The sequence below is a fragment of the Leifsonia sp. NPDC102414 genome (assembly GCF_044765685.1).
Classification (GTDB): Bacteria; Actinomycetota; Actinomycetes; order Actinomycetales; family Microbacteriaceae; genus Leifsonia.
The window spans coordinates 1-48,882 of sequence record NZ_JBIWKN010000009.1 but is presented as its reverse complement, the minus strand read 5'-3'; the positions used below and the strand labels follow the sequence as shown (position 1 = coordinate 48,882).

The following is a 48,882-nucleotide window of genomic DNA, read 5'->3' as shown; positions in this document are numbered from 1 at the left end:
GCGCGCGGTCTGCTCCGCAGACACGACGCGGCGTCGCTACGCGACGCTCCCCCGCGCTCCGCGCGGAGACGGAACTCCGTTCCGTCTGCTGATCGCTCCGCGATCAGCAGATCCCGCTAACGCCGGATCAGTCTTCAACCAGTCTGCTCCGCAGCCTGGTTGAAGACCTGCCGTCCACTCCGTGGCCGCCAGAAAAGCCGGCTAGCTACGAGCGAGTGCGCCGGTTTGCGCGATTCCAGATCAGTAGTCCACCGAAGACGACCATCATGAGAGCTGGATAGAGGGCTTTTCCTGAAGTCCCTTCGACTATCCGCCATACCATCAGGCCAGCGCACAAGAGCAGCATCGGCCAACACATCCAGGCGACCCAGCGAGCCCCCGGTTTGGTCCAGGCTGGCGGTTCATGCATTCCTGATTGTCTGGACACTGGTACACCTCCAGCCTTACCGATGCCCGCATCCGGTGGAAGCAGGCACTGATGACAAGGATGGAGTGCCTCCCTCTGGCTTCCAGTCAGTCATCGCGCCAGGCGTTTCGCATCTCCGAGCAACTTGGGTGCGTCACTTCTCTGGGCGGCTTGATTCTGGGATGATGACTAGGTGCCTCTCATCTTCCAGTGTCTCGATGCTGGGAAGCATTCACTCTGGAGGCTGGATCAGTTATAGAATCTCGGCTTCATAAATCGACTTCAAAGAATTTGGCTCTCGTGATTCAGATGGAATTGCGTCCGCATCAGGCTGAGGCAGTCGATAACGTCGCTCGAATTCTCGGTGTCCCACCCGGTGGCCGCATTCCTCCCGACGGTCTACGAACGCAAGTAATCGCTGCGACCGGATCCGGTAAAACCCTGATCGGTGCGGAGTCCGCGCGCCGGCTTTCCGCCCGTCGTGTGCTGGTTTTGGTGCCGACGCTGGATCTGCTGACGCAGATGGCCGGCGCGTGGCGTCGTGCGGGTCGGTCGGGCGCGATGATCGGTGTCTGCTCACTGCGGGCTGAGGAGAGCCAGGGGCTGCCGTGCACGACGGACCCTGATGAACTCGTTTCGTGGATGGCCGGGTTGGAGACGGTCACTGTGTTCGCGACGTACGCCTCGGTTGGTCTGGGCATTCTCCAGCGGGCGCATGCGGCTGGTCTGCCGGTGTGGAGCCTGATGGTGGTGGACGAGGCCCACCGCACGAGTGGGGACGGTCTGAAGCCTTGGGCTGCCGTTCACGACCAGGCGCGGCTGTCTGCGGAGCGTCGGTTGTATATGACGGCGACGGCGCGGGTGTGGGAGGCGGAGGGTGAGCGGCCGCGGTTGGTGGCGTCGATGGAGGACGGCTCTCCCGTGTTCGGGCCGGTCGCCTACAAGTTGACGCTGTCGGAGGCCATCAGTCGCGGGATCGTGGCGCCGTATCAGGTGCTGTGTCTCGACATCCGTGACCCTGATCTGTACGACGCGCTGACCAGTGAGGACACGGGTTCGGACGCGGTGCGTGGGGCGCGCCTGGCGGCCGTGCAGACCGGGCTCATGCGCGCGGCGGTGGAGGAGCGGTTCCGTCGTGTCTTGAGTTTTCATAGTCGGGTGGGTGAGGCGGAGGCGATGGCGGCGTCGGTGCCTGGGGTCGCTGCCCGGCTCGCCGAGGAGGAGCCGGACGTCTACCCGGCGGCGGGGCAGGTGTGGGCGGACTGGTTGTATGGCGAGCACGGCCCGAGACACCGACGTGGAGTCTTGGACGAATTCGCTTCCGATTACCTCGGTGGCCCTGGACTTGAGGGTCAGGATATGCGTGCCGAGTTTCGTGTTCTATCGTCTGTGCGCGTTCTCGGCGAGGGTGTCGATACTGCCGAATGTGACGCGGTTCTTTTCTCGGATGCGCGCGGTTCGATGGTCGATATTGTGCAGATGGTAGGGCGTGCTCTGCGGCTGCATCCAGGGCGGGGAAAATTGGCTTCGCTGGTGGTTCCGGTGTTCCTTGGACCGGACGAAGATCCGAATGAATTGCTTACTTCGGATGCTTACAGCACGCTTAGCAAGGTTCTCGGAGCCCTTCGGGCGCACGACGCCGACACCATCGAGGCTCTCGCGGACCCTCGCGTGCGCAACAGTCGATCGGTGGCCGAACTAGCTTTTGAGCGTGCCGAGTTGGACGGGGACGATGACGTTCTGGAGGGCGTCGGCATGGAGGCGGATCGTGTGTCGGCGCGGGCTGTGGGAGTTCTGCGGTTCACCGAGGAGCGCGACCCTGTCGCGCTGTCCCGGTTCGTGCAGCTGCGGGTGATCGATCCGGAGGGCGCGTACTGGCGGCGTGGCGTCGAGGCCGCGGCCCGGTGGCTGCGCGAGACCGGCAGCGACGAGCTGCGGGTGCCGTTCACGTACGTCAGCCCGGAGGACTGGGGAGCGGTCGGGTCGCATCCGCTGGGGACGTGGATCGCGGACCAGCGGCGCTATTACACGGCCGGAACACTTGAGGCTTCGCGGGTCGGGGAGCTGGAGAAGCTCGGGATGGTGTGGTCGGTGCACGCGTCTGCGTGGGATGCCGGTCTGGAGGTCGCCCGATCGTATGCGGCTGTGCATGGGCATTTCCTGCCCGCTGCTTCCGTGGTCTGGGACGCGTTCCCGCTGGGGATGTGGGCCAAGAATCAGCGCGCGGCGGCTCGTAAGGCGATGGAGAACGCCGAACGGCGTGCCACCGGGGATACAGGCTTCTCCTGGGCCGGAGAGCTGTCTGAGAGCCGTATGGAGGCGTTGGCGGAGATCGATCCCGGCTGGTGCCCGGCGTGGGACGTCGGATGGCAACGCAGTCTCCGGCTTGCCCTGGTACACGTCCGCGCCGGAGGTGCACTTCCCGCCGTGAGCGGCGAGCTGGTCGTGCAGGGCGAGGACCTTGGAGCGTGGGTCGTTGCGCAGCGGGCTGGGTGGGAGCGGCTGATGCCGGCGCAGCAGTTCCTGTTGGAGTCCATCGGCGTGCAGGCGCCGACGGACGACGAGTTGGTGCGGCCGGTGCGGCGGACGCAGGACGACCGATGGGCGGCAAACCTGGCCGCGGCCCGGCAGTTTTACGCACGTGAGGGGCATCTGCGGGTGCCGAGGAAGGCGGTGGAGGACGTCGACGGCGAGCCGGTCAAGGTCGGGGCATTTCTCGACAATACCCGTCGCAGGGCGGGCAGGCTCAGCGAGCAACGGCGCGCGGAGCTGGATGAGCTCGGGATGCGGTGGGCCTGAGCCGGTGGGCGAAACGGGTTACCTGTGTGTGGTGAGTCGAGGCGGGGTGGTTGTCTCATGGGCAGTCTGTTGTCGTCGGCGAGGTGCGGCGCGGGAGGTCTCAACTCTTGACGGTCTCTGCGATCTGCTGGGCGGCCTGGGCGGGGGTGAGGTGCGTGGTGTCGACGACTTCGGCCTCGGCGTGCAGCCATGTGCGGGCCGCTTCGGCGTAGGGCTCGAGGTAGTGGAGGCGGAAGGGGGAATTGGGGCCGAGAACGGTGTCGCCCGCGATGCGCGCGCGGAGGGTGTTCTGGTCTGCGTGGAGGACGAAGTGCCGAACCGGAATGTCGTGCCCGGCAAGGCCCGAGCTGATCTCACGCCAGTACCGCTCGACCAGGACAGTCATGGGCATCACCAGAGTGCCGCCGGTGTACTCGAGAACGCGTCGGGCGGTCTCGACGACGAGGGGACGCCACGGCGGCCAGTGCTGGAAGTTGTCCGTTGCGGGCAGCCCTGGCTTGATGTCCATGAGCGTCTCGCCGACTTTCTCGGCGTCGAACACCTGGGAGTCCGGGATGAGCTCCTGCACGAGCGCGCTGGTGGTCGTCTTGCCTGAGCCGTGGGTTCCGTTGAGCCATACGATCATGGCCTTGACGCTAGCGTCGCGCGGGCCGCACGAACGAGCAGAGTAGAAGATCCGGGCGGCACATCGCAGGTTCTTGATCTTTGGTGTGGGGCGCAGAAGCAGACGTCCCTGTGCCTATTCCGCCCGTTGGGCCGGTGGAGACCATGGGGCTGTTCGGCCGATATGACCGTGTGGGTGGCTACAGGGTCTCCGCGGTCGAGGTGGGCGATTCCTTTTCCGCCGGCGTACCGCGGCCGATCGTCATGGACCAGTGCACGGCAGAAGATGCCTCGACGGACACGACGCCGCCGTGTTCCACGCCTTTGACCGTGACCTGGTTGTAGGTGGTGCTGACTTCGCCGGCCTGGCATTCCAGCGGGAAGGAGATGTGTACGGACCGGACAGCGACCTTGATCTTCCCAGCGCCCTGGCAGCGCACCGCGACGATCAGCGCGTCTCCCTTTTTGCCTTGAGTGAAGGCGAGGGCGGCGTTCCCGGTAGTCGCCTTCTGACGGCCGGCGAGTCTCTCACCGGCATCCAGTTCCGGAGGCTGCTGGACCGCGGGCTTCGTGGAGTTCGGAGTGGGAGTGGCTTTCGCTGACGGCTCGGACGAATGCGTGGCCGAAGACGCCTTGTTGTCGTCATGCCCGGACGAGCAGCCGGCCAGGGGGTGAGCAGCGTGGCGCACGCGAGGATCAGGGCTGCGCGGGTTCGACGTGACACGTCAGTCCTCCCAGATGGCCCAGCCGACGCGGTGGGGCGTGTAGATGGTGACGCTGTGCTTGGCGCCCTTCCCGCAGTTGACATAGGTGTATTGGCTGTAGCCGTAGCTCTTCGAACGGTAGACGCCGTACCGGCCGTACGTTGTCTTGCGGGCGAGGGTGTCCACCGTGATCGCGTTGCCGAGCTTCGCGGCGCCGGCCTGACCGTCCCGGACCGCACCCCGACCGCCTGGCTGGACGGCCCGGGTTCCGGGCTGTTCTGGCACCGCTCGCCGGTTCTAACGGTCGAGGAAGCGTGGGTCGGCTGTCTGAATGTAGTGGCTGAGGAGTGCACGGTTGCTGAAAGCGGCGTGCAGGAGGACAGCCAGGTTTGTAAGTGCCTGTAGGTCAGGGCTTGTGACGACGAACGTACCGGCCTCTGATCCGAAGTGGAGCTTGTCGACGTCTTCGGGCATGCGGGAGCGGGCCAGTGACTCTGCCAGGCCTTCCCAGCCGTGACCGTGGCTTTCGACGTTGTGTTCCTCGAAGACGTCGGCGACCTGTTCCATGTCAGCGTCGAACAGGTAGAGGCAGTGGGAGCCATCGGATTCGCTGCCTTCATCCAGGTGGAATGGGGACAGGGTTGATGCGTCGGTCATGCGGTGAGAGTAGAGATAGCCGTGTCTCGAAATTGGAGTGGGTGGCCCTACAGGTTGAGCGGGTCTGTGCGCTCTTCAGCTTGGCTTTGGTCTGAGCGGGGCAGTAGGACTCGGTGCCGGTCTCGATGACCGCGCCGTTGGAGGTGAGCCGATCGACGATGGCCGCGCAAAGACGTGAATCGGCGACCGTCTTCGTCCGGCCACCAAGCGACTCGCCGCCATCGAGTACGTCTTGGTGACGGCGATCGTTCAGTACACCCGGAAGACGAAGGGCGGGCTGTACGACGCAGGCAGGGGACAGAAGATCGGCGTCATCAACGCGTTCTTCCACAACCAGAGAAACAACAAGTGCCCCGCATGGATGCATCCGTGACCGATCCCGAAGACCGCGAGCAGCAAGCGGAGGTCACCCGGCGTCTGCTGTACTTCTTGAACGCTCCGCTCGTCGAGTACTGCCGCCTGCGTGGCGTCCTGCCTGCGCCCGGCGCCGTGCGCGTCGCTATCCGTGCCGGGGACGACGAGAACGCCCGGGACTTCCTGTACGAGATCCCCCACGACACGGTGGCCCCCTACTACGTTCCCGGGCTCCTGAGAGCGGTTCTGACGGGCCCCCAGCTGTATAGCAGCAGCGATGTGGATGAGGTCATGGGGATGACGCTCATCCGGCTATGTCCGGAGGAGATTTCTCCGGACCCGGAGCCCCTGCAGGGGCGGGCGCTCACCGTCGTGCAGGCACTGTCCGGTCCCGGCGACGACGAGGACCCGTTCCTCATCGGCTTCCTCATGCATGGCGACGGACTGCTGCGCCTGTACGTACAGCGCACCGACCGTCCCGGCATCATCGGCGCCGACATCCGCCTCACCGAAACCCCCGCCACAGCGCTCATCGCTTCCCTGGCCTCCCTCGTCGAGGAAGAGCAGTACCGACAGCCCGCGCCAGACGACCCGCACTGCGATCTCCTTGTCGACCTGACCAACTGGTAGAGCCCTACGGCGTGCCCCGGTACCGCGGGACAACACGTCAATGTCGGCGACGTACTCGTCCTGGCCGCGGTGAAGCCAAAAAGAGAACCACCAGCAGAACCGAACGGACCCGTAGGTCACCGTCCACCTGTGAGGCCCGGTTGCTCGTTTGGACGATTTCCGCCTCGGGAACCTCGCCGTGTCTGGCCATCGTCACGGTCTCCTCGCGGCTGCCTTCCGTCCCGGTCACGGTGTGGGATAGCGGGAGGGTGTGGCGGACGCCTGTGGCCCAGCTGCGGGCATAGGTCACGACGTGGAATCTGCCGCTGTGGTAGCCGCTGCTGCGGATGGTCACCTCGGTCTCGGAGAGCTCGACGGCGAGTCTGCGCCCCCATGGGCCCACCAGGTAGCGGCTATCCTCGATGGCCACATAGCCGTCTTCGTCCGGAAGGATGCGGCCTTGGCATCTCAGGCCAAGCAGTCGCGGGGCGGGGGCGGGAGAGCGCATGGCTGTGCGCTCCCTGGTCCAGCTTGTGGGCCTGGATCGAGCTGCTGCGTTGGTGCCTGCTCTACCCAGTGCCTGCCCGAGGCGGGAGGTCGCGGCCTTCTTCCTCGATTCCCGTGTGCGGCCGATACTGCAGCGTTGGTGAACTCTCACGGACAACCCGAGCACCCCATCGCCTTCCTGACGGAGCTGGTCGGACTGGGCCAGGTCAGTCCGCTCAACGCGGCTATCTGGCTACGGGCAGCAGGCCTGGATCCGGCACTGGCACTGCAGAAGGACATCGGCGCCAAGTGGAACCTGACAGCACGCCACGTACATAACGTCCATCGCTCGGTCACCACCAACTCCCCTTTTCTTGTTGCTGATCAGCCCTGCAGATAGACAGAGGGCACCCCTGCGATGAGCAGCCGTCCGAGTTCTCCTGCCGGGCCGCCGGAAGAGATGGCCAGAAGAAGTGCACCGCAGACGAGAGCCAGCGTGCCGAAGCAGGACTCGTGGGTATCAGCGGGGCTGGCGTTTCCGGATGTTTCCCACAAACATGTAGACCGCACCGGTAATGCATGCTGTCAGCGTCAGCAGAATCCAACCGCCACTGTTTCCCATGGCGATCAGCAGGATAGAGAGGATGAGCCCTGCGACAGCAAACAGGTAGACGAACATCATCCATCGCTTCACAGCAGCGCGCTGGCCAACGGACCAACCAACGTTTGGCATTGCATCTCCAATTTCTGAGTGCGGGTGCCGGGCGCGTCACGCGCCCGGCACCCGTCTTTCCATTACCTAGCCACCACTTACAGCGCTCGACGCGATCTGACCGACGCTCCATGAAATGGCGTAGCAGCCGGCGGTCGCTCCGAGGGATCCGCCGGGGGTTGCGGGTGCCGATGCCGCAACAGCGAGGCCACAAGCTGTTCCAGCCAACCCGCCGGTGACGACTCCGGCTACGTCGCTCCAGAGCCCCTTCGTGTCGCCCTGGAAGAGATGTACGCCGCCCACGAAGCCGTTGCCGATCGGCCCGAAGCGTCCGCGATCCCGGTGAGGCTGATCGTGCCGTTGGGGTCGGTGCGGTTGACGGGGTCGCCTTCGGCGTAGAGGTAGGGGTTCTGTTCCTGGCCGGAGGGGTCGGGCTGGGTGAAGCGGCCGATGTTGGCGTCGTAGTAGCGGGCCTGGAGGTGGTAGAGGCCGGTGGGGTCCTGGTAGTTGCCGGCGAAGCGGTAGGGCTGGGCGACCGGTTCGGTGGACTGGGCCAGGATGCGGACGCCGCGGGGGCTGTAGGTGTAGGAGTCGACCTTGTTGCCGTCGATGTCGGCCAGGGCGACGACCGAGCCGAGGGCGTCGGAATGATCGCGGTACGCGCCGGGAGGTTGCACCATCGTTCACAGCTTCGAGTGTGGCCGCCCGCCGCCGGAGCCGCTCACCGAGAAGCGCCTGGTCAGTCACCACCGAGGGAGCAACGGACTAGACACCCCGCCCACGGTGGCACAACTCAGCCTCGTGCGGAGTGGCTTCATGCTCCGTGGTGGGCGCTCTCGGCCGACGCGAGCCAGGCAATGGCCGGGCCCCGCGCTCATCGAGACCAAGCGCTGCGGTGGCTGCCTACCCGATCTCTGCACTCCCGCGGGCCTCGCGGCCGCTCCTCCGAGGGCGGGACTACCGAGGAGCGTTCCGACGGCCCCGATATGACCACCAAGGGCTCCCTTCGTCTCCAAGAGATTGTTGCCGGGCTCGATCCGTGCGAGCAGGCGTCGGCGGGGTACGGCGTTGAAGGTTGCCGATGGCGGCCACCTCGACGGAAAGGCTCAGCTCCTGTGGCAACGAGCGGCCACAGGACAACCCCCCAGGGACCCGTTGACGGAACGCACTAAGGCTCCCGCTACCGAAGCTGACCTCTCCCCTCTTCATCTTGCCGATGAGTTCCGGGGGCCACGGATCATAAGCACGGCAAGAGTGACGCCGCAAACGATGGCAACGATGCCCAGAACGATTGGAATTGCTGGCGCATGTCCACCGCTTCCGGATACACCTAGGAAGATCGCGACGGCTCCGACGAGAAGCATCAAGGCAGTTGCAATTTTCAATCTCAACATTGGTTGAACCTTTCCTATTACGGCTGCGGCTAAGGCCGTTGCAATCTCGCGTCCATTTTTCTGCGACCCTGCCGCAGAACCCGGCGTGCCAGATCGGCTCTGACACGCCGGGTTTTCTTGCTCTGTCGACTAGTCGTAGGTGATGATGTCCGCCCCGTAGTAACCGGCGACTCCTCCGACCGCGCAGCTTCCGACTACGGCCGCTGCCGTGCCTGCTGGTCCGAACACGCTCGCAAACTCAGTCACTCCGGACGAAGAAGCGGCACCAATTCCGGATAGGCAACCTCCGACGACGCCAAATATGTCGCTGCCGATGTCGAGCGCGTCAGACCAACTGAACAGTCCAGTGGGGTCGATGCGGTTGACGGGGTCGCCTTCGGCGTAGAGGTAGGGGTTCTGTTCCTGGCCGGAGGGGTCGGGCTGGGTGAAGCGGCCGATGTTGGCGTCGTAGTAGCGGGCCTGGAGGTGGTAGAGGCCGGTGGGGTCCTGGTAGTTGCCGGCGAAGCGGTAGGGCTGGGCGACCGGTTCGGTGGACTGGGCCAGGATGCGGACGCCGCGGGGGCTGTAGGTGTAGGAGTCGACCTTGTTGCCGTCGATGTCGGCCAGGGCGACGACCGAGCCGAGCGCGTCGGTGAGGTAGAAGTACGTCTTGCCCCCGGTGGTCATGGAATTCAGCGTGCCCCCGGGTTCCCGGTTGAATCCCATGTCCGCGCCGGCGGTGGTCTTCGCGGAGAGGCCGAGCGGCCCGTTGTGGAAGACCGTGTCACCGAGCTGGAGCCGCTCGCTCTGGTCGGTCGAACCGTACTTGCCCGCGTAGGTCTTGCCGTTGACTGTGATCGCGGACATCTGCGAGTGGTCGGTCCAGGTCTCGCCGGTGCGGGTGTAGTCCGGGGTGGAGTCGGCGGCGGTCTCGTTGCCGATCTGGTCGTAGGACCAGGTGCCGGTCGAGGTGGACTTGCCGGTCATCTGCTGGGCGTCGTTGATCGTGTAGGTGGTGCCGCGCGGGCAGCCCGGGTCGGTTCCCTGGGAGGTGAGGTTGCCGGCGAGGTCGTAGCAGTACTGCCAGGAGTCGGCGATCGTGCCGTTTTTCTCCTCTTTGGCGTAGGAGAAGCGTCCTGCGCTGTCGTAGCTGTAGGTGCGCTTCAGTCCGGAGACGTTGTCGGTGGAGGTGCGGATCTTGCTGCCGTCCGTGGCCGCGTTGGTGCCGTAGCCGTAGGTGTAGGCGAGGTCGACCAGCGTGCCCTGGTCGGAGGTCACCTTGATGCTCGTGGGCCGGTTGGACTTGTCCGGTTCGACCTTCTGGACCGTGCCGCCGGGGTAGGTGGTGGTGGTGCGGACGTCGTTGTTGTTGTAGTCGTAGCTCGTGATCTTGCCCTGTTGGTCCTTGAGCTGGTGGAGCTTGTTGACCTCGTTCCAGGTGTAGTCGATCGTGCCGGAGGGGTCCGTGTAATAGTCGACGTTGCCCGCCGGCGTGTAGGCCAGCAGCGTCTGCGAACCGTCCTGGAGGTGGCGGACCGTCTCACGCTGGAGCGGGTCGAACTCGTAGGAGATCGTGCCGGTGCTGTCCGTGCGCTGGCGGAGGTTGCCGTCGCCGTCGTACCAGTACTCGACGCGCGCCTTGTTGGTCGTGTCGACGATGCGGATGCGGTCGCGGTTGTCGTAGGTGTAGGAGACGGTCACGCCGCGGGCGTCGGTGACGGTCTTCGTGCGGCCGAGATCGTCGGAGGTGTAGGTGGTCTTGGCCAGCGGGGCGGGCGGGGTGACCGTGTCCAGGTTGCCCTTGGCGTCGTAGTGGAAGTCGGTGGTGACCGTCTTCGTCGACGACATCTTCGTCTGCTGCTTGCAGCGCTGGCCCTCGAAACCGCCGCAGGTCGGGGTCGACTTGTTGTACGTGTACGTGACGCTGCCACCGCCCGTACCCGTCTGGGCCACGGACGTGGTGTTGCCGACCGTGTCGTAGCCGAAGTCCGTCTTCTCTCCGTCCGGGTTGGTGGAGTCCTTGGGGACGTCACCGCCCGCGATGGTCTGCCAGTGATTGGTGGTCGTGCCGCCGGTGGGCAGGGTCACGGTGTCGAGGTTGTTGCGGGTGCTGAAGCCGTAGTCGGTCGCGTTGCCCGGTGTGCTGCCCGACCCCATCGCATCGGTGGCGCTGTCGATGTTGTGGTTCGCGTCGAACTTCGTGGACCGCTTGTGGCCCTTGGCGTCCGTGACGTCGGAGACTTCACCGTCGGAGTTGTGCTTGTAGCTGGTGGCGTGGGTCTCGGGGTCGGTCAGCTTCGTCGTGCCCGCGTCGGCCGGTGAGGTCGTGTCGTAGCTGTACGTCCAGGTCGGACCGGTGTGCCCGGAGCCATTCAGTCCCGTGGCCCGCAGCATGGAGGTGACCCGGTTGGCGTCGTCGTAGGTGAAGACCGTGACCCGACCCTCGGGCGTGGTGATCTTCGAGACGCGGCCGGAGGAGTCGTAGCCGAAGACGGTCGTCTTGCCTTCGGTGTCCGTGGTCTTCCAGAGGTTCCCGGACGGATCGAGGTCGAAGACCGCGGTGCGGCCGGTGTGGTCCTTGGCCTGCCACTGCGAGGCGTTCGTCTTGAGGAGATCCACCCACCGGCCCGAGCGGGTCTCGGTCAGCTTGAAGCCCTTGTGCTCGCCGCTCTCGTCGTGCTGGGTGACGGTGATCGAGCCCTTGTTGCGGTCGGTGACCTTCGTCAGGGTCCCGTTCGCGTCGTAGGTGTCCTTCGAGCCGGACTTCCAGTTCGTCAGGGTGTACGTGCCGTCGCTGTTCTTCTTCAGCTCCTGCGAGTATCCCTTCGGTGTGGTGAAGGAGCCGTCGCTGTTCTTGGTGAACCGGACCGTGGCGCCGCTGGAGTCGTAGAAGATCACCTCGCTGCTGCCGAGGGAGAGGTAGCGCTCGTACTGCTGCCACCACCGCTGCGAGACCTTCCCCCACGGGGCGTCCAGGGAGTTGTAGGTGCGCGCGAGTGTGAGGCGCTGCCCGACGCCGGCGACGTCGAAGTCGGTCCCGGTCAGCATCAGGTTGCCGGTCGAGTAGTCGATCCGTGCGGTGAGTGCGTCCGTGATCGCGAAGTCGGTGATGCGGTGCCAGGGCACGTCCCCCTGTCCCTCCGGCGCCATGCTCAAGATGCCGGCGTCCTGCGCGGCGGCGAGGGGTGCGGTGCCGGACCGGGTCGGCTTGGTGGCGTGTTCCTTCTGGGCCTTGCGCCAGGCTGCCAGCCCTTTCGAGGGCTGCCGCTCCGGTCGGGTCGCTACCGGCTTCGTGGAGCCGACCTTGACCTCCGGCATGGTGAACCGGGGTGCGTGCTTGCCCCAGGCCGAGACCGGCTTGGCGTCGTCCGCGGCCGCACCGGCGGCAGGCAGGAGTGACAGCGCGAGTGCACTCGTTGTGACAACCGCCGCGGCGGCGAGGTGTGTTGCTCTCTTACGGGCACGCCAAAAGGGCGCGCCGAAGGCACGTGCATGCACGACTTCCCCCCACAGGAAGATGAGCCACGGTGACCCCAGCGGTCACGGGCGACCCACAACCTGTCACAGGAACCGCACAAGAATTCGGGCGCTTCCCGTAAAGTCCTCCTCGATGCGGGCAGGAATCAGCCCCTCCCTTTATCGCCGGTCAGGCCCCTGCGAGCGGAAGCTCCCCCGGACCCGCCAGGAAGACGAAGGATTCTTCCTGCTATTTCACCCATCACATGCGGCCGAAATGTTGCCTTGCAGCAATCGTCCACTCCTCAAGAACACGGCGAGCAGGTGCCGGCTCGCCTTGCCGTGAGGACCAGGTCGTTGCCGTCGCAGGGCGTCCGACGGGGTACATGGCGGGACGCGACGTGGAGTTCACCGCTCAGCCGAGCCTTGGACTCCCCGAGGCGATGCACGAACCGGCGGGGGCCGTGCCACCTGACGAGCAGTCGTCACTGCTGCGGTGCGAGGACGAGCGGCCACTTCCGGACCAGGCTGGTCACGTCCCGTGGGGCGCAGCGGCTCGTCGTGAACTGGACGAACGGCCGTTGGGGCGTGGCCGATTGATCGGCGTCAGGGATGACAGCCGCTCGACTGCCGGCCTCTGGCCGGGTGATCGGCAGGCTTTGAGATGCACGTCTGGCCCAGAGGCACCCTGCGCATATCCGGAATGTGAGGTACCGCGTGTTGTGGGTGTCCGGTGGGGCAGACGGGTGCTTCACGCCGCGATCATCAGGATCGGGCGCCGGCTGGGGCCGTGACACGGTTCTCGGGAAGTAGGCGTGATGCGAGGCATGGGACGACTTGCGGCCGTGGCAGCGATGGGCGTGTGCGCGGTGGGCCTGACCGCCTGTGGCGGTGGCGGTGGGGACGACGACGCGTTCAAGGGGAAGTCCGCCGACGAGGTGGCCGCTCAGGCGGTCAAGGCGACGCGGCAGGCCGACTCGATGCATCTCAAGGGCAGCGCCCGGCAGGAGGGCGGAGAGTCGCTGGCGCTCGACATCGCGGTCGACAGCGAGAAGAACTGCGAGGGAACGGTCGAGCAGCAGGGCGCGAGGGCGCAGGTGCGGCACAAAAGTGCGACGCTCTATCTCAAGGGCGACGAGAAGTACTGGCAGAAGAGCCTCAAGCAGCAGGCCGGCTCGGACAAGTTGGTGTCCAAGGTGGCGGACAAGTGGGTGAAGATGCCTGCCGGGGACGACCAGTTGAGCGGGCTGTGCGACAAGCAGGGCCTGCTGGCCGCCCTGGACGAGGACAAGTCCGAGCGCAAGGGCATGTCCAAGGACGGCACTGCGTCGGTGGACGGCACCCCGGCGGTGAAGCTGACCAAGAAGTCGGGCGGCAAGACCCTGACGATGTACGTGGCCTCCAAGGGGAAGCCCTACCTCCTGAAGGTGACCACCACCGGTGGCTCCGCGCCCGAGTCGACGACCTTCAGCGACTACGGGAAGCCCGTCGAGCCCGAGCAGCCGCCGGCCGGTGACACCGTCGACCTCAAGCAGCTCGCCGCCAAGTAACCGGAGCACGGCCGGTGCGGGGCACCTGAGGGTGCCCCGCACCGGTCTGTTCAGCGGCGGCTGCCTCCCGGCATCCGAAGGTAGCGAGCAGCTCAGCAGGCTGTGGGCGGAAGGCCGAAGCGTCCGGGTGCATGGTGAAGATCTGGTCCAGGCCGGTGAGGGACAGGATCCTGGCGGTGTGGGTGTGAGTGTGGGTGTGGGGACTGCGGCCGGTGATCTCCCACCCCGCCTCATCCTCACCGCCGTGTACGCCACCGGCTCACGCCCGGGTCGCTGAACGTCGACCGGAGAGCAGGCGTCCAAGCGCGTCATTCCAGCGGGGCCCGGGAAGAGGAGCCCCGCCAACGTCAACGCACGCCGCGCGAGGCCCGACGCCCCCGCGCGAGGGTTCAGGAGCGTTGTCAGTGCTCGTCTCTACTGTGGGCGGCTGTGCCTCGGGTCGCGTCGGTGGATGCGGATCGCGGGTGCCAGCGAGTGGGGGTGCCCCTGCGTGTTTCAGGGGCACCCCCACTCCCCCGGCCCGATGATTGAGCCAGCGACACGGTGCCGGGGCCCGGCGGCGTCCGCTGTCTTCCGAACGGAAAACGACCGGTAGATCCCGTCTACCACTCAGGACATCCTTCACACCACAACGAGTCCGCGGGCCTGTCCGAATATCAGCGGCGGCATCCGCGCGTGTCTGCCGCGGCGGACGAAAGGGTGGTCACGTCACCGGAAGAAGGTGTGCCGTTTGTCGGCTTAATGCGGGGGCAGCCGGGCTGTAGCGCTTCGGACCGGAGGCGCAGGACGACTCGTCACGTCGTCTGCACACACCTCCGACCTCCACGAAAGCGCACCCCTATGCCCGAGATCGCCCTCACCACCCTGCCCTCAGCAGCCACCGCCGGCCGGCGCAGTACGCATCCGGGCCGAGACCGCGAGCGGGAACGCAGCGAGGAGAGCCAGGCCTCGGAAGGTCTGTTCACCCGTCTCGCCGATCTGGAGCCCGGAGCCGAGCGGGACCGGGTGCGAGATGAACTGGTGGTGCTGTGGCTGCCCATGGCGCACCGGCTCGCGAGCAAGTTCCGCGACCGTGGTGAATCGCTGCGGGACTTGCAGCAGGTCGCGGCCCTCGGGCTGGTCAAGGCCGTCGACGGCTTCGACCCCGCCCGCGGCATCCTGTTCGAGGGCTACGCCATCCCCACCATCACGGGTGAGATCAAACGGCACTTCAGGGACCGTATGTGGGCCGTCCGCGTCCCCCGGCGCGTCCAGGACCTGCGCAACAAGGTCCGCCTCGCACGACGCGAGCTCCTGCAGCGTCCCGGTGGCGCGGAACCCACGCCCGCCGACATCGCGGCCCACGCCGACCTCACCCTGGACGAGGTCAAGGACGGCATCGAGGCGCTCGACAGCTACACATCCCTGTCGCTGGACGCCCAGCTCTCCCCCGGCGACGACTCGGACTCCCTGAGTCTGGTCAACACGCTGTCCGCGACCGAGGGCGCGTTCGACGCGGTCGTCGATCGCGAGTCGGTGAAGGGCGCCCTGCGCCGGCTGCCGGAACGCGAGCGCCAGATCCTCTACCTCCGCTTCTTCGAGGACCAGTCCCAGAGCAGCATCGGCGAACAGCTCGGGATCTCCCAGATGCACGTCTCCCGCCTCATCGCGCGCAGCTGCCGGCGCGTACGCGACGAAGCCCTGCGGTCGTGAGATCACACGCGCGAGACGCAGTCCCGCACCATCTTGTCGACAACGGCGTCGGCCCCCTGCAGGTTCTCTTCCTTGAAGGAGCACAGTCCATGTTGATGCCTCTGCCCGCCACCCTCAGCGCGCTCGTCACGGACTACGAGAAGCTCGCCGCCGAGCCGGCGCCGGGCGATGAGCGGCACGGTCAGCGCCTGGCTGACCTCGCGTACACCCTGTGCGTGTCCACCGGGACCCGCAGCGTCGAGGACGCCCTCAGCACAGCCCGCGCCTACCTCAACACCCACATCACCCGCACGTTCGCGCCCGCCGCCTGAACCGACCTCTCAGCAGAAGGGACAGCAGGCCTCCGGCGCCCGTAGCAGGAGCAGATGAGGTCTTCGCATGCGGCTGGTCTCGGCAGGAGGCGGTCGAGCGGCATGGCCGTGACCGCGCGAGGCCGCAGCCCCGGACAGATCACGCCCTGCTGTCGGGCTGGTCGTGGTGGACGGTGCGTGCACGACCCCGTACGGGCAGGCGCGCACCACCCACCGTGTGCCGCCCGCCTCTTCACGCGGGAGGGCGGTACGGAGCGGGCAGCAACCGAACCGCACCCCCGCTCCTTGCCGGGATCAGGAACACAGTTGGGCTGTGTCTGCGAAGAGTGGCCGAGTGCACGCGCCGCTGTCTGTTGATCACCTCAGGCGATACCCCGGCCCGCTCCGCCTTCGCGCGACGTCGAATTTTCCCGCGACCGTCGCGACCCGCCGGCGCGCACCTCGGTCACGTGTAGTGGTGCGGTCAGCTCTGAGCGGGCTTCCCATCGCGCGGGCTCGATGCGGGCCAGTCGGGGTCGTCGTCCTCTACGGCCTGCTGGTGCGGCAGATCACGGGGAATCGCCGGTGCGACGCGGCCGGGTGTGTGGGGGCGGGAGTCGAATGCCGCGGGCTCGGTCATCGGTTGTCGCTTCCGTTCGTCGGGGGGCATGCAGACAGCACAGATCCCGGCAACCGGGGGGGGGTGAGCTGCCGGGATCTGGAGTACGGGAGATGTCTGGCGGGCCTACTTCGGCTTGATCGCGTCCTTGGCCTTCTCCTTGGCCGCGCGCAGGTCGCCCTGGGACTCCTCGGCCTTGCCCTTGGCCGTGAGGGACTCGTTGCCCACCGCGCCGCCGACCGTCTTCTTGACCTTGCCCGCGGCCTGCTCGCCCTTGGCCTGAGCCTTCTCGTCAGCAGCCACAACCACTCACCCAGTCTCGCTCGACAATCGGTACACCCACCGGGTCACCGCTCACCACATCCTCAAACCAGACAGCGGCAGTCGAGCAGGGCCGCGCGGCGGAAACAGCGTGGAGAGGGTCGGAGGGCCATCACTCAGATGTGCGGGCGCGGCGTGCGGCCCTGGGCAGCGGGCCGCCGTGGAGTGCAGGCGGCCCGGCCCGCACTGGGGGCTGCCGGAGCATCGGTGGCTTCGTCGCTGAGGCGGCCGTGGTCGTTGCGCAGGGCCGCGGTGTCGGAGTGGTCGTCCCGCACGGCGGTGCGGCGGTCCTGGTGGACGTCGTGGCGCGTGTCCAGGCCGGTGCCGGTGTCGAGCGCACGGTGGCGCGGCCGTCCAGGCGGTGGTGGTCGAAGGTGCAGGTGCGGCCGTCCTCGTGCGTGAGGGTCCAGCCGTCGAGGTTCACGCCGTGGCGTCGGGAGTAGTTGGTGACGTGACGACGGTGATCCGGGCTGTGCAGGACCCGGGTTCCCTGGGCGGATCCCAGGTCACATCGATGTCAGCTCCGTGGACGTCGTGTGCCAGTCCCGCCACCATGGCGGCAGCGGCGGCCTGTGCCTGGGCTGGGTGGGTGTTGGCCGCCACGTCGGCCAGGCGTCCGCAGAGCAGCCCGCCTTCCTCGGTGAGAACGCTGTGGCGCCAGCCTTCCGGCGTCGCCAGCAGGACGATGCTGCTGGGCATGCCGAAGGCTGGCCCTCTCTTCGTCACGCGCTCGCGTCGCACCATGGAGCCATCCAACCTCGTGGGGTTCCGGGAGGTTCGCGCGGGCGGAAGTTCAGGCGCTGCGGCGGGCGGCCCGTCCCGGGTTCCGGGACGGGCCGGCCCGGTGCTCACCCAGGCCTTTCGACTCCAGGACCGTGGGCGGGCGACCCGGTGGTGTCAGCTCGTGGCCGCCGCCTTCGGCGAGTTCTGGTAGGCGGCCACCTGCCATCCCGTTTCCTGCCGGGTCAGGATCCACATGGCGATCGCGCCGCGGTCGGCCGGCACGTGTGTCTCGCCGGGGAAGAGGATGCTCGTCTCGCTGATGACGGCGGCGGCATCCTTGGTGAGGAAGCGGATGTCGAGCACCTTGTTGCTCGTGGTGGAGCCCTTGAGGTAGCTGGTGAAGCCGGCCTGCATGCTCTGCCGGATCTCCTCGCGGGAGGAGCGGTAGGACCCCGGCAGGATCACGCTCGCGTCCTCGGTGTAGTCGGCGACGAACGCGTCCGCGTCATAGGTGTCCCACGCGGCGTAGACGTTCTCGAGGACCTTGAGGATGGCGGTCTCGTCCGCGGTGTGCGTCCGGTTCGTGGTCATGGCTGCTCCTTGCTCGGTCGTAGCGTGCGGGTTGCCGTGGGCTGCGGCTCACCGGGAGCCGGTGCGGCTCCGCAGGTACATACCGGCGCCGGAGTCCCGGCTCATCGCGTATCCCGAACATTTTTCGGAGAGTGCGGGGCGCGCTCTCGCGGAAGCGGTCGCTCTGGTGTGGTCAGGCTTCGATGCGGGGGGCCAGACGGAAGGCTGCGAAGATCTCGGCGTCCTGGAAGACGGTGTTTCTGCTGATCCCGGAGGCGGTGACGGTGAACACCTGGAGTGTGTGGAGTTCGAAGGCGCCGCTGTCGCCGAGGCGGTAGGCGGCCATGCCGGGCTGGCCGTTCGCCGCGACGTGGGTCAGGTGCCAGTCGGCGCCTGCCTCGGCGAAGACCCAGTCCATGAACTGCCCGTACTTCTCGCGTCCGGTGAACCAGTTGAGCATCGGCGGCATCTCCATGATGACGTCGTCGCTCAGCAGTTTCTTGAGACCTTCGACGTCGGCGTCCTGGAACGCTTTCATGTAGCGGTCGACGAGGGCTTGTTGTTCTGCCCGGGAGGGTTCCGCGATCTGCTCCTCGAGGAGGCCCGCCTCGTTCAGGCGAGCGCGTGCGCGTTGCAGGGCGCTGTTGACGGAGGCGACCGACGTGTCGAGGGCGTCCGCTGCTTCGACGGCGGAGAACGCGAGGACGTCGCGCAGGATCAGCGCGGCGCGCTGGCGTGCTGAGAGGTGTTGCAGGGCGGCGACGAAGGCCAGCCGTACGCTGCTGGGGTCGATGGCCGCGCCGGTGGGGCTTCCCAGGTGCAGCAGTGAGTCGGGGATCGGCTGCAGCCAGGTGGCTTCGCCTCCGTGGACCAGCGGGTCCGTGGGCAGGCGTTCGGTCACTGTTCCGGCGGGCAGGGGGCGGCGGCGCCGGGTTTCCAGGGCTGTCAGGCATGCGTTGGTCGCGATCCGGTGGAGCCAGGTCCGCAAGGCGGCGCGGGACGGGTCGTAGGCGTCCCGGGCCCGCCAGGCTCGCAGATAGGTCTCCTGTACCAGGTCCTCGGCGTCGTGGACCGAGCCGAGGATGCGGTAGCAGTGAGCGAGCAGCTCCTGTCGGAACGGTTCGATCTGACGGTCGAAATCCACCACTGTGACGCTCCCCCGCGGCCAGTCCCTCGTCCGTGTGCCGGGACCCTACCGCAGGGCTCTCCGGGGGTTTTGGTGGCGTTTGCCGGCGGGGTCGAGGACGGGGTGTCCTGGTGTGTCGGAGGCGGGTGTCGGCCTGCTTTCGGGTCCTAGGACCTGTCCGGTCGATCTTGGTGGAGGAGAGATCGGTACTTGATCGACCCACGTGAGCGGGACGTGGTGCGTGCAGCTGCAAGGCGGAGGAGGGAGGCGACGCGGTGGGGCATCTCCAGGCCGAAGGCTGGGGGACGTCGTCGACCGACGACGACGCGGATGTGCGTGCCACGCCCTGCGTCTCCGCCACGATTGGACGAACAGGCCCTAGTTAACAAAGCATCGTGAGATATGGGCGCTCATCCAACGAAAGCGTGGGCTTTGTTGTTCCGGGCGCGGACTTCCATGCAGATCACGAATCATGGAGACGGTCATGATCTTAGAAGCCCGCGCCTGTCCGATTCTAGGCCCGCTGAATTGACCGTCAGGTCAGCTTGCGCCTGACGCTCTGCCGTTTTGCCGGACCCTCGGCCTGGGCTAGTCCCAGAACTCCACCTTCGTGACCTTCGGGTCGACGGTCACTGCGTACAGCTCGGCAAGTCCGTTGTCACCGTCGAGGTAGTCGTCCACATTCCATTCCTCGCAGCCTCCGGCGAGCTGGGTGCGCGTGGTGCCGACCTTGTCGTCGTCGTTGCCCTCGTCGTACTCGTAGAGGCCGTAGTACCACTTGACGGTTGAGTTGCTGGTCCAGCAGACCTTGACGTTACCGCCGTGTGAGTTGAACCGATCGCTGTAGTACTGCCCGTTGACCTCGTAGACGCCGGATGAGCCGAGGTAGTCCCACTCTCCCGCGCCCGCCGGGGCGGCGTTGGCTGCAGAGGCGGGGGTGACGATGGAAAGAACAAGAGCCGCAGTGGCTGCAGTTATGCCGCCCGTGCGTGCAATGCGTGTTGATCCCATGAACGTGATCTTAATATCCGAGCTGGAGCTTGCAACTCAATACATAGAGGACATTCGTGACGGTTCATCAAAGGGGTTACGGTGTCCGTCGAGGCCCCTTTATGGTCAAGCTTGCCCTTCTTGTTCCGTTTGGCAATCAGGTTGGGATATGATCGCTTTCCTGCCTGAATGACCTTGTGCGTGGGGCGACGGGTTGAACTGCGGGGGAAGAGTGATCGATCGAGGCTAGGTAGTGTGGATGCGACACTCTCCATAGCCCAATCGACAGAGCCGAGCGAATGCCCATCCGGATGAACAAACGACGCCTCGTCGTTGGCGGCGTTGTAAGCGTATTGCTGCTGACCGTATTCCTCATTCTCGCTTCCGTGACGGGGGGGTACTCGGTGGCGGCTGCCCCAGGCGGGGGGAGCCGAGAATGCGCTTCGGTGGTGGCAGAACTACCCGGGGAGGTCATGGGTAAGGGGAGGCAGCAAACGGAAGGTGCCGGCACGGCGGCCTGGGGCGATGGCAGGATCATTCTTCGGTGTGGTGTCACGCCTTTGAACCCGACGGTCAACTTGTGTATGACTGTTGACGGGGTCGACTGGGTTCTCGACGAGAAGAAGGCCAAGGGAAATGGCCCTCGCACGCTGACAACCTACGGGCGTCATCCTGCGATCGAGATCACCGTGAATGATTCTGCGCTATCGGCGGGAGACGTCCTTGCGGATCTCGATGGTGTAGTCAAGCGGACCCCTCAAGGTGAGCACAAATGCCTCTCTCTCGATGACGTCGACTAGGACTTGTCCGGCCGATCATGTGCGGAGCCAGATGGTGAGGGCTGCAGCGGTGGCGGTGCCGAGGTAGACATAACGGCGCTTGTCGTAGCGGGTGGCCACCGCCCGGTGCTGCTTCAACCGATTGATAGCCCGTTCGGCGGTGTTGCGCTTCTTGTACCGCTCCTCGTTGAAGCCGGGCGGCCGCCCGCCGCGTGAGCCTTTGCGGAGGCGAGCGGCCTTGCTGTCGGTCTTCTCCGGGATCGCGTGCCGGATGCCCCGGCGCCGTAGGTGCTCACGACAGGGCCCGTTGCTGTAGGCCTTGTCGGCCGCGACGCTGTCGGGTTTCTTGCGTGGCCTGCCGGGCCCGAACTTCGGGACGCGGATCTTCTCCAGTACCGGCTTGAACTGGGTGCAGTCCGCCCGCTGACCTGGTGTGGCGATCAGGGATAGCGGACGGCAGCGGCCGTCCGCGCTGAGGTGGAGCTTGGTGGTGAACCCGCCGCGCGAGCGGCCCAGGCACTCACCTCCAGCGCCACCTCCACCAGGCGGGCAACGAGGCTCTGCCACGGCGTCTCGTCCCGATGTTCTGAGCCTTCGGCCCCCTTTGAGGCGGGCGCCGGCGGCGGTCGGTGCGGGCGCCCGCCGCGTGCTGATGCACCCGACATCGAGTCGAAGCTGCTCTTCTAAGAATCGCAGTGTGACTTGCCAGTCCGTCGCGTCTCCTCCGAGGAACGACTCGACGGTCTCCTGAACAACATTCCAGAAGAAGACGTGGGGCAGGACACCGTCCTGATTGAAGACGTGCGCTTCGAACAGGTCCTTGAAGCCGGGCGCAACCTTGACCAAGTCCCGCATCGGCGGTGATCGGCCGGACAAGTCCTAGTGGCCGGCTGTCGGGTGCCACTCGCGGTGGAGGAGGCCGAAGACCCAGGAGTCGGAGACGTCGCCGTTGACGACGCAGTCCTCGCGGAGGGTGCCTTCGCGGACGAAGCCGAGCTTCTCCAGGACCCGGGCGGACGCCAGGTTGCGGGTGTCGGTCTCGGCCTGGACGCGGTTCAGGTCCAGGGCGTCGAACGCCCAGCGCAGGACGGCGTGTGCGGTCTCCGTGGCGTAGCCGTGGCCCCATGCGGCGGTGTCGAAGACGTAGCCCAGGGATGCGCTGCGGAAGTCCGGGTTGACGTTGGTCAGGCCGCACCAGCCGATGAATACGCCGTCGGAGAGGCGGTCGACGGCCAACCGCGCTCCCGTGCCTTCCTCCTCGATCGTCCGGCATGTTGCGATGAAGCGCTGGGCGCGGGCCGGTTCGGTCCACGGCGGGGAGTCCCAGTAGCGCAGCACGTGGGCGTTGCTGTGGAGCGCGTAGAGCGGCGCCGTGTCGGCGTCGGTGAACGGCCGCAGTCGCAGGCGGGCGGTGCGCAGTTCGGGGGTGGGCAGTGTCATGCGGGGCATCCTGCCGCGTCGCGTTCGCCCCCGGCCATCGGTTTGTCCGGGCGGCCGGGGGCGTGTACGTGTCCGGGGGGCGCCGGGCGCGTCGTATGGGTGGTGGGGCCGCGGAGCCAGAAGTCACCCGGTCTCCGTGACGGTTGCCTCCGGTGGGGGTGAGGTCGTGGCTTGTGTCGATCAGTCCCTGTGGGGCATGGGGAGATCGCGTTCCAGGACAGCGCGCACTTCGGCGATCTCGTGCTTCCATCGGTCACTCTTCAAGGTCTCGTCGTCCCAGATGGCTGCGGGAGCGCCACCCGGGATGCAGTAGCCGTAGATCTTGTCCGCGACTTCATCGGTGAAGAGGTTGTCGTAGTGGAAGGATCCCTCGAAGCCCAGCCACGCGATGCCCTCGGCTTCCGTTGAGGCCTTTTGCAGGCACTCTCGCAAGTAGGGGACGAAGTCGCGGTCGATGTCGTCGAACGCGAGGTCGTATGACTGGACAATTCCTCGTCGGCCTTCGGGATCCGGGCCGAGCGGATACCGTTCCACGTGGTCCGGACTCATCGCCGCAACCGTGAACGCGTTCTCTGGAAGCCACGATTCGGATACCCCGAGTGTGAACAAAATGATGACGGCCGGGCCGCTCCAACAGACGGCTTCTTCGATCTCGTTCACCAGAGATCCAGCTTCGCCAGATTTCCCGCACCGGGCATCATCGCGGTGATTGCCTTCCCTGCAACAGCTCGACACTTGGCCTTGGCCTCGGCCTCGTCGAAGCAGCTTCGGACGCCCTCAGGCCGCGAAGCCGACGGTGGTCACGTACTCGTACTGTCCCCATTGGGAGCCGAGGTCCACGATCTGGTCGATCCAGGCTTCGTCCAGGGCCTGGTCGTCGCCGTCGGCCCAGGCTCGGACGACGGCGTCCCAGTGACGGATGTTCAGGCTGCGGTATTCCACGATCCGTTGGCGCGGGCGGTCGACCTGGGACTGGTTCAGCGGGTGCAGTTCGACTCGTGTGCCGCGGCCCTCGCGGTTGAGGCGGCCCAGGAGATAGCGGGCGACGTTCTGCCGGCGCACCGTCCGGTAGGCGGTCTCGATGCGTTCCAGATTCTTCCTGGACGGGAGGCGCTTTCCGCCGAGCCATGCTTTGAGGGTGCGGTCGGTGACCGTGAGGCCTGCTGCGCGGGCGGCCGCGCGGGCGTGGTCGGTGCGGGTCAGGTAGTGCAGGCGGGCCAGCAGGCCCCGCCGTGCCGTGATCGGGGTGGCGATGTGGCCGGCGAGCTTGTCGAGTTGCCGGGCGACGGCTTCGAAGCTCTTGATGCCACGAGCACCGAATTGACCGAAATCGATGTTCCTTTCCGGCACCCTGCTCACTCCTGACTGATCGACGAACCTCCCCTATTCTAGCGGAGTTTGCCCGAGAGTAAGGCCCATTCGGACTGAATATCTGCGTCGATTTTGTCGGTTCATGTCTCGCGAGAGTTTATGCCCAACGAGTGAAGGACGAATTGGCGGTGCCGTGTGGTCACGGCCGCCGACAGCCTTCGCGAAGGTCCGGAGTGTGTGGTGGTCCGCCGAGGTGTGGGCGGGGGCGGTCTCCGCGGCCGGCTAGGCGCGCCGCTCCCCCGGTCCGGCGGGGTCGGGGTGGGCCGCGGTGCGCAGGGCGTGTACGGCGGGTGTGTCGCGGTTGGCCGGGAGCCATGCGAGGAGGGAGACGGAGTTGCCGAGCTCGGGGGAATCCACGTAGGTGAGTCCGGGGCGCGGGTAGAGGCGGCGGGCGGCCGCCGGTAAGAACGTGATGGCTCGTTTCTGGAGGACCGCGAGCACCATGGCTTCGGTGTCGCGGACCACGGGGCCGTAGCGCACGCTGGTCCCGTCGGGGCGTGGGTTGATGGTGAGGTGGTCCCACCACTGACGTGGTACTTCGGGGGGCATGTCCACCACGGCGCGGTCCGCGATCTGGGCGAGGGTGAGTGAGCTTTCGTGGGCCAGCGGGTCGTCCGCCGGGAGGCAGATCACGCGTGGTTCCGTGGCGAGTTCGATGCTCTGGAAGCTGGCGGGCAGGGGTGCGCGCAGGAAGGCGGCGTCGACGGTGCCGTCGGCGAGGGCGTCGAACTGCTCGACGAAGCTCAGGTTGAGGACTTCGACCTCGAGGTGGGGGTGGCGGTTGCGCAGGCGGTCGAGGACGGTTCTCGCGTGGGGCATGGCCGCTTCCGCGCCGAGGGAGCCGATGCGCAGTCTGCCGCGGACGGTGCCGGCGTGTGCGTCGCAGACCTGGAGCAGTGTCGCCATCGCGGCGAGTACTTCTGTGGCCTGTTCGGCCAGTGCCTGTCCTGCCGGGGTGAGGGTCAGGGTGCCGGTGCGGCGTTCCAGCAGGGAGAGGTCGAGGCGCTGTTCCAGGGCGCGCATCTGCTGGCTGAGGGCGGGCTGGGAGATGAACATGCGGGCGGCCGCCCGTCCGAAGTGGAGTTCTTCCGCCAGTACGAGGAACAGCCGTAACTGGTGCAGGCTCGGTTCTCGGGCGTCTCGGCGACGCGTGCCCCCGGCGACCATAGAGGGCAGGTTATCGAATCGCTGAGTGTTCCCTTCGGTTCTCGGCCGCCCCGATGTCCGGTGCTCGACCAGAATGGATCAAGGGGTCTGTTCTGCCGTGCGGTTGAGCGCGGTGGCCTCTGTCGTACGGCGAGCACCTCCCCTGCCGGTTGGGACGATCTGGGGAGGGCGTCATGCTCCGTCTGCATTTCACCGACGACGACCTGAGGAACGTGCGGGTGTCACGGGGCCCGGATCCCCTGTGGGAGATCGTGTGCAGCATCTGCCGATTACAGACGGGTGACGGGCGCGCGGAGTTCGGCGGGTGGCGGGAGGGGACGCGGGAGAGGATCCGCCGCGACGAGAGGCTGCGGGTGGCGTTGTCGCCGTTGCGCGGTCTGGTGCCCAGCCACGGTTACATTCCCGACCTCCTCACCCCCGACGCCTCCGGGGATCTGGCGGCGGGGCTGGACGCGGTCGGGGCGACGCCGGCGCGGGTGGTGGCGGAGCAGGTGGGGCGGCTGAACGCGGGGCAGGCCGGGCTGCGCGGGCGGGGCGGGAGTCCGCGGGCGGACTCCGTCGATCTGAAGAGAGTCGTGCGGGCGCTTGGTACGTACTTCGATGTTGTGCTGAGGCCTCATCTGCCGCGTATGCGGGGGCAGGTGGGGGTCGACGTCGATCTGCGTTCGGGGGCGCTGCTCGCGGGTGGGGTGCAGGGGCTTCTGGAGAGTCTGGCTCCGTATGCGCGGTGGCGGGATCCGGTTCTCGAGGTGGACTATCCGGTGAGCCGCGACGTGTTTCTGGGGGGCCGGGGGCTGCTGCTCGTTCCCTCGTTCTTCTGCTGGCGGCGTCCGACCGCGCTGGCCGATCCGGATCTGACGCCCACTCTGGTGTATCCGGTGGCCAAGCCGGCCTGGCATCTGGCGCGGGACGGCGGGAGGGGTGCCTCACGGCTGCTCGGGCGGACGCGTGCCGCAATCCTCCAGGTTCTCGCCGGCCGTGACAGGTGCGGGGGATGCACGTCGACGGACATCGCCCGTGTCGTGGGGATCGCGCAGTCGAGTCTCACGTATCAGATGAGTGCGTTGCGTGACGGGGGGCTGGTCAGTAGCCGCCGGTGCGGGAAGTACGTGGTCCACGCCGTCACGCCGCTCGGGCTGCGGGTCCTGGACGGGGTGTGAGGGGTCCGTTTGCGCCGGATCGAGTGCGGGCGCGGCGGCGGCTGAGCTCGCCTGCCGCCGCGTGGGCACTCCTACCTTGATGGCGTCCTGTCCCGGGCCGTGCGGGCCCTGCCTTCGCCGTCCCGGACGGTCAAGAACATGCTTCCCGGCCCGCGCCCGAACACGAGATCCGTCCGCAAATCCAGGTCACACCTGGCGAGAGCGCCGCCCGCCGGGGTGACCGCGAACACGTCGAAGCAGGCACCAGCTGTAGCCGTCCTCACACCGGGGCAAGCCGTCGTATTCGCCCCCTGGAAGGCGGTCCTCAACGGCAGTTGCATTGCCACCTCGTGCGCGGTGCAGGAGATGGCGAATTTCTTGCGGCGCATCGACGCAGCCGTGCAGTGACCGTGGTCGCACGGTCTTGGCCTCATTGTGGGCAGTCATTCCAGCTCAAGAAGAGCAAAGTCTCACGTGAAGCGGACCTCGCGGAAGGAGCTGCTGTGGATCAGGGCGACGCGGAGGGCTGCCACGTGCATGTGGCGGCGGTGAAGGAGCGAGACGGGCGAGCCTTTGCCGAGGTGCAGAGGGCAGATACGAAGGCGACGACGCTGTGCGGAGTGGCCGGTGGCCTGCTGGCCCTATCGGCGGCTGCGCTGTCGCAGCAGGCGGACGCGTCCGGAGTAACGGCAGGAGTACTGTTTGCCGCTTGTCTTCTACTGGTTACTGCTGTGGGTGTTGCACTGCTGGCGTTGCGTCCGGTTCTACCGGGGGGCGGTCTCTGTACTCAGCTGGCCGGAAGCCTGAGCGTGCAGTGCAACTGTGACCGGAGTCCGGGTAGTTCGCCGACGGTGGACGCCCGCTGGGACGGAGGGGAGCTGCGGCTGCGGGCGTTGTCCCATCTGGCTGACCGGAAACTCCGCTTGGTCCGTCTGGCTGGTGATCTCGTTCTGGCGTCTTTACCGGTGGCCGGAATAGGCCTGTTGAGTGGTTACGCCTTCAATTGAGAGGATTTCAACGTATGTGACGATCCACCGCAGGGCGTCGAGGAGGACGGGTGTATCAGCCGCCGCGTGTCGAGGTGATCGGCGAGTCGCTGTGGGGGCGCCTGCGGGCGCTGACACCGAGGCGCGTGCGCCCGGCGCGGAGTGTGCTGCTGCGTCAGGGAGATCCTGCGACGCATGTGATCCTGCTCGACTCCGGTTCGGCTCTGATCACGCTGTCCGGGGCCTGTGGGGGACGGACGCTTCTGGCGGTGCGGGGCGCCGGTGAGCTGCTGGGCGAGCTGGCTGTTCTTGACGACCGGCCGCGGACCGCAACGGTTATCGCCGCCGAAGACTGCCACGTCCACGTCGTGCCGGCTCCGGAGTTCCTCACGTTCGTGAACACGCATGGCCTGCTGGCCCCGTTGCTGCGCCATGCCATTACGCGGGTGCGGGAATCGGACGCGGTCCGGGTCGAACTTGCCACCGCATCCGTGGCCGTGCGGCTGGCGTCGGCTCTCTCCCGCTTGGTCGAGGCGTCCTCTGCCCGTTCCGGACATCATCCTATTCCGCTGACCCAGGCTGAGCTGTCCCAGCTGATCGGCGCATCCCGCAACGCTGTCGGGATGGCCCTGCGGCCGTGGCGGGAACTGGGCTGGGTGCGCACCACGAACGGCGGCGGACTGCTCATCTGCAACATCCATGCCATCCGGTCACAGGCACATATGCAGACGTGATGCTCGGCACGCCGGGCGTGCCCACTGGTGGGCACCGGCGGCGACGGCAGCCCATCAGCATGAGGCACTCACCTGACCGCCTGCGCTGAAAGGCCGGTGTCCGCATGGCATCGTCGCCACACCCCGAAGAGGCAGAGGTTCCTGCCGAATTCGCACTGCTGTCCTTCGACATGGAGAAATACAGCAAGATCCCGGAAGCCAGAATGGAAAGCGCGCGTTCCGATGTGGACGACATCCTGGCCAACGTGCTCGCCGACTGCGGGCTCCCCGGCCCCAAGGAACTCCCCCACGGCTACAAGGACGGCGGCGACGGGGCGATCCTGCTGTTTCCCCCCGCCGTCCTCGCGAGGATCATCGACCCGCTGCTCGGCCGCCTCGGCCAGGCCCTGGTCCGCTACGACCAGCAACGGCTGGCCAGCAGTCCCCTCGTGCGGCTGCGGGTCAGCGTGCACGCCGGGCCTGTCACGGGCCCCGAGCTCCGGGGCGGCAACGCCCTCGTCGAAGTGAGCCGGCTCCTCGACAGCCAGGCCCTGCGCCAGGCGCTGAAGGCTGCAGGCGAGAATGACTTGTTCCTCGCCGCCGCTCTGTCTGAGACCGCCTATCAGCGGTGCGTCCACGGCGGCTACACCCCGCAGCTGACACCCCTGCACTTCCTGCAGACCACCGCTCAGGTCAGTAACAAGCCGGACTACCAGGCACTGTGCCGTCTCCATGTTCCCGGCATGCCCGGTGCTGCCCTCGCGCCGTACCTCAGCGACGAGCCGGATCCCGGTGCGCCCCCGGCCGGTCCGTCTCCCCAGCCCGGGCCTTGCGGACCTTCTCCGGCACCCGCGCCCACCGCCCCGGGCGGCGGCATCCAGTTCCACGCGCCCCTGTACGGGGCCACCGTGGGCGAGCACATCGGACAAGTCCACAACTCGTACCCCCGCCACTGACCGGGCTCCTTCGCTGGCCTGTATTCCTCGTCCGATTCCTGGAGTGCCTTCATGTCCGACACCCCGTTCGATCCCGACCGCCCGCACCAGCCGACTGGCGAGCCTGGTGGAACCACTCCTGCTCCCCACGGCTGGAAGTCGCCCTGGCGTCGCGCCCAGGACGCCCGCGAAGACAACGGCCACATCAGCACACCCCCCGAACCACCAGATGCTCCTCCTGCAGACCGGGAGGACAAACCCGCCGTCTACGCGGTGGACGGCGCGATCCACGTGAACCGTCACGTCGATGTCGTCGCCCAGCACATCGACGAGTTGATCCTGGAAACGCGCAGGGCGGACGTGCTGGAAGGTGATGTCCAGGACCGCGGGAACCTGCTGCAGCAGCCGTTCGTCCGCAACGACCACTGGAACGAGGTATGGGGCCAGGCTCTGCACCCCGGCGCAGGCGCTATTCGTCAGCCCGTCCTCATCGTGGTGGCACCCCGCTCGTTCGGCTCCACCACTTTCGCGCTGCGGCTGCTGACGGAGCACACCGAAAGCCACACCACAGTGGTGAAACTGGATGCGGACTGGAGCCGCCCCGCCAAGGGGCGTCTGCCGCTGGAGAGGGACCACGCCTACCAGCTCGACCTGAAGCACCCGGTGAACGACGTCTTGCCGGCCGACTTCCTCAATGCGCTGTCCAAGCACGCTGAGAACCTCCGCAGCGCCCGTTCGCATCTGATCCTGACCGTGGCAGAGGACCTGTGGACCGATCACCACCTGGGAGACCGCAGCGGCATCTACATTCTGCGCCTGCGCCAGGCCCCCGACGCTCAATCCCTGATCGAGGCACACCTCGACACACACGGCTACAGCCGCCTGGTCACCGTGCTGCGTTCATCGGACGCAGCCCAGGCCAGCGTGCGCGGGCTGAGCGCCGTAGGCGCAGCACGCGCCGCGCACACAGTCGTGGAGGCCTGGCAGGAGCACCGTCACAACGAGGAGCAGCCTGGGCATGCGGTCACAGCGCAAGGCACCGAGCCGCTCACGCTGGCCCAGCGCATGGAAGCCGCGCTGACGGACTGGCGGGTAGAACTGGACGCCCGGTTCGGTGAGTCCACCGCACGGCACAGCAGCGAGAACCCCTCCCTCACCCTGGAAGACCGCTGCCTCCTGCTGGCCCTGGCCGTGTGGCAGTCCGCTCCGATGCCTCAGGTGACCCGCAGCGCGAGCAGACTGCAGGAGAGCATCGAAAGCTCCCCCGATCGCATCGAAGCCTTGTCCCCGGCACGCGGCGCCTTCTCCAGCCGGGGACTACGGCGTCGCATCATGGATGTCGGGGCTGACGTCGACACCCAGGACACCGTCGTCTTCGACCGGCCCGCCTACAGCCGTGCCGTACTCGAGTACGTCTGGGACAACTACGACGTCATGCGCGACCCCCTGATCGTCTGGCTGGTCGGCACAGCTGCCGACGCCTCGCCGGAGGACAGAGCGGTGCAGGTACTGACCGAACTGACCGTGCGGCACGGCACCGTGGAGTACCTCGACCGTCTCGGCAAAATCACCAGCGGGGTCCGCCCGGACGTGCTGGGCACCGTCATGGACAACGCGGTCCGCGATGAACACGTCGGCCGTCTCGCCTGGAGCATGCTGTACCGGTGGGCTGGCCGGTCCGAGTACGCATCTGTGGTGATTGAGGTCTGCCGGCGCATTCTCCAGGAGCCCGATGTCACGGCCTCAGCGGGCAAGATGGCGATGGTGCGGCTGCGGCGCGTCGCACAGTCCAACGGCGATCGGGACATCCGCAGGAGTGTCCTGACCGTCTTCGAAGAGCTGGCCGGCCGGCCTGAAGTGAGGCAACGACTGGTTGCCGAGGTCAGGAGCTGGCAGCAGGACAAGGGGTCCGCCCGCAGTGGTGGCCTCGCGTTCATGGCGCTGACGGGTCTCACCGAAGACGGCATGCCATGGCTGATGACCCCCTTCGCGTCGGACCTCGATGCTGTTCGCGCTGTGCAGGACCTGCTCAAGGACCCCGCGACGACAACCGAGATCATTCCCCGCCTGACCGCATGGATCCGCGGCTGCGCCGACGACTCAGAGCTCTACCCACAGCTGCGGGACCAACTGCTGCAGGCCCTGCGGGGGCACAACATGTTCCAGGCCGGCGCCTCGCTCATGCAGGAACTGCGAGGAGTATCCACATCCGAGGGCGCAAGCGTCGCGGACGACTTCTACCACCATCTCGTCGATGTCCGGCTCCGCCCCGTCTTCCCGCCGCCGGGAGACGCCGCATGAGATGGCCATGGCAGCACTCCCTGCGCACCACCGCCTGCAGCCGGCCCCGCCTGCTGCCCACCGCCACCGACGGCATCAGCTTCGAAGCCGTCTACACCATCATCTGGCGCCCACGGCGGCGCAGCCATCCCAGCGCCGAAGATGCCGTCCGCACCCACGTCCACACCACAGCGCTCAACGCGGCAGCCCATCTGCCGGCCACCGACCTCCCCGCGGCCCAGGACGCCGTCAACGCCGCCCTGCCTCACCGGTGTCACAGCCCGCACTACTGGCTGCTCTCCGCCCGGGCAGCCCTGCACCTGCCCGCTACCGCCCAAGACTTCCTGCACCAACAGCAGGCCGACGACCACCGCATCCGCCGGCTGCGCTTCCTCAAAGAACGCTTGTACGACCACCCCGGTCTCGTCGTCCTGGACCGGCTCGAGCACCACTCCCCCGGAGCCCTCGACGACGACCACGTCGCCGAACTCCAGCGCCTGGCCCGCCTGATCACCTCCTGCGACCGGTGGTGGTCCCCCCTGATGCAGCAATGGGAGCAGCTCGGCCACGGCTTCTCCGACACGGAAAAGCAGCAGCAGGCCATGCTCGCCCTGCTCGACTCCCTCAAGACCCTCAACGGCGGCAGCCTGCCCGCCGGCCCAACCGGACCAGAACCCGATGCCTTCACCGCGGAGCAGCGGAAGGCCGCCCACCCATGAAACCTGCCCTCTGGCGGGCCGTACTCGACCCCCTCACCAGCGTCCGCGCTCTCTTAGTCCAACGCCGCAGCACCACCCCCCTGTCCTACGACGTCGCCTGGCGCCGCGCCCGCATGGACCGTCACCCCGACGAAATGCCCTACCGGCTCCACGGCCACCAGATGGAACCCGCCCTCGACACCACAGACCACCGTCCTGCCAAACCCCCGGCCACAGAAGCAACGTGACAACCACAGCGGCAGCGCATCACGCCGGGAGCAAGGACGCTGCAGGCCGGGAACGGTGTACCAGCAGAGGGACTGCGCCGTTGATCAAGCCGGTACACGCAGAGCTGACTCCGCGGACGCGCAACGAACCGGAGGGGCCGTAGCCGCCATCGCGGCCGCGGCCCCTCACCGGCGCAGCAGCCCGCTCTGTTCGCATCGCTCACGCCGGTCACGGCGCGGCCGGCAAGGCGGACGGCGACGGCTTGGGGCTGGCGTGAATTCCAGACCGCCCTGGACGGGACCGCACGAAGTTCGTGCCCGCCGTGGCCGGGAGTGCCCGTCCGAGGCGGTCAGGCGGCGCGGCAGAGCATTGCCGGGACGGTCGGTGCCGTGGTCTCGGTGTCGGCCGTCCTCGCCGGCACGGGCCGGACGGTGTGGTCGGCGGCCACCGCCTGGGTGCGGTGGCCGCGGGCGAAGACGACCATGCGCAGCACTGCGAAGCGTGCGAGGCCGGCAAGGGCGGATGCGGTGAGGTAGACGCTCTGCTCGAGCATCGCGCTGGGGGCAGCAACCAGTTGGTGCAGGACGAAGGTGGCGGTGCAGGTGACGGTGAAGGCGGCGGCCGCGGAGCCGGCGGACTGCAGGTGCTGGCGCCCACTCGCGCGGGTGCCGGCTCCGAAGGAGAAGCGGGCGTGCAGGTCGGTGGCCAGGAGCGTGGACAGGACGGTGATCAGGGCGTTGGCCAGGCCCCAGGGCAGCTGGGTGGCGAGGGCTGCGACGGCGAGGCTGGAGGCGAGTCCCACGGTGCCGCCCAGGAGCGTGAAGCGGGCGAAGGCGGTGAACGCGCCGGGTGCGGCCTGCTGTTGGTCGTGTGTTCCGGTCATGACCTGCCCCCTCGTTCGCTCGCTGCGTGGACGCGTCACCGGGCCAGTGAGGCCTTCGACACCATCGTTTCCGATGACAGAAACGCTACGTTGCATTCATGGTTTTGACAACGCAATTATTGCGCTCAAGATGAGTAATTGCAGGTAGAGTTTCCAAAAGTGTTGCAATGGCCCGGAGGTAAGGCAACGGACGTTGCGTCTTTCTATTGCAATGGATTGAACGTGAACGCTATGCCGCAATCCGGCCCGACCTCAGGGCGCACCGTTGCACGCGAGCGGGCGGGCGGCGCCCTGCCGCCGGCCGGCCCCTTCGCCGGGCCGGTTGCAGGCACGACGGTCGAGCGCGGGGCAGTTCACCGCCCCTCCCCCAGGGCCGGCCCTCCTCGGCGGGAGCAGCAGTGGCACCTCCCGGGCCGGCAGTACCCGTATCCCCTCAGCAGACGCACTCCGAGCTGGACTTGACCTGGGCGAGAGGCTCGGAAGTGTCTGGGTACGATGATCGTCATGCAGCTCCGGTACCGGTTCCGCCTGTACCCGGACGGTCCTCAGCGTGCCGCGCTGGCGCAGGCGTTCGGGTGTGCGCGGGTGGTGTTCAACGACGCGCTGCGCGCCCGTGAGGACGCCCGGGCCGCGGGCCTGCCCTACGTCACCCAGGGGCAGCTGTCCAAGGCGCTGACGGCCTCGAAGAAGACTCCCGAACGGGCCTGGCTCAACGAGGTGTCCGCGGTGGTGCTGCAGCAGTCGCTGCGGGACCTGGACGCCGCCTACCGGCACTTCTTCGACGGCCTTCAGGGCAAACGGCCCCGGGTCAATGTGCCGCGGATGAAGTCCCGCAAGACCTCGCACCACTCCGTGCGCTTCACCACGGGCGCGTTCAAGGTAACCGACGGCGGCAAGCTGCGCCTGGCGAGGATCGGGGAAGTGCGGGTGCGATGGTCCCGCGCGCTGCCCTCGCCGCCGTCCTCGGTAGCGGTCATCAAAGACAGCGCGGGCCGCTACTTCGGCTCGTTCACCGTGAACAGCGGCCCCGACGAAGCCCTGCCCCCCGTCTCCTCCGAGGTGGGCATCGATCTCGGACTCACACACTTCGCGGTGCTCAGCGACGGCCGCAAGATCACCTCCCCGCGGTTCCTGCGCCGGGCGGAGAAGAAACTCAAGCGCGCCCAGCGCTCCCTGGCGCGCAAGAAGCCGGGCAGCCACAACCGGGAGAAGGCCCGGCACAAGGTCGCCCGCATACACGCGCGGGTCGCCGACGCACGGCGCGACTTCCACCACCAGCTCTCGACCAGGATCATCCGCGAGAACCAAGCGGTCGCCGTCGAGACCCTGCCGGTGGAGAAACTCGTCCGCACGCGCCTGGGCAAGTCCGTGCGCGACGCCGGCTGGTCGGTGTTCGTGGACATGCTCGAGTACAAGGCGGCCCGCTACGGGCGCACCTTCACCAAGATCGGCCGCTACGAGCAGACCTCCCAGACCTGCTCGGTCTGCCACGTCAACAGCGGCCCCAAGGCCCTGGACATCCGGAAATGGACGTGCCCCGCCTGCGGGACACCTCTGGACCGGGACGTGAACGCGGCTATCAACATCGCGACGGCGGCCGGACTGGCCGTGACAGCCTGTGGAGCGCGGGTAAGACCAGGATCCGTCCCGGCACCGCACCATGAAGCAGGAACCCACCCGAAGCCGCGCCGGCCAACGGCACGACAGGCGCGAATCGCCCACCGCTAGGCGGGCGAGGAAGTCAATTGGGATCCGCGTTGTACCAGGCCCAGAACCGGTAATGACTCCGCCAAGGGTGGGCCGTGAGCCAGTCAGCACGGCGGCCCGGCTGAGCACACTCCCGTGGAGCGCAGCTGAAGACCAGCGATGCCAATCCGAACGCACTAGGAGCCAGGAGTGCGCACCGGCCCTGCCAGTCAGCGCAGCGGCTCGACGCCCCCGAGACCCGCGTCAGGACACAGCCACACACAGGCTGAACAGACACAGTCCGTACAGAGTGATGGCAAGGTGCAGGATCACCCACAGCCGATGAAGGCGAATCCGGTGTAGGCGAGGAAAGCTGCGGTAGTGGTCGGCTCTCGCCTGCACCAGCCTCTCGTCGGAACTGAGCACTCCCAGGTTCACCAACTCCCTGGTCAAGGCTCGTGCCTGAGAAAGGTGGTAGGAAGCCCGCTCGAAGTATTTGGAGACGGCTACCGCTCCATATCCTCCGGCCAGCGCGACGAATAGACACAAAGGCATGACATACATCGAAAATTTCTGCTGAACTACGAGAGCACTCAAAGCAGCGGTGATGACAAGCAGGAGGTTGGTCAGTGTTGAACGTTGAGTCTCACACTGACGGAGCTGCTCGCGATGCTCTTTCCAGTAGGCGCGTATCGCCTCTTCCGAGACCTCAGCCATGAAGCAACTCCCGCATATCAGACCAGTCGTTTGGTTCGTTTCGGCGAGCCACTCAGTAGTGGAGACACCCTAGCGTGAGAATCTTCGTCAGCAGTGTTCGCAAGGGACTTGAAGAGGAGCGCGACGCGCTACCTGGATTCATCCGCGCGCTGGGGCATACGCCGGTGCTGTTCGAAGACTTCTCGGCGCAGCCCACGCCTAGCCGCGAAGCATGCCTGAAGGCTCTCGACTCTGCAGATGTCTCCGTCTTCCTGCTCGGACCGTCCTACGGCCACGTCTTCCAGGAGACAGGCCAGTCGGCAACACACGATGAGTGGGTGGCGGCAAAGACCGCGGGCAAACCACGCTGGGTCTATCGCAAGCAAGGTGTCACGTTCGAGGACGCCCAGCAGTCTTTCGCCCGGGACGTCGAGGCCTACGCCACCGGAGTGTTCCGTGACTCGTTCAAGACCACTGCCGAGCTGATGACCAAATTGGCGGAGAAGGTGAACGAGCTCGGCTCTATGCCATCTCCGCTATCTTTCGCGCCACTCACACAACCTGTTTCGTTGCAGTGGAGCCTCGACGAGGCCGGCGTCGAAGGCGGCACCCCCATTCCCCTCGTGGAACTGCATGTCCTTCCAGTGGGCTTCACCGGCCACTCGGCCCGCCAACTGGAGGAACTCAGCACATCACTGGCGGACCGAATCCGACAGACCGGGGCCGTCAACGACAACGCATCTCTCACGCTCTCCAGTTCCCAGGCGCATGCAACCGTGAGCATCCCCCTGACCCGACCGCATCGTTGGGATGACCCTCGGCCTGGAGAACCAGTGGAAGTATGCCTGCACAAGACCGGTCAGGTCTCCCTGCGGGCCACACTTCCCAGAGACGGCATGGGTTCCATCCTCGATCAGGACGCTCTGCCTCGGCAGATCTCTGCCCTGCTGAGGTTCATCGGTGCGCTGAACCTCATCCAGCACGAACGCATCGTCGTAGCGGCTGGGGTGTCCGCACCCCGGCACACCCAGCTCGACAGGTTCAACCCGCACCAGTCCCGCACTCGTGCCGAACTCAGCGCCTACACGCGCTCGTTCACCCTGCAAACCGAGCCGGACGAGTCAATCTCCCTGGCTGCCCTGGACACCGGATCAGACGAGGTTGCCAAGCCCCTCGCCCGAGCACTGATCAAGCAGCACCCTTCAGGCGCTTAAGAGCATGCCAACTCAGTAGCACTGCCAGTTCCAGATGCGTGACGGAATGCAGCGGCGGCGCACTCCGGCGGGTTGCCGGGGTGCGCCGTTCTGGGGTGGGGCGGGTGTGCGGGGCCGGTGCCCGCGGGTGTCACGGTGTCATTTCGCGTCCGCGTTGTACTGGGCCTGCGACCAGCGCCAGCCGAGCACGCTCAGGGCCGCGCACCAGAGCAGGGCGATCCACCAGTTGTTGCCGATCTGTGTGCCCAGCAGGAGGCCGCGCAGGGTCTCGATCGCCGGGGTGAAGGGCTGGTAGTGGGCGATCGGCTGGAACCAGCCCGGCATCGAGTCCAGCGGGACGAAGGCGCTGGAGATGAGCGGCAGCAGGATCAGCGGCATGGCGTTGTTGCTGGCCGCTTCGGCGTTGGGGCTGCCGAGGCCCATGCCGACGGCGATCCAGGTGAAGGCGAGGGCGAAGAAGGCGAGGAGGCCGAGGGCGGCGAGCCATTCCAGGATGCTCGCGTCGGTGGAGCGGAAGCCCATGGCCACGCCCACGGCGCCGACGAGGACGACGCTGAGGATGGCCTGCAGGACGCTTCCGACGACGTGCCCGAACAGGACCGAGCCGCGGTGGATGGCCATGGTGCGGAAGCGGGCGATGATGCCCTCGTTCATGTCGGTGGCGACCGAGACGGCGGTGCCGACGACGGTGGAGCCGATCGTCATGAGCAGGATGCCGGGGACGATGTAGGCGATGTAGGCGGAGCGGCCGGCGCCGCCGCTCATGGTGTTGCCGAAGATGTAGACGAACAGCAGGAGCAGCATCACGGGGGTGAGCAGCAGGTTGAGGGTGAGGGAGGGGTAGCGGCGGGCGTGCAGGAGGTTGCGGCGCAGCATGGTGGAGGAGTCGCGCACGGCGAGGGAGAGGGAGCTCATCGGACGGTCTCCTTGGACGGGGCGGGCTGGGCGGGGAGGGTGGTGTTGCCGGTGAGGGCGAAGAAGACGTCGTCCAGGTCGGGTGTGTGGACGGTGAGTTCGTCGGCTTCGATGCCGGCGGTGTCGAGGCGGTCGAGGATGGTGCGCAGTTCGCGCTGGCTGCCGTCGCTGGGGAACTGCAGGGACAGCGCTTCGTCGTCGCGGGTGGACTCGCCGAGTGCGTCGGCGGCTCTCTGGTAGGCGGTGGGGTCGGTGAAGCGCAGGCGGATGTGTCCGCCGGGGATGAGGCGCTTGAGTTCCTCGGCCGTGCCCTCGGCGGCGATCTTCCCGTCGTTCAGGACGGCGATGCGGTCGGCGAGTTCGTCGGCCTCCTCCAGGTACTGCGTGGTGAGGAAGACCGTGGTCCCGCCGGTGACGAGTTCCCGGATGATCTGCCACATGTTGTGCCGCGAACGCGGGTCCAGACCGGTGGTCGGCTCGTCGAGGAAGATGATCCGCGGGCCGCCGACCAGCGTCATCGCGATGTCCAGACGGCGCTTCATACCGCCCGAGTAGGTCGACGCCGGCTTCCCCGCCGCCTCCACCAGGTCGAACCGCTCCAGGAGTTCGGCCGCCACCCGCCGGCCCTGCGCCTTCGGCAGGTGGTGCAGGTCGGCCATCAGGAGCATGTTCTCCTCTCCCGTGATCAGCCCGTCCACCGCCGAGAACTGCCCCGTCACCCCGATGACACCGCGCGCGGCCTGCGCGTCGGATGCCAGGTCGTGGCCGCCCACCCGGATCTGCCCGGAACCCGCGTCGGGGCTGATGAGCGTCGAGAGGATCTTCACCGCCGTCGTCTTGCCGGCACCGTTGGGACCCAGCAGGGAGAAGACGGTGCCTTCCGGAACGGTCAGGTCGACACCGTCGAGTACGACCTTGTCACCGTAGGACTTGCGCAACCCGTGCGCCGCGATGGCCAGGTTGGTCATGAGGGGGACTCCTTTGAGGCTGCGGGTGGTGATGGTGTCGTGGGGGCGTGGGGGGTCAGTTGCTGGTGGCGGTGATGTCGCCCTGGGCGGTGGTGGCGCGGATGGTGAGGGCGGGGGCGTGGCCGGTGTTCTTCAGGGCGTTGCTGATGCGGCCGTGGGTGGTGCCGGCGTCGAGGGTGGCGGAGACGCCGGGGGTGGCGCCGATGGTGATGTCGCCGGATTCGGTGCGCAGGGTGACGGTGCCGCCGGTGGCCTCGGTGACGGTGAGGTCGCCTTTTTGGGTGCTGATGTCGGCGGGTCCGCCGAGGCGGCCCACGGTGATGTCGCCTGCCATGAGGGTCAGGTGGGCGCCTGCGGTCTCGTCGAGTTTGAGGGTGCCCTGGGCGCCTTCGAAGGTGACGTCGCCGAGGCGGCCCACGCCGCGGAAGTCGGCGGCGGCGGTCTTGGCCTCGACGCGGGAGCCGACGGGGAGGTGGACGGTGATCTCGACCGATCCGGAACCGGTGCCGAGGATGCGGTTCTTGGCCGGTGCGGCCTCGATGCGCAGGACGCCGTCGGCGTGGACGACCGTGACCTGCTCCGCCGCCTTCACGTCCCGGCTCTTGGCCGCGTCCGCCGGCAGGACCTCCACCGTGGCGTCCCCCCGGTCGGCGGCGATGACCTCGATCCGGCCCGCAGGAATGTCGATGACGGCCGAGACGGGGGCGGGCGTGTCGAACTTCTGCATCGTGCTCTCCTTGTCCTGCACCGCGCGCCCCTACGGCGCCCGCGCTTTCCGATGACAGAAACGCTACGTTGCATTCATGGTTCTGGCAACACTGTTGTTGCGCAAGCCGACGATAACTGCTGGTAAATGCGCGAAAGTTGTTGCAATCGTCTCGCGCATAACGCAACGTCTCAGCCCGAAGCTTGTTGCAATGATTGAGGGTGAACGCTATCCGTGGACGGCCACCGGCCGGTGGTGCCGGCAGCGGCCACGACGCCACCGGCCGGTGGCCGGTGGCGTCGTGGCGTTGTCCGGTCGCGCGCTCCTGCCGGTCCGGGGCCCGAGGGCCGTGGCTCAGCGGATGAGTTCGCGCTCGCGCTTGGGACTGCGGGACGACCGGGGCGGGCCGGCGGGGCCGTGGCGCAGTTCCGCGCCCTCGACGTCCAGGTTGGGCAGGAGCCTGTCGAGCCACTTCGGCAGCCACCAGGCCTTGGCGCCCAGCAGGGCGAACAGGGCCGGGACGATGGCCATGCGGACGACGAAGGCGTCGAAGAGCACGGCGGAGGCCAGCGCGAAGCCCATCATCTTGACGAGGTCGTTGTCCTCGGCGATGAAGCCGGAGAAGACGCTGATCATGATGACGGCGGCGGCCGAGACGACGCGGCCGCCGAAGCGGAAGCCGGTGACGACGGCCTCGGCGGGAGTGGCGCCGTGGGTGTAGGCCTCGCGCATGCGGCTGACGAGGAACACCTCGTAGTCCATGGCGAGTCCGAAGACCACGCCGATCATGAGGATGGGCATGGTGCTCACGATGGGACCGGGCTGGTCGATGCCGAACAGGCCGGCGAGGTGGCCCTGCTGGAAGACCGCGACGACCGCGCCGAGCGCCGCGCCCACCGACAGCAGGAACCCCAGGGCCGCCTTGAACGGGACCAGGAGCGAGCGGAAGACCACCATCAGGAGCAGGAAGGCCAGGCCCACGACGAGGGCGAGGTAGGGCAGCAGCGCCTTGTCCAGGGTGTGGGAGAAGTCGATGATCAGGGCCGTCTGACCGGTGATCAGGATCTCGGAGCCGGTGCCCTTCTCCAGGCCGCCGGCGCTGTCGCGCAGGGAGCGGACCAGGTCCTCGGTCGCGGCCTTGCCCGGGCCGCTGGCGGGGATGACGTTGAAGAGGGCGGTGTCGCCCGCCGGGTTGACGGTCGGCGGGGCGACGGAGGCGACGCCGTCCTGTGCGGCGAAGCGCTGGGCGACCCGCTTGGCCACGGCGGCGGCCTTCGGGGCTTCGACGGTCACGGTGAGCGGGCCGTTGAAGCCGTCGCCGAAGGACGCCGAGAGCATGTCGTAGGCCTTGCGCTGGGTGGTGTCGGTGGCCATCGTGCCCTCGCCGGGCAGACCCAGGCGCAAGTTCGCGGCGGGCACGGCCAGCGCGCCCAGGCCGACGACGCCGACCAGCAGGACGGCGACCGGGTGGCGCAGGACGTAACCGGCCCAGCGTGAGCCGAGGTTGGGGTGGCGCCGGGCCTGCTTGGCCGCCAGCTTGGCCGCCTTGCGCTGCTTTCGGGGTGAGAGGGGCTTGCTGCGGAACGCGGCGCGGTCGCGGCGGCGCAGGACGCGGATCGGGGCGAAGGCGAGCAGGGCGGGGACCAGGGTGGTGGCGATGAGGACGGCCACGGCGACGGTGCCGGCGGCGGCCAGGCCCATCTTGGTCAGGACCGGGATGTTCACCACGCTCAGGCCGGCGAGCGCGACGATGACGGTGAGGCCGGCGAAGACGACGGCGGAGCCCGCGGTGCCGACCGCCCGTCCGGCGGCCTCCTCGCGATCGTGGCCCTCCAGTTTCTCCGAGCGGTAGCGGGAGACGACGAACAGCGCGTAGTCGATGCCGACCGCCAGGCCCAGCATCATCGCCAGGTTGGAGGTGGTCGCGGACAGGCCGAGTGTGCTGCCCAGGGCGGTGATGGCGCTGATGCCGATGCCGACGCCGACGACGGCGGTCAGCAGCGGCATGCCGGCGGCGATCAGGGAGCCGAAGGTGAGCAGCAGGACGAGGGCGGAGATCAGGACGCCGATCTTCTCGCCGACGCCGCTCATGGCGGTGTCGACCTTCACCGCGTCGCCGCCGGCCTCCACGGTCAGGCCCGCGCTCCGGCCCGTACGCAGGCTCTTGTCCAGCGCGTCGTGCTGGGCGTCGGTGAGTTCGGTGCCGCTCGCCTTGTAGGTGGCGACCGCGTAGGCGGTGGTGCCGTCCTTGCTGACCGCGCCGGTGGTGAACGGGTCGGTGACCCGGGTGACGCCCGGGTTGTCGCCGAGGTCGCCGACGAGGTCGGCGACCGACTTCTTGTTGGCGGTCTCGGTGATCCGCTCCCCCTTCGGGGCGCGGACCACGACCCGGGCGCTTGCACCTTCGGCGCCTGCGGCCGGGAACTTCTCCTCCAGCAGGTCGAAGGCCTTCTGCGACTCGGTGCCCGGCATGGAGAAGGTGTCGGCGGGAGGCGCGGGGGCCGAGGAGGCCGCGAATCCCGCACCGAAGAGAACCAGCAGCCACAGCAGTACCGTCAGGCCTCGCCTGCGGAACGCGAATCGGCCCAGTCTGTAGAGCAACGTCGCCATGGTGGGGGGCTCCCGTCGGGATCGGATGGCACCAAGACCCGCGCAGGTTAACAAACCGCAGTGGCGGTTTACTTACGTCGACGGTGATTCTCCGCCACTCCCGGGACCGCCCTCGAGCGCGCCTCCGGCGGCTCTCGAGCGGGCCTCGCGGCACGGCGGAACACGGGCCCCCGCACACCCCCGCACCCCCGCGGTGCGCCACCCCTCCCCCGGCCGCGCCCGGCACACGCCTGAGGCACCGGGACAGCCTGCCGGAGCGCGCTCGAAGCCTGGTCGAGTCCCGCTCGCCCCCAACGGGAGCCCCGGGCAGGCCCGTTCGGCGGTGAGGGGCACGCCTGGTCGGAGGCCTCGGGCGCGCCCGTTCGGCGGCGCCGGTGGTCCGCGCCGGTGGCGGCGGCAGCGCCGCACGAAGGACGTCCGGATCCGGGCGTCCGACGCGGTGCCCGGCGTGCGTCCACGCCGGGCGGGTAGGCGAGGTGTTGATCAGGCCGGCGGTGTCCTGCCGCCCGAAGGGCGCACGCGCGCGGTCCAGGTTCCCTCGTCCATCGCTCAACTATGGCTGTACGGGAGGCGGTTAGCCTTCCGATCATGGCCCGCTCGGCTCCGGGCCGCCGCGCCGGGACGCTCCGACGGGAGGAAGGGCCGGGTCTGCCCGCCTCCCCACACGACAAGGACTGCGTTTGTGAAAGTTCATCACCTGAACTGCGGCACCATGCATCCGCCCGGCGCGCGCCTGGTGTGTCATGTGCTGCTCCTGGAGACCGCCGGCGGTCTGGTCCTCGTCGACTCCGGGTACGGGCTCGACGACATCGCCGATCCCGGGCGCCGGGTCGGGCCCTCCCGGCGTTTCGTGCGGCCCGTGTTCGACGTCGAGGAGACGGCCGTACGGCAGGTCGAGAGGCTCGGGTTCCGCCGCGAGGACGTCCGTCACATCGTGCTGACGCATTTCGACTCCGACCACATCGGGGGGCTGTCCGACTTCCCCGACGCGCAGGTCCACCTCACCGCCGACGAGGCGAGGGGCTCCGTCCACTCCCCCACCTGGCGGGAGCGGATCCGCTACCGGCGGCCGCAGTGGGAGCACGGCGTGAAGCTCGTCGAGCACCGTCCCGACGGTGAGCGGTGGCGCGGCTTCGCGGCGGCGCGTGAACTCGACGCGATCGCGCCCGGGATCGTACTGATCGCCCTGCCCGGGCACAGCCGGGGGCACGCCGCCGTCGCCGTGGAGTCGGACAGCGGATGGCTGCTGCACGCCGGGGACGCCTTCTACCATCTGGGCGTCCTGGACCGGCGCTCCCCCGTCCCGCGCACGCTCAGCGGCATGGAGTCCTTCATCGCGTACGACATCAAGCAGGTGCGCGACAACCATGCGCGGCTCGCCGAGCTGTACGAGCGCGGGGAGCCCGATCTGCTCATCGTCAACGCCCACGACCCCGTGCTGTTCGAGCAGGCCCTCGCGCGCGTCTAGCGGGGCCGGCCGGCTGGGGGGTCGGTGGCGGGCGGCGGGGCGGGCGCCGGTGTGCGGGGCCCTGGCTTCGGGGGCTGCCGCACGGTCAGCTGGGCCCGGCGTACGTCGCCGGAGAGGAGGCCGACGACGGCGGCGCTCGCGCTGATGCCCGCGCCGATGAGGAACATCGGGGTCACTCCGACCGCGCCGGCCGCGAGTCCGAACAGGGGGAAGACGAGCGGGGCGAGGCCGACGTGGGACAGGGCCAGGACGCCGGCCACGCGGCCCTGGTAGGCGGCGGCCGTGTTGTGCTGGATCAGGGCGATGGACAGGCCTCCGCACACGCCGCCCACCAGTCCCGCGAAGCCGGCGACCGTCGCCGCGCCGGCCACCGTCGGCAGCAGACCGATGGCGCCGATCGCCGCGGAGGCGACGACGAGCGTGCCGGCCTGGACCGTTCCGGCGCGCCGGATCCGTCCCATGAGGGACAGGCCCACGGCTCCCAGTCCGGCCCCGACCGCGAACGCGCCGAGGATCCAGCCGATCGAGGAAGCCCCGAAGCCCCGCTCCCCCGCCAGGAGGAACACTCCCACCTGGAGCGGCGCCATGAACCCGATCTCGCTCAGCGCGGTGGCGAGCACGAGCGGTCCCACCAGGCGGTGGCGGCGGATGTAGCGCAGTCCGTCGGCCAGGTCCTGCCAGGGGGTGCCGGGTCCGGCCGCGCCCGGCTCCGCCGGCAGGGGCGCGATGCGCACGCCGGCCAGGAGGAGGAGGGAGAACGCGAACAGCACCCCGGCCGTCGCGAAGGCGGCCTCGCCGTGGTGGGCGAGGGCGAACCCGGCCAGGGGCGGGCCCACCGCCTTGCCGATCCGGATCGCCAACTGCCGCATGCCGACCAGGCGGACGACCTCGTCGGGGGCGGTGAGTCGTGGGGGCAGCGCGCCCACCGCCGGCATGAACAGGGCGTCCACCACCCCGAAGACCAGCGCCACCACCACCAGCAGCCAGATCCTGGGTGTGCTGAGCCACAGCACCGCGGCGAGCGCGAGGATCACCGCGGCCCGCAGGGCGTCGGAACCGATGACGACCTTGCGCGGATCGAACCGGTCGGCCACCACACCGCCCAGCAGCATCAGCAGCGCCCTGGGGACGGCACCCACCGCCAGCACCATGCCGACCTGTGCCGGCCCGGCGAACTGCGCGGCCGCCCAGCCCAGCGCGAGGAAGTAGACGCTGTCGCCGACGATGGACGCGAAGTAGGCGGTCAGCCAGCGCAGCACGTTCGTGTCGCGGTGCGCGGGGCGGGCCGGCCGTGCCGGGCTCCGCCCGGACGGGCCGGGCCGGCCGGACGCCGCGCCGGACGCGTCCGAAGGCGTGCATGTTCCCTTGCCCGCAAGGGGGTTGGGCGGGGGGCCCGCCTCCGGGACGAGGGTGGCGGCGCGGGGCCCGGGGCCGGTGGGCGGGGCGGAGCCGCCGGACCTCGGGAACCCGGCTCTGACGGCGTCGGCATCGGTCACAGCCGGGATCCTCACCTCAATCTCCATACGGGACAAGGGATTCCGGTACGTCCTGGGCCAGGGCTCCACCGGCGTTCCGGCGGAAGCCTTCCCGCCGGACGCGGGTGGGACCGGCGGAGCGGGCGGGTCCCGCGGCCGGATCGCGGCTCAGTCGGTTTCGTCCGGTGTCGTCTCGGGCTTGGTGTAGAGGACCTCGCGGGCCTGTTCCGCGGCGCGGGCGAGGCTCTCGGAGACGTAGTCGAGGAAGCGGGCGATGTTCTCCAGGCGGTTGCCGGCCGGGGTGCCGTGGCCCAGGACGCCGACGCCCTGGCGTGCGGTCTCCACGATCTGGGCGGTGGAGCGGGCGCTGGCCATCATGGACTGGTACCAGACGTCGTCGTCGACGACGTAGCGCTCGCGGCGGCGTTCGTCGCGCTCCCTGCGGACCAGGCCCTGGCTCTCCAGGAACGCGATGGCCTTGGAGATGGACGCCGGGCTGACCTGGAGGCGCTGGACGAGTTCGGCGGCGGTGAGGCTGCCGGAGTCGGTGAGGGTGAGGCAGGCCATCACGCGGGCCATCATCGTGGGCGCGCCCGAGGCCATGAAGACGGTGGTGAGCACCTCTTCGTACTCGCGTACGGCCTGTTCGTGGCGGCCTTGCGGCTGGGGTGTCCTCGCGTCCCGGGGGGTGGCCTGCTTGCGGCGGTGGGCGCGGTGTTCGGTGGCCCGGTGGGCGAGGTCGGCGCGGTAGGAGGTGGGGCCGCCGTTGCGCATCACCTCGCGCGTGATGGTGGAGGTCGGGCGGTCCAGGCGTCGGGCGATCTCGGCGTAGGCGAGGCCGTCGGCCAGTCCCAGCGCGATCTGCTGGCGTTCCTGCTGGGTGAGCCTGCCTCCCGGCATCGCGGTCTCCTTCGTCGTGCATGGCGCGTGTTGTCGGGACTATAGCGTTCACGTCCAATTCATTGCAACAACAGAAGTCCGGAGTGTTGCGTTAGATGTTGAACCATTGCAACAATTTCCGTTCTCCCAACTGCAGTTATGCGCCTGTTGCGCAACGACGCTGTTGCTCGATCAGTGAATGCAACGTAGCTTTTCTGTCATCAGAAACCGCGGGCCGCTGGGGCGCGCGATGCAGGAGAAGGAGAGCACGATGCAGAAGTTCGACTCCCCCGCCCCGATCTCCGCCGTTCTCGCCATCCCCGCCGGCCGGGTCCGCCTGGTCGCCGCGGACGGCGCCGACACCGGCGTCGAGGTCGTGCCCGCCGACGCCTCCAGGGGCGCCGACGTGAAGGCGGCCGAGCAGATCACCGTCGCCTACGCCGACGGCGTCCTGCGCATCGAGACCCCGGAGGCCAACAGCCGCCTCCTGGGCGCCGGTTCCGGGGCCGTCGAGGTCACCGTCCAGCTCCCCGCCGGCTCCCGCGTCGAGGTGAGGACCGCCGCCGCCGAGATCAGCGGCACCGGACGCCTCGGCGACGTCACCGCCGAATCCGCCCAGGGCACCATCACCCTCGACGAGACCGCGAGCGCCCGCCTGACCCTCGCCGCCGGTGACATCACCGTGCGCCGGCTCGGCGGCTCCGCCGAGATCAGCACCCAGAAGGGCGACCTGACCATCACCGAAGCCGTGCACGGCACCGTCACCCTGCGCACCGAGGCCGGCCACATCAGCGTCGGCACCGCCCACGGCGTCTCCGCCACCCTGGACGCCGGCACCGGATACGGCCGCGTCGACAACGCCCTGAACAACTCCGAGGGCTCCGCCGCAGGCCTGGCCATCCACGCCACCACCGGCTACGGCGACATCACCGCCCGCAGCAACTGAACGGCAGGGGACGCCGGAGGTCATCCGGCGGAGGAGGTCGAACGGGCATCAGCCGGGCGGCGGATGCCCCACACCTCGCGCAGCGCGCCGCACACCTCGCCGACGGTGGCGCGGGCGCGCAGGGCTTCCCTCATCGGGCGCAGGACGTCGCCGTCGCCCGCCGCCGCCTTCTTCAGCCTGGTGAGTGCGGCGTCCACGTCCCGTTGTTCGCGCCAGGCACGGAGTTTGGCGATGCGTTCGCCCTGCCGCACCGCGGCAGCGGGGTCGGCGGGCGCCGGCCCCTCGGGCCTCTCCGCGTCGAAGGTGACGGAGCCGGTCAGGGGCACGACGTACGCGCCGGGGCCGGTCTCCCGGACCACCTGGCGGGCGTCGGTGGCCCACTGCGGAAGCTCGGTACGGCAGTACCGGACGAGGTCCGCGGCCAGCCGCGCGGACGGGCCCGGCGGGAAGATGCGGTCGCCGTCCGGCACGCACTCCCCCGCCCCGCCGTCCTGGACGATGACGGTGCCGGACAGCCGGCCGGCCGCCACCCCCTGCTCCTCGGCGACCAGTTGGTACAGCAGGAGCAGCGGCGCGGCGCAGGCGCCGCAGCGCATCGAGGTGACGACCTCGTCGAGCGGGATCCCGGCGAACAGCACCCGCATGTCGTCGATCGAGTCGATCGCCACCCCCGCCCGGCCGACCTCAGCGCTCGCCGCCGGCGCGTCGGAGTCGTGCCCGGTCCGGGTCGGCACGTCGAACACCACGGACAGCTCCGTCGTGCCGGCCGCGATCTGCCGCCGGTAGCGGGCGTTGGCCTCGGCCGCAGTGCCGGCGACCAATGCGGTGCACGGCCCCGGCGTGGGCGGACGGTCGGTGCGCGGGTCCGGGTGGGCGACGCGGGTCGAGGGGTGGGCGGACGGCTCCCGGAGCGACTGGTCCGCCTCCCGGAGCCACGTGCCCGCCTCCCCCGGACCTTGGCCGCTCCGCTCCCCCTTCCGCTTCCGCCGGTCCGGGTTCCCGGGCTCGCGAACCGGCGGGCCGTGCACCGGGCCGGCGTGCGGTCGTGGCGCGCCTGTTGCGGTGTGCTCCATGCAGTCCCGTTTCTCGGTGCCCGCCGCGCGGCGGGGGCCGGGGTTCAGCCGACGACGGTCCAGGTGTCGCCGCCGGCGAGCAGTGCCGCGAGGTCTCCCTTGCCGTTCTGCTCGATGGCCGCGTCCAGCTGGTCGGTCATCTGCGTGTCGTAGACGGGACGTTCGACGCTGCGGAAGACCCCGATGGGGGTGTGGTGCAGGGTGTCGGGGTCGGCGAGGCGGGACAGGGCGAACGCTGTGGTCGGGGACGCGGTGTGGGCGTCGTGGACCAGGATCCGGTGCCGGGTCTCGTCCGTCACCGGGACCACGACCAGGTCTCCGGTGACGGGGTCGCGGACGACGCCCTTGGACTGGTCGGTGCCGAAGGTGATGGGCCGGCCGTGTTCGAGGCGGATGACGGCTTCCTCGGCCTGTTGCTTGTCCTTGAGGACCTCGAAGGCGCCGTCGTTGAAGATGTTGCAGTTCTGGTAGATCTCCACCAGCGCGGTGCCCGGGTGGGCGGCGGCCTGGCGCAGGACGTCGGTGAGGTGCTTGCGGTCGGAGTCGACCGTACGGGCCACGAACGAGGCCTCCGCGCCGATCGCCAGGGACACCGGGTTGAACGGCGCGTCGAGCGAGCCCATCGGCGTCGACTTGGTGATCTTCCCGACCTCGGAGGTCGGCGAGTACTGCCCCTTGGTCAGGCCGTAGATCCGGTTGTTGAACAGCAGGATCTTCAGGTTCACGTTGCGGCGCAGGGCGTGGATGAGGTGGTTGCCGCCGATGGACAGCGCGTCGCCGTCCCCGGTGACTACCCACACGGACAGGTCCCGGCGCGAGGAGGCCAGTCCGGTGGCGATCGCGGGAGCACGCCCGTGGATCGAGTGCATCCCGTAGGTGTTCATGTAGTACGGGAACCGCGAGGAGCAGCCGATCCCGGAGACGAAGACGATGTTCTCCTTCGCCAGCCCCAGCTCCGGCATGAACCCCTGCACCGCCGCCAGGATCGCGTAGTCACCACAGCCCGGGCACCAGCGCACCTCCTGATCGGACTTGAAGTCCCGTGCGGTCAGCGGTACTTCGGGCCTGGGGATGAGGGTCAGGGCCTCAGCGGGCATCGATGGCCTCCTTGAGGGCGGTGGCGAGCTGTTCGGCCTTGAACGGCATGCCGTTGACCTGTGTGTGGGAGTGGGCGTCGACCAGGTACGTGGCCCGGATCAGGGTGGCGAGCTGGCCGAGGTTCATCTCCGGGATCACGACACGGTCGTAGGAGCGAAGGACGTCGCCGAGATTGCGGGGGAAGGGGTTGAGGTGGCGCAGGTGGGCCTGCGCGATGTGTTCGCCGGCGGCGCGGAGCCTGCGTACGGCGGCGGTGATGGGCCCGTAGGTGGAACCCCAGCCCAAAACGAGCGTGTTCGCTTCGCCGGTGGGGTCGTCGACGTCGAGGTCGGGGACCTGGATGCCGTCGATCTTGGCCTGCCGGGTGCGGACCATGAACTCGTGGTTGGCGGGATCGTAGGAGATGTTCCCGCTGCCGTCCTGCTTCTCGATCCCGCCGATCCGGTGCTCGAGCCCCGGCGTCCCCGGGACCGCCCAGGGACGGGCCAG

At 68.1% G+C, this 48,882-nt stretch carries 46 protein-coding genes and 1 pseudogene; 18 read left to right on the top strand and 29 right to left on the bottom strand.

Going from position 1 to position 48,882, the window contains the following annotated elements; translation table 11 throughout:
• Positions 1-715 precede the first annotated feature (715 nt).
• Positions 716-3,205, top strand: coding sequence for a Helicase associated domain protein (locus ACIRCZ_RS20030; RefSeq protein ID WP_402856597.1), 2,490 nt, complete (start codon positions 716-718; stop codon positions 3,203-3,205).
• Between the two features lie 100 nt (positions 3,206-3,305).
• On the opposite strand, the gene ACIRCZ_RS20025 is transcribed toward ACIRCZ_RS20030, so the two are convergent.
• The 4 genes from ACIRCZ_RS20025 to ACIRCZ_RS20010 all read right to left on the bottom strand — a co-directional run bounded on the left by ACIRCZ_RS20025 (position 3,306) and on the right by ACIRCZ_RS20010 (position 5,169).
• Positions 3,306-3,830: an AAA family ATPase gene (locus tag ACIRCZ_RS20025; protein ID WP_393195960.1), complete on the bottom strand. Its 525-nt coding sequence runs from the start codon at positions 3,828-3,830 to the stop codon at positions 3,306-3,308.
• 178 nt (positions 3,831-4,008) lie between these two features.
• Positions 4,009-4,497: a hypothetical protein gene (locus tag ACIRCZ_RS20020; RefSeq protein ID WP_402856594.1), complete on the bottom strand. Its 489-nt coding sequence runs from the start codon at positions 4,495-4,497 to the stop codon at positions 4,009-4,011.
• A gap of 36 nt (positions 4,498-4,533) precedes the next feature.
• Positions 4,534-4,797, bottom strand: a complete 264-nt coding sequence (locus ACIRCZ_RS20015; protein WP_402856591.1) for a hypothetical protein — start codon at positions 4,795-4,797, stop codon at positions 4,534-4,536.
• Positions 4,798-4,809: 12 nt separating this feature from the next.
• Positions 4,810-5,169, bottom strand: coding sequence for an Imm51 family immunity protein (locus ACIRCZ_RS20010; RefSeq protein WP_402856588.1), 360 nt, complete (start codon positions 5,167-5,169; stop codon positions 4,810-4,812).
• 235 nt (positions 5,170-5,404) lie between these two features.
• On the opposite strand from ACIRCZ_RS20010, the gene ACIRCZ_RS20005 reads away from it, so the two are divergent.
• Both ACIRCZ_RS20005 and ACIRCZ_RS20000 read left to right on the top strand, forming a co-directional pair.
• On the top strand, positions 5,405-5,542 hold the full coding sequence (locus ACIRCZ_RS20005) for a hypothetical protein (protein WP_393195951.1): 138 nt from the start codon (positions 5,405-5,407) through the stop codon (positions 5,540-5,542).
• A complete protein-coding gene (locus tag ACIRCZ_RS20000) occupies positions 5,539-6,153 on the top strand; it encodes a hypothetical protein (protein WP_402856584.1) in 615 nt (204 codons plus the stop codon). Before ACIRCZ_RS20005 ends, ACIRCZ_RS20000 begins: the two co-directional genes overlap by 4 nt.
• A 37-nt stretch (positions 6,154-6,190) precedes the next feature.
• Here the strand turns inward: ACIRCZ_RS20000 and ACIRCZ_RS19995 are convergent, their stop codons facing one another.
• Positions 6,191-6,562, bottom strand: coding sequence for a hypothetical protein (locus tag ACIRCZ_RS19995; RefSeq protein ID WP_402856581.1), 372 nt, complete (start codon positions 6,560-6,562; stop codon positions 6,191-6,193).
• Between the two features lie 216 nt (positions 6,563-6,778).
• Here ACIRCZ_RS19995 and ACIRCZ_RS19990 point away from each other — a divergent pair, with 216 nt between their 5' ends.
• A complete protein-coding gene (locus tag ACIRCZ_RS19990) occupies positions 6,779-7,018 on the top strand; it encodes a hypothetical protein (protein WP_402856578.1) in 240 nt (79 codons plus the stop codon).
• A gap of 120 nt (positions 7,019-7,138) precedes the next feature.
• Here the strand turns inward: ACIRCZ_RS19990 and ACIRCZ_RS19985 are convergent, their stop codons facing one another.
• From ACIRCZ_RS19985 to ACIRCZ_RS19975, 3 genes are all read right to left on the bottom strand, one after another.
• A complete protein-coding gene (locus tag ACIRCZ_RS19985; protein WP_241539982.1) occupies positions 7,139-7,300 on the bottom strand; it encodes a hypothetical protein in 162 nt (53 codons plus the stop codon).
• Between the two features lie 278 nt (positions 7,301-7,578).
• A complete protein-coding gene (locus ACIRCZ_RS19980) occupies positions 7,579-8,010 on the bottom strand; it encodes an RHS repeat-associated core domain-containing protein (protein ID WP_402856576.1) in 432 nt (143 codons plus the stop codon).
• An 843-nt stretch (positions 8,011-8,853) separates the two neighbouring features.
• Positions 8,854-12,201, bottom strand: a complete 3,348-nt coding sequence (locus ACIRCZ_RS19975; protein WP_402856573.1) for an RHS repeat-associated core domain-containing protein — start codon at positions 12,199-12,201, stop codon at positions 8,854-8,856.
• Positions 12,202-12,986: 785 nt separating this feature from the next.
• Here ACIRCZ_RS19975 and ACIRCZ_RS19970 point away from each other — a divergent pair.
• The 3 genes from ACIRCZ_RS19970 (at position 12,987) to ACIRCZ_RS19960 (ending at position 15,712) form a co-directional block, all read left to right on the top strand.
• Positions 12,987-13,709, top strand: a complete 723-nt coding sequence (locus tag ACIRCZ_RS19970) for a hypothetical protein (protein ID WP_239155823.1) — start codon at positions 12,987-12,989, stop codon at positions 13,707-13,709.
• An 840-nt stretch (positions 13,710-14,549) separates the two neighbouring features.
• A complete protein-coding gene (locus tag ACIRCZ_RS19965; protein WP_393781424.1) occupies positions 14,550-15,401 on the top strand; it encodes a SigB/SigF/SigG family RNA polymerase sigma factor in 852 nt (283 codons plus the stop codon).
• An 89-nt stretch (positions 15,402-15,490) separates the two neighbouring features.
• Entirely contained in the window at positions 15,491-15,712 is a 222-nt protein-coding gene (locus tag ACIRCZ_RS19960; RefSeq protein ID WP_081222025.1) for a DUF5133 domain-containing protein, read from the top strand.
• Between the two features lie 724 nt (positions 15,713-16,436).
• On the opposite strand, the gene ACIRCZ_RS19955 is transcribed toward ACIRCZ_RS19960, so the two are convergent.
• The 5 genes from ACIRCZ_RS19955 to ACIRCZ_RS19935 form a co-directional block, all read right to left on the bottom strand.
• Complete coding sequence (locus ACIRCZ_RS19955; RefSeq protein ID WP_402856568.1) at positions 16,437-16,619, bottom strand: CsbD family protein; 183 nt, start codon at positions 16,617-16,619, stop codon at positions 16,437-16,439.
• Between the two features lie 432 nt (positions 16,620-17,051).
• Positions 17,052-17,330, bottom strand: coding sequence for a hypothetical protein (locus ACIRCZ_RS19950; RefSeq protein WP_402856565.1), 279 nt, complete (start codon positions 17,328-17,330; stop codon positions 17,052-17,054).
• Between the two features lie 198 nt (positions 17,331-17,528).
• Positions 17,529-17,945, bottom strand: a complete 417-nt coding sequence (locus tag ACIRCZ_RS19945) for an SgcJ/EcaC family oxidoreductase (RefSeq protein WP_081222028.1) — start codon at positions 17,943-17,945, stop codon at positions 17,529-17,531.
• 172 nt (positions 17,946-18,117) lie between these two features.
• Positions 18,118-19,071, bottom strand: coding sequence for an RNA polymerase subunit sigma-70 (locus ACIRCZ_RS19940; protein ID WP_402856562.1), 954 nt, complete (start codon positions 19,069-19,071; stop codon positions 18,118-18,120).
• Positions 19,072-19,638: 567 nt separating this feature from the next.
• Complete coding sequence (locus ACIRCZ_RS19935) at positions 19,639-20,061, bottom strand: hypothetical protein (protein ID WP_402856559.1); 423 nt, start codon at positions 20,059-20,061, stop codon at positions 19,639-19,641.
• Between the two features lie 290 nt (positions 20,062-20,351).
• On the opposite strand from ACIRCZ_RS19935, the gene ACIRCZ_RS19930 reads away from it, so the two are divergent.
• Entirely contained in the window at positions 20,352-20,840 is a 489-nt protein-coding gene (locus ACIRCZ_RS19930; protein ID WP_393195922.1) for a DUF3515 domain-containing protein, read from the top strand.
• 15 nt (positions 20,841-20,855) lie between these two features.
• On the opposite strand, the gene ACIRCZ_RS19925 is transcribed toward ACIRCZ_RS19930, so the two are convergent.
• From ACIRCZ_RS19925 to ACIRCZ_RS19905, 5 genes are all read right to left on the bottom strand, one after another.
• Positions 20,856-21,674: an IS5 family transposase gene (locus ACIRCZ_RS19925; protein WP_402856556.1), complete on the bottom strand. Its 819-nt coding sequence runs from the start codon at positions 21,672-21,674 to the stop codon at positions 20,856-20,858.
• A gap of 24 nt (positions 21,675-21,698) precedes the next feature.
• Positions 21,699-22,259 carry a GNAT family N-acetyltransferase gene (locus ACIRCZ_RS19920; protein ID WP_367518121.1) on the bottom strand — a complete coding sequence of 187 codons (561 nt, stop codon included), beginning with the start codon at positions 22,257-22,259 and terminating at the stop codon, positions 21,699-21,701.
• 180 nt (positions 22,260-22,439) lie between these two features.
• Positions 22,440-22,919 carry a hypothetical protein gene (locus tag ACIRCZ_RS19915; protein ID WP_402856554.1) on the bottom strand — a complete coding sequence of 160 codons (480 nt, stop codon included), beginning with the start codon at positions 22,917-22,919 and terminating at the stop codon, positions 22,440-22,442.
• Between the two features lie 117 nt (positions 22,920-23,036).
• Positions 23,037-23,618 (bottom strand): hypothetical protein, encoded by a 582-nt coding sequence (locus ACIRCZ_RS19910; protein WP_402856551.1) that lies wholly within the window; start codon positions 23,616-23,618, stop codon positions 23,037-23,039.
• 234 nt (positions 23,619-23,852) lie between these two features.
• Positions 23,853-24,797 carry a LysR family transcriptional regulator gene (locus tag ACIRCZ_RS19905; RefSeq protein WP_402856548.1) on the bottom strand — a complete coding sequence of 315 codons (945 nt, stop codon included), beginning with the start codon at positions 24,795-24,797 and terminating at the stop codon, positions 23,853-23,855.
• A gap of 173 nt (positions 24,798-24,970) precedes the next feature.
• On the opposite strand from ACIRCZ_RS19905, the gene ACIRCZ_RS19900 reads away from it, so the two are divergent.
• The 6 genes from ACIRCZ_RS19900 to ACIRCZ_RS19875 all read left to right on the top strand — a co-directional run bounded on the left by ACIRCZ_RS19900 (position 24,971) and on the right by ACIRCZ_RS19875 (position 31,569).
• Complete coding sequence (locus tag ACIRCZ_RS19900) at positions 24,971-25,957, top strand: ArsR/SmtB family transcription factor (protein WP_402856545.1); 987 nt, start codon at positions 24,971-24,973, stop codon at positions 25,955-25,957.
• A 482-nt stretch (positions 25,958-26,439) separates the two neighbouring features.
• On the top strand, positions 26,440-26,943 hold the full coding sequence (locus ACIRCZ_RS19895) for a hypothetical protein (protein ID WP_393195901.1): 504 nt from the start codon (positions 26,440-26,442) through the stop codon (positions 26,941-26,943).
• Between the two features lie 50 nt (positions 26,944-26,993).
• Positions 26,994-27,656 (top strand): Crp/Fnr family transcriptional regulator, encoded by a 663-nt coding sequence (locus ACIRCZ_RS19890; protein ID WP_393195898.1) that lies wholly within the window; start codon positions 26,994-26,996, stop codon positions 27,654-27,656.
• Between the two features lie 104 nt (positions 27,657-27,760).
• Positions 27,761-28,591, top strand: a complete 831-nt coding sequence (locus ACIRCZ_RS19885; RefSeq protein WP_402856541.1) for a hypothetical protein — start codon at positions 27,761-27,763, stop codon at positions 28,589-28,591.
• Positions 28,592-28,642: 51 nt separating this feature from the next.
• Positions 28,643-30,871 (top strand): hypothetical protein, encoded by a 2,229-nt coding sequence (locus ACIRCZ_RS19880; RefSeq protein WP_393195892.1) that lies wholly within the window; start codon positions 28,643-28,645, stop codon positions 30,869-30,871.
• The gene (locus ACIRCZ_RS19875) at positions 30,868-31,569 is read left to right on the top strand and encodes a hypothetical protein (protein WP_402856538.1); all 702 of its coding nucleotides are present in this window, start codon (positions 30,868-30,870) and stop codon (positions 31,567-31,569) included. Before ACIRCZ_RS19880 ends, ACIRCZ_RS19875 begins: the two co-directional genes overlap by 4 nt.
• Before the next feature lie 556 nt (positions 31,570-32,125).
• Here the strand turns inward: ACIRCZ_RS19875 and ACIRCZ_RS19870 are convergent.
• A complete protein-coding gene (locus ACIRCZ_RS19870) occupies positions 32,126-32,659 on the bottom strand; it encodes a hypothetical protein (RefSeq protein ID WP_402856535.1) in 534 nt (177 codons plus the stop codon).
• A gap of 504 nt (positions 32,660-33,163) precedes the next feature.
• Between ACIRCZ_RS19870 and ACIRCZ_RS19865 the strand changes: the two genes are divergently transcribed.
• Entirely contained in the window at positions 33,164-34,387 is a 1,224-nt protein-coding gene (locus ACIRCZ_RS19865) for an RNA-guided endonuclease InsQ/TnpB family protein (protein ID WP_402856532.1), read from the top strand.
• A gap of 222 nt (positions 34,388-34,609) precedes the next feature.
• On the opposite strand, the gene ACIRCZ_RS19860 is transcribed toward ACIRCZ_RS19865, so the two are convergent.
• Positions 34,610-35,062, bottom strand: coding sequence for a hypothetical protein (locus ACIRCZ_RS19860; RefSeq protein ID WP_393195881.1), 453 nt, complete (start codon positions 35,060-35,062; stop codon positions 34,610-34,612).
• 74 nt (positions 35,063-35,136) lie between these two features.
• On the opposite strand from ACIRCZ_RS19860, the gene ACIRCZ_RS19855 reads away from it, so the two are divergent.
• Positions 35,137-36,255, top strand: coding sequence for a DUF4062 domain-containing protein (locus ACIRCZ_RS19855; protein ID WP_402856528.1), 1,119 nt, complete (start codon positions 35,137-35,139; stop codon positions 36,253-36,255).
• Between the two features lie 138 nt (positions 36,256-36,393).
• Here the strand turns inward: ACIRCZ_RS19855 and ACIRCZ_RS19850 are convergent, their stop codons facing one another.
• The 4 genes from ACIRCZ_RS19850 to ACIRCZ_RS19835 all read right to left on the bottom strand — a co-directional run bounded on the left by ACIRCZ_RS19850 (position 36,394) and on the right by ACIRCZ_RS19835 (position 41,454).
• Entirely contained in the window at positions 36,394-37,170 is a 777-nt protein-coding gene (locus ACIRCZ_RS19850; RefSeq protein ID WP_402856525.1) for an ABC transporter permease, read from the bottom strand.
• The gene (locus tag ACIRCZ_RS19845; RefSeq protein WP_402856523.1) at positions 37,167-38,138 is read right to left on the bottom strand and encodes an ATP-binding cassette domain-containing protein; all 972 of its coding nucleotides are present in this window, start codon (positions 38,136-38,138) and stop codon (positions 37,167-37,169) included. Before ACIRCZ_RS19845 ends, ACIRCZ_RS19850 begins: the two co-directional genes overlap by 4 nt.
• Positions 38,139-38,193: 55 nt before the next feature.
• A complete protein-coding gene (locus ACIRCZ_RS19840; RefSeq protein ID WP_081222039.1) occupies positions 38,194-38,865 on the bottom strand; it encodes a DUF4097 family beta strand repeat-containing protein in 672 nt (223 codons plus the stop codon).
• Positions 38,866-39,198: 333 nt separating this feature from the next.
• On the bottom strand, positions 39,199-41,454 hold the full coding sequence (locus tag ACIRCZ_RS19835; RefSeq protein ID WP_402856521.1) for an MMPL family transporter: 2,256 nt from the start codon (positions 41,452-41,454) through the stop codon (positions 39,199-39,201).
• A gap of 682 nt (positions 41,455-42,136) precedes the next feature.
• Here ACIRCZ_RS19835 and ACIRCZ_RS19830 point away from each other — a divergent pair.
• The gene (locus ACIRCZ_RS19830) at positions 42,137-42,922 is read left to right on the top strand and encodes an MBL fold metallo-hydrolase (RefSeq protein ID WP_402856518.1); all 786 of its coding nucleotides are present in this window, start codon (positions 42,137-42,139) and stop codon (positions 42,920-42,922) included.
• Here the strand turns inward: ACIRCZ_RS19830 and ACIRCZ_RS19825 are convergent.
• A complete protein-coding gene (locus ACIRCZ_RS19825) occupies positions 42,919-44,418 on the bottom strand; it encodes an MFS transporter (protein WP_402856515.1) in 1,500 nt (499 codons plus the stop codon). The genes ACIRCZ_RS19830 and ACIRCZ_RS19825 overlap by 4 nt on opposite strands.
• Before the next feature lie 147 nt (positions 44,419-44,565).
• The gene (locus ACIRCZ_RS19820) at positions 44,566-45,297 is read right to left on the bottom strand and encodes a helix-turn-helix domain-containing protein (RefSeq protein WP_081222043.1); all 732 of its coding nucleotides are present in this window, start codon (positions 45,295-45,297) and stop codon (positions 44,566-44,568) included.
• A gap of 250 nt (positions 45,298-45,547) precedes the next feature.
• Between ACIRCZ_RS19820 and ACIRCZ_RS19815 the strand changes: the two genes are divergently transcribed.
• Positions 45,548-46,222 carry a DUF4097 family beta strand repeat-containing protein gene (locus ACIRCZ_RS19815; protein ID WP_401780923.1) on the top strand — a complete coding sequence of 225 codons (675 nt, stop codon included), beginning with the start codon at positions 45,548-45,550 and terminating at the stop codon, positions 46,220-46,222.
• Positions 46,223-46,242: 20 nt separating this feature from the next.
• On the opposite strand, the gene ACIRCZ_RS19810 is transcribed toward ACIRCZ_RS19815, so the two are convergent.
• The 3 genes and pseudogenes from ACIRCZ_RS19810 to ACIRCZ_RS19800 all read right to left on the bottom strand — a co-directional run.
• A complete protein-coding gene (locus tag ACIRCZ_RS19810; RefSeq protein ID WP_402856512.1) occupies positions 46,243-47,043 on the bottom strand; it encodes a methylmalonyl-CoA mutase family protein in 801 nt (266 codons plus the stop codon).
• A gap of 296 nt (positions 47,044-47,339) precedes the next feature.
• On the bottom strand, positions 47,340-48,392 hold the full coding sequence (locus tag ACIRCZ_RS19805) for a 2-oxoacid:ferredoxin oxidoreductase subunit beta (RefSeq protein ID WP_081222046.1): 1,053 nt from the start codon (positions 48,390-48,392) through the stop codon (positions 47,340-47,342).
• Positions 48,382-48,882 (bottom strand): annotated as a pseudogene (locus ACIRCZ_RS19800) (2-oxoglutarate ferredoxin oxidoreductase subunit alpha); the annotation flags it as partial. The pseudogene ACIRCZ_RS19800 and the gene ACIRCZ_RS19805, both read right to left, overlap by 11 nt.

Coding starts and splice junctions, on each gene's coding strand:
- ACIRCZ_RS20030 (WP_402856597.1), top strand. CDS start 716: ATGGAATTGCGTCCGCATCAGGCTGAGGCAGTCGATAACGTCGCTCGA.
- ACIRCZ_RS20025 (WP_393195960.1), bottom strand. CDS start 3,830: ATGATCGTATGGCTCAACGGAACCCACGGCTCAGGCAAGACGACCACC.
- ACIRCZ_RS20010 (WP_402856588.1), bottom strand. CDS start 5,169: ATGACCGACGCATCAACCCTGTCCCCATTCCACCTGGATGAAGGCAGC.
- ACIRCZ_RS19985 (WP_241539982.1), bottom strand. CDS start 7,300: ATGATGTTCGTCTACCTGTTTGCTGTCGCAGGGCTCATCCTCTCTATC.
- ACIRCZ_RS19980 (WP_402856576.1), bottom strand. CDS start 8,010: ATGGTGCAACCTCCCGGCGCGTACCGCGATCATTCCGACGCCCTCGGC.
- ACIRCZ_RS19970 (WP_239155823.1), top strand. CDS start 12,987: ATGGGACGACTTGCGGCCGTGGCAGCGATGGGCGTGTGCGCGGTGGGC.
- ACIRCZ_RS19965 (WP_393781424.1), top strand. CDS start 14,550: ATGCCCGAGATCGCCCTCACCACCCTGCCCTCAGCAGCCACCGCCGGC.
- ACIRCZ_RS19960 (WP_081222025.1), top strand. CDS start 15,491: ATGTTGATGCCTCTGCCCGCCACCCTCAGCGCGCTCGTCACGGACTAC.
- ACIRCZ_RS19950 (WP_402856565.1), bottom strand. CDS start 17,330: ATGCCCAGCAGCATCGTCCTGCTGGCGACGCCGGAAGGCTGGCGCCAC.
- ACIRCZ_RS19945 (WP_081222028.1), bottom strand. CDS start 17,945: ATGACCACGAACCGGACGCACACCGCGGACGAGACCGCCATCCTCAAG.
- ACIRCZ_RS19935 (WP_402856559.1), bottom strand. CDS start 20,061: ATGGGATCAACACGCATTGCACGCACGGGCGGCATAACTGCAGCCACT.
- ACIRCZ_RS19930 (WP_393195922.1), top strand. CDS start 20,352: ATGAACAAACGACGCCTCGTCGTTGGCGGCGTTGTAAGCGTATTGCTG.
- ACIRCZ_RS19925 (WP_402856556.1), bottom strand. CDS start 21,674: ATGCGGGACTTGGTCAAGGTTGCGCCCGGCTTCAAGGACCTGTTCGAA.
- ACIRCZ_RS19920 (WP_367518121.1), bottom strand. CDS start 22,259: ATGACACTGCCCACCCCCGAACTGCGCACCGCCCGCCTGCGACTGCGG.
- ACIRCZ_RS19905 (WP_402856548.1), bottom strand. CDS start 24,797: ATGGTCGCCGGGGGCACGCGTCGCCGAGACGCCCGAGAACCGAGCCTG.
- ACIRCZ_RS19900 (WP_402856545.1), top strand. CDS start 24,971: ATGCTCCGTCTGCATTTCACCGACGACGACCTGAGGAACGTGCGGGTG.
- ACIRCZ_RS19885 (WP_402856541.1), top strand. CDS start 27,761: ATGGCATCGTCGCCACACCCCGAAGAGGCAGAGGTTCCTGCCGAATTC.
- ACIRCZ_RS19880 (WP_393195892.1), top strand. CDS start 28,643: ATGTCCGACACCCCGTTCGATCCCGACCGCCCGCACCAGCCGACTGGC.
- ACIRCZ_RS19875 (WP_402856538.1), top strand. CDS start 30,868: ATGAGATGGCCATGGCAGCACTCCCTGCGCACCACCGCCTGCAGCCGG.
- ACIRCZ_RS19870 (WP_402856535.1), bottom strand. CDS start 32,659: ATGACCGGAACACACGACCAACAGCAGGCCGCACCCGGCGCGTTCACC.
- ACIRCZ_RS19865 (WP_402856532.1), top strand. CDS start 33,164: ATGCAGCTCCGGTACCGGTTCCGCCTGTACCCGGACGGTCCTCAGCGT.
- ACIRCZ_RS19860 (WP_393195881.1), bottom strand. CDS start 35,062: ATGGCTGAGGTCTCGGAAGAGGCGATACGCGCCTACTGGAAAGAGCAT.
- ACIRCZ_RS19850 (WP_402856525.1), bottom strand. CDS start 37,170: ATGAGCTCCCTCTCCCTCGCCGTGCGCGACTCCTCCACCATGCTGCGC.
- ACIRCZ_RS19845 (WP_402856523.1), bottom strand. CDS start 38,138: ATGACCAACCTGGCCATCGCGGCGCACGGGTTGCGCAAGTCCTACGGT.
- ACIRCZ_RS19840 (WP_081222039.1), bottom strand. CDS start 38,865: ATGCAGAAGTTCGACACGCCCGCCCCCGTCTCGGCCGTCATCGACATT.
- ACIRCZ_RS19835 (WP_402856521.1), bottom strand. CDS start 41,454: ATGGCGACGTTGCTCTACAGACTGGGCCGATTCGCGTTCCGCAGGCGA.
- ACIRCZ_RS19820 (WP_081222043.1), bottom strand. CDS start 45,297: ATGCCGGGAGGCAGGCTCACCCAGCAGGAACGCCAGCAGATCGCGCTG.
- ACIRCZ_RS19815 (WP_401780923.1), top strand. CDS start 45,548: ATGCAGAAGTTCGACTCCCCCGCCCCGATCTCCGCCGTTCTCGCCATC.
- ACIRCZ_RS19805 (WP_081222046.1), bottom strand. CDS start 48,392: ATGCCCGCTGAGGCCCTGACCCTCATCCCCAGGCCCGAAGTACCGCTG.